This window comes from Lysobacter sp. 22409 (assembly GCF_052045105.1).
Lineage (GTDB): Bacteria > Pseudomonadota > Gammaproteobacteria > Xanthomonadales > Xanthomonadaceae > Lysobacter > Lysobacter antibioticus_B.
Genome location: NZ_JBQEOE010000013.1, coordinates 476 through 57226 on the forward strand (window position 1 = coordinate 476; position 56751 = coordinate 57226).

Here is a 56751-nt window from a genome sequence, read left to right on the forward strand (position 1 = left end):
TTGCGCCGCTCCTACCCTGGTGTGGTGCGGCGATCTTGGGTCGCGACTTACGTCGCTCCTACACAGGCGAGGGAGTACGCGGAAACGGAAAATCCCGGCCGGGGCCGGGATTTTTGTTTGTCGCATGCAACAAGGGCTGGTGCGGTTTCGGTGGGCAGTTTCGAATAATTTCGATTCCCGATTCCCGATTCCCGATTCCCGATTCCCGACTCCCAGCCTTACAGCGCGTAACCGAACTGCTGGCGGAACTGTTCGGCGAATTCTTCGTAGTCGAAGCGCTGGTTCTGGGTGCCCGGGTGCTCGACCTTCAGGGCGCCCATCAGGTTGCTCATGCGGCCGATGGTCAGCCAGTCGTAGCCCTTCTCGATGCCGAAGATCAGGCCGGCGCGGAACGCATCGCCGCAGCCGGTCGGGTCGGTCACGCGGCGCTCGTGCGCCGGCGGAACGTCGTAGCTCTTCTCCGGCGTGTGGATCTGCGAGCCGTGCGGGCCGCGCGTGGTGATGTAGGCCTTGACCCGGGAAACGATGTCTTTTTCGCTCCAGCCGGTGCGTTCCTGCAGCAGGTTGGACTCGTAGTCGTTGACGGTTACGTAGTCGGCCTGCTCGATGAAGTGACGCAGTTCTTCGCCGTTGAACAACGGCATCGCCTGGCCGGGATCGAAGATGAAGGGGATGTTGGCTTCGGCGAATTCGGTCGCGTTCTGCAACATGCCTTCGCGGCCGTCGGGGCTGACGATGCCGAAGCTCACGTCCTTCACGTCGCGCACGTGGTTCTCGTAGGAACGCATCATCGCGCCGGGGTGGAAGGCGGTGATCTGGTTGTTGTCGTGATCGGTGGTGATGAACGCCTGCGGCGTGAACAGCTCCGGGATTTCCTTGACGTGGTCGAGGCGGATCTTCTGATCGACGAACCACTCGCGATACGGACCGAAGTCCTGGCCGACGGTGGCCATCGGAATCGGATCGCCGCCGAGCAGCTTGAGGTTGTAGGCGATGTTGCCCGCGCAACCGCCGAACTCGCGGCGCATGCGCGGCACCAGGAACGACACATTCAAGATATGAACCTTGTCCGGCAGGATGTGGTTCTTGAACTGGTCCGGAAACACCATGATGGTGTCGTAAGCCAGTGAGCCGCAGATCAGCGCAGACATGTTCACCCCGATAAGAAATAGAAAAGCGCGGCGGTCCATCACCGGCCGGCGGCGTAGGGTAGCGGCTGAGACCTCTCGCGGCCAGTTCCTAATGTGCTTTGCGGGGCGTGCGACCCACTCGATCGGTGACCCGGGTCAGGGGTCGGGCAGGGTGCGGATCGGGCCTCGACCGGGTCGGTCCGGGGTGGCCGGCAGGGTCCGCCGGCACCCCGACCCAGGGTTATCCCCAGGGTATCCACCGCCGCTCCTGAACGGCCCAGTTCGCTCGAAACCGTTGATTTTCCTTGCTCGCAGGGGGGGCGGTTGCTAGGCTAACGCCCCCACTCCGCCCCTACTTTTGACGGCCCAATCCCCCGATGTTCAAGAAGTTTCGCGGCATGTTCTCCAATGACCTGTCCATCGACCTGGGCACGGCCAACACACTTATTTATGTGCGCGGGCAAGGGATTGTCCTGAACGAGCCGTCCGTGGTCGCAGTGCGCCAGGACCGGCTGATCGGCGGAAACCGGACGGTGGCGGCGGTCGGCGGCGAGGCCAAGCAGATGCTCGGCCGCACCCCGGGGCACATCACCACGATCCGGCCGATGAAGGACGGCGTCATCGCCGACTTCACCTACACCGAGGAAATGCTCAAGCATTTCATCCGCAAGGTGCACAAATCGCGCTTCCTGCGCCCGAGCCCGCGCGTGCTGGTCTGCGTGCCCTGCGGCTCGACCCAGGTCGAGCGCCGCGCGATCAAGGAATCGGCCGAAGAGGCCGGCGCCCGCGAGGTCTACCTGATCGAGGAACCGATGGCCGCGGCGATCGGCGCCGGCATGCCGGTGACCGAGGCGCGCGGCTCGATGGTGGTCGACGTGGGCGGCGGCACCACCGAAGTGGCGGTGATTGCGCTCAACGGTATCGTCTACTCGGCCTCGGTCCGGATCGGCGGCGACCGCTTCGACGAGGCGATCATCAACTACGTGCGCCGCACCTACGGCACCCTGATCGGCGAAGCCACCGCCGAGCGCATCAAGCTCGAGATCGGCTGCGCCTACCCGCAGGAACGCGCCACCACCATCGAGGTCTCCGGCCGCAACCTCGCCGAGGGCGTGCCGAAGATGATCAAGATCAACTCCAACGAAGTGCTGGAAGCGCTGCGCGAGCCGCTGGCCGGCATTGTTTCGGCGATCCGCCTGGCGCTGGAGCAGACCCCGCCGGAACTGTGCGCCGACGTCGCCGAGCGCGGCATCGTCCTGACCGGCGGCGGCGCGCTGCTGCGCGACCTGGACCGCCTGATCAGCGAGGAAACCGGCCTGCACGTGCAGGTCGCCGACGATCCGCTGACCTGCGTCGCCCGTGGCGGCGGCCGTGCCTTGGAGCTGGTCGACATGCACGGCAACGAGTTCTTCGCGCCTGAGTAAGCCGGGAGTCGGGAATGGGGATTCGGGAATCGTCGAAAGCCGTTTCGTCGTCGTCCCGGTTTCCCTCTCGCCCACGCGGTCCGCAAACTGAAGTAAGGTTTCGTGCGCGGCGCCCGATGGTCGCCGCGTCGCGCTTTTCCGATCCCCCACTCTCCATTGCCCATTTCCGGCTCTAATGCCCCCTTACGCCGGTCCACCCACCGCAGCCCGTAGCGGCGAAGTCGCCGACACGCTGCGCCTGTTGGCGTACCTGGCTCTGGCGGTCGTGCTGATCGTGCTCGATCATCGCGGCGGTTGGCTCAACCAGGCACGCAAGCAGACCGCGCTGTTCGTGGCGCCGCTGTGGGCGGTCGCCGGATGGCCCGGGCGCCTGGTCGAGCGCGTCAGCGACGACGCCGGCACCATGAGCCAGCTCACCGACGAAAACCGCCGCCTGCGCAACGAAGCCCTGGTCAACCAGGCGCGCATGGCACGGTTGCAATCGGTCGCCGCCGACAACCAGCGCCTGCGCGGCCTGCTCGAAGCGGCCGAGCGCGGCAACCTGGACGTGGTCCTGGCGCCGATTCTCGATATCGACCTCGACCCCACCCGCCAGCGCCTGGTGCTCGACGCCGGCAGCCGCGAGCGGGTCCGGGTGGGCCAGAGCGTGATCGACGCCGGCGGCCTGCTCGGCCAGATCACCGGCATTACCCCTTTGCACGCCAGCGTGCTGCTGATCACCGACGCCTCGCATGCGGTGCCGGTCGCGGTGGCGCGCAACGGCGTGCGTCTGGTCGTTTACGGCGAAGGCCGCAGCGACAGCCTGACCCTGCGCAGCGTGCCGCTGTCGAGCGACGTCCGGGTCGGCGACGTACTGGTGACTTCGGGCCTGGGCGGACGCTTCCCGTCGGGCTTCCCGGTCGGCACCATCACTGCGCTGCGTCCCGACGACAGCCGCGCCTTCCTGGTCGGCGAGGTGCGCCCGGCCGCTCAGCTCGATCGCGGCCGCGAAGTGCTGGTGCTGCTGTCGTTGCCGCCGCCGCCGGCCGATACCACGCAATTCGACACGCAGCCGGCGATGGCGCCGGGTCCTGCTGCCGCTACCGCGCCTGCGACCGCCAGCGGCGCTGCGGCGACGCCGAACACGGCGGCCGTGCCTGCGGTCGCAAACGCCCGCGCCGGCGGCAATGGCGCCGGCCGCAACGCCACCCCCACGACGCCTACCGCCTCGGCCACCCGAGCGCCGGCCCAGACGCCGGTCGCGCGCGACCGCATCCCGGCCGCGCCCAAGTCCACCGCCCCGTCCGCGCCTGCCGCCGGAGACGATCGATGACCCGCGCCCGCCACCATTGGGTGTTGCCGGTCAGCCTGATCGCGGCGCTGACCTTGAGCCTGTTGCCGTTGCCGCAGTTCCTGCTGCCCTTGCGGCCGTACTGGCTCGGTCTGGTCCTGGCTTATTGGGTGATCGAAGACCCAGACCGGGTCGGCCTGGGCTTCGCCTTCCTGGTCGGCCTGGCCGGCGACCTGGTGTCGGACGGCTTGCTCGGCGAACAAGCCCTGCGCCTGGTGGTCATGGCCTTCATCCTGCAGCGCTTCCGCGCCCGCCTGCGGTTCTTCCCGCTGTCGCAGCAAGCGCTCGCGGTCGGCGGCCTGATGCTCAACGACCGCATCGTCACCTCGGCGATCCATGTGGTCCTGCGCGAGCCGGCGTTGCCGTCGACGTTCTGGCTGTCGCCGCTGGCCGGCATGCTGCTGTGGCCGCTGATTTTCCTGTTGCTCGACGCGCTGCGTCTGGGCAGCTGGCGGAGGCGCTGAGATGGGCCCGCGCCGCAGCCCGATCAAGAAACGCGTCCTCAAGAACGCCGCGGCCGAGGCGGACCAGTTCCGCGCCCGCGCCGCGATCGCCTTCGCCTTCGTCCTGCTCGGGGTGATCGGCCTGGGGTTCTGGTACTTCCGCCTGCAGGTCTGGCAGCACGACGACTACGCCATGCGTTCGGAGGCCAACCGGGTCAAGCTGCGGCCGGTGGTGCCGGGGCGCGGGCTGATCTACGACCGCCAAGGCCGCATCCTCGCCGACAACGTGCCGGCGTTCCGCATCGAGGTCACCCCCAGCGAAGCCGGCGACAGCAAGGACTGGCTGCCGCAGCTGGCCCAGGTCGTTGCGCTGACGCCCGAGGAGATCGCCCGCTTCGAGAGCGAGCGCAAGGCCACGCGCGGCTTCAAGCCGATCGTGCTGAAGATGCGGGTCAGCGACGAAGAGGTCGCCGCGTTCGCGGTCGACCGCTGGCGCTTCCCCGGCGTCGAGCTGGTGTCCTACCTCAACCGCCGCTATCCCTATGGTTCGCTGTTCGCGCATGTGATCGGCTACGTCGGGCGCATCGACAGCAAGGACGAGGAGGCGATGGGCCAGAACGCCGGCGTGCTGACCCACACCGGCAAGACCGGCCTGGAGCGTTTCTACGACGAGCAGTTGCGCGGCCAGATCGGCTACGAGCAGATCGAGACCAACGTCGACGGCCGGCCGATCCGCCAGGTCGGCTACGTCCCGGCCAAGCCCGGCGCCGACCTGCGCCTGAGCATCGACATGGACCTGCAGCAGGCCATGATCACCGCGTTCGGCGACATGGACGGTTCGGCGGTCGCGGTCGATCCACGCACCGGTGAAGTGCTGGCGATGGTCAGCCTGCCGAGCTACGACACCAATCTGTTCGTCAACGGCATTTCCTCGGTCGACTACAAGGCGCTGTCGGGCAACCCATCGCGGCCGCAGTTCAACCGCAACGTGCTCGGCGGCGGCCCGCCGGGTTCGACCATGAAGCCCTTCGTCGCCCTGGCCGGCCTCGACAGCGGCCTGCGCCGCGCCGAAGACCGCACCCTGTCGACCGGCGAGTTCCACATCCCCGGGCAGAAGCGCGGCTATCGCGATTCGCACGGGGGCGGCCATGGCTGGGTCGACCTGCGCGAGTCCATCGCCCAGTCGGTCAACACCTACTACTACAAGCTCGCGCTGGAGATGGGCATCGCCCGTTTCGACCAGTACATGACGCGCTACGGCTTCGGCCAGAAGACCGGCATCGACCTGGCCGGCGAGAACATCGGCATCCTGCCGTCGCCGCAGTGGAAGGCCAAGCGCAGCAAGGAAGGCTGGTACCCGGGCGAAACCGTCATCGCCGGCATCGGCCAGGGCTATTGGGTGGTGACCGCGCTGCAACTCGCGCGCGGCACCGCCGCGATCGCCAACGGCGGCCACCTGCAGCAACTGCACCTGGTGCGCGAAAGCCGCACCGGCTACGAAGCGCCGTGGCTGCCCAAGCAAGTCGCCGCGCCGACCTTGATCACCGACAACCCCGCGCACCTGCGTGCGGTGCAGGAAGGCATGGTCTCGACCATCCACGGCGGGCGCGGCACGGCGAAGGTGATGGCGCGCGGCGCGCCCTACCGCATGGCCGGCAAGACCGGCACCGCGCAGAAGATCAGCCGCAAGGGCAACGTCAGCATGAATCCGCATTCGCTGCCGCTGCACCTGCGCCATCAGGCCTTGTTCGTGGGTTATGCGCCGGCCGAGAACCCGACCATCGCGGTGGCGGTGGTGGTCGAGCACGGCGGTTACGGCGGCAGCACCGCCGCGCCGATCGCGCGCAAGATCTTCGACGCCTGGTTGCTCGGCAAGATGCCCGAGCCCCTGCCGGGCAAGAACGAGCCGCCGGCGGTGCCGAAACTGGCCGCGGCCGACGCCAACAAGGCCGACGAGGCTGCGCCCGCAGAGAGCGAACCCAGGATCGTGCCGGTCGCCGTCAACGGCGCCTGGGCCGAGAGCGTGGCCGCGGCGAACGCCGTGGTCGCCGCGCAACCGGGCCGTGCGCCGCAGGCGCTCGAACGCCGGCCGCTGCTGCGCCCGCAATTGCCGGGCGCCGAAGCGCCGGCCGATGCCGTGCCGAGCGATGCCGCCGACGACGCCTCCGGCGAACCCGAGGACGAGCCCGCCGTGCCCGCGCCCACGGTCGCGCCGGCGGCGGAGCCGCGCCGATGAAAGTGATCCTGCGTTACCTGTGGGACCTGCTGCAGCGCTTCACCCGCACCCTCGACCTGATGATGTTGGCCGCCTTGCTGGCGCTGATGGCGATCGGCCTGGCGGTGCTGTACAGCGCCGGCGAACACTCCATGCGCATGGTGATCGCGCAGGGTTCGCGCTTCGGCGTCGGCCTGCTGGCGATGTGGGGGCTGTCGCGCATGCCGCCGTCGCAGCTGCGCAACTGGACCCCGTTGGTCTACGCGCTGTCGATGATTCCCTTGCTGCTGGTGCTCATCGTCGGCACCGGCAAACACGGTCGGCACTGGATCGACCTGAAGGTGTTTTATTTCCAGCCGGCCGAGTTGCTAAAGCTGAGCCTGCCGATGATGGTCGCGTGGTATCTCAACCGCGAGGCCTTGCCGCCGAAGCTCAAGACCGTGCTGATCGCCGCGGTGTTGATCGGCGCACCGACCGCCTTGATTCTGCTTCAGCCCGACTTCGGCACCGCGATGCTGGTCGGCATCAGCGGCGCCTTCGCCCTGTACCTGGCGGGCTTGCCGTGGTGGTGGTTCGGCGCCGCGTTCGGCGCCGTCGCCGCGACCGCGCCGGTGGCCTGGTTCTGGCTGCTGCGGCCGTATCAGAAAGACCGCATCCTGACCTTCCTCAACCCCGAAACCGACCCGCTCGGCACCGGCTGGAACATCATCCAGTCGAAGATCGCGATCGGCGCCGGCGGCATGACCGGCAAGGGCTGGCTGCAAGGCTCGCAGTCGCACCTCAACTACCTGCCCGAACACACCACCGACTTCATTTTCGCCGTGCTCAGCGAAGAGTTCGGCTGGGCCGGCGTGATCGTGGTGCTGGCCTTGTACCTGTTCGTGGTCGGCCGCTGCCTGTGGATCGCCGCCGACGCCCGCGACGGCTACTCGCGATTGATCGCAGGCGCCTTGGGCCTGGCTTTCTTCGTCTACGTCATCGTCAACGGCGGCATGATCTCCGGCCTGCTGCCGGTGGTCGGTGTGCCGATGCCGCTGCTCAGTTACGGCGGCACCTCGGCGGTGTCGTTACTGGCGGGCCTCGGCGTGGTGATGGCGGTGCGCGCGCATCGGCCGGTGCATGGCGGGCGTTGAGTTCGACGGGGTGCGCCGGCGTCTGATCCCGCGCGCGTAGCGGAACGGTTCTGAGCTGGGCTGAGCATTTCTTTCTCGCAGGAGGCGGCATGAAAGGATTCGCGATCGTTCCTTCCGTACCCTTGGTACTTCTATTGCTCGTCATTGCGGCCTTACCGCAGGCGCTCGCCGGCGAAAGCGGAAGGCGCGTCGCGGCGCGTAGCTACCTGAAACTGCCGGAGGGCGGAAAGTCGGCGACGCGACCCTACGTGTGGGAGCGCAAGGTCGGCGCCAAGCACCTCGTAGTGCTTGGTACCAGGCACCTCAGTAATCCGCACTCGCCAATGTACGGCGACATCGAAGCCGTGTTCGAGCGTGTCCGCCCGCAGCTGGTGCTGCACGAAAGCCAAATCCCCGACGACCTCAAGACCATGTCGAAGGATGCGGCGATAGCGCGTGGCGCCGATCTTGGCTTCATCGCCTATCTGGCGCACCGGCGCGGTGTCCCGATCCGCAGCGGCGATGCATCGGTAAGGGAAGAGATCGCGGCATTGCTGGCCCACCACAGCGCCGAAGAAATTCTCGTATTCATGGTGGCGCAGCGCCTGATAGGAACCCGCCGCAATCCGGACCTCAAGGCGTCCGCGGCCCAATACGCGGCCTTCTACACCGACTATCTGGTTGCAAACGGTCTGCCGAAGCGCGAGGGCTCGGACCGATGGTCAGGCTTTCTGCACGAATATCGACGCCTGGTCGGCCAGCCTTTGACGAGCAAAGGCTGGAACCCGGACCTGGCCAGCCCGATTCATGACAACGGTCGGCTCAGCGAATTGGCGCGCAGTACCAATGCCGTGAGGGATCGTCGCCTGATCGCTTCCATCGAACGGGCGATGCGCGAGCACGACCGCGTCTTGGTGGTGTTCGGGGCTTGGCATGTGCTCGCGGTGGAACCGATTCTGGATTCGGAGTTCGGGCGATAAGCCCAGATCGCCGAGCGGACCGGCGTTCTCGCCGGCAACGCTGCCGCTGCTGCAGTCGCGTCCCCGGAAGAACGATCAGACGTCGCCCCGTTCCTTGTGGAATTTGTCGATCTTCTCGACCTTGAACCAAAGCGCCTCGCCGTGATCGACGGCGGTCGAGGTGGTGACGACGATTTCGTTATCGGCCCGGAAGGTGTTCATGACGTAGCCGTCGTCTTCCTCGTCGACGATCGGCGTGCCCAGGGCGGCCGCGGTCCGGGCCCGGTTGAATTCGAAGCTCAACTCGTACGGCAGCACGCCGGCGAACTTGTCGTTCTGGCCGTTCTGGTGGCGGTTGTAGAAATGGATGCCGCTGAGGATCCAATAGCCGTCGTCGCGCGGCTCTCCGATCTCTTCCCGGTAGAGGCTCGCCACGGTGAAGATCAGCGCGAGGCCGAGGTCGTCGAAGTCGAGGTACTGGACGACGTCCGGGCCTTGCGGCCGCTCGATCATGCCGACCTCGGTGAGGTAGCGGGCCAGGCTGGCCTGGGCGGAAGAGTGTCCGAGAAGATCGACGAGTCGGTTGCCATCAATCATGCGCTTGCTTCCTCGGTGGGTAGCGGCAGGTCTTGGCTCGAACGCGCGGCAGCTGAACGACGTCGCTGTCGATTCAAAGTCTAGGCCAGTTTCGGTCGCTGAAATAGCTGGCCGGCCAGTCTCGATGAGATGGCGTCCTGCGCTGTCCGGATCTTCAACGAAGATCCGTGGAGCGATGGCGGATGGCGGATGCCGGGGCAGGGAGGCAGTGCAGCGGGCGTTTGGCGATTGGCGGGGGCGATGGCTGGCATCTCGCTTGGACGAACTTCGGTAGCGAAGCCGCTAAACTGCCGGGTTCGTTGTGTCGGCAAGTTCGATGATCATCAGGACTGACAAAGCAGCATTTCGTAGCAAGGCGGAGCGGACTGCCTGGTATCACGTTGCGCTGGGCGTCGGGGTATCGCTGGCCGCGCTGTGGGGCTGGCGAGCGTCGCTGGAGCCGATGCCGACTCATTTCGAGTATCTGACGGGCGTGATCTCCAATACGGAGGTGCATCGCAACAGCATCGAGTTTTTCGTCGCCGGGCGCGAATTCGACTACACGAGCATCCTGCCGAAGGCGGCGCTTGCGCGCAGCCTGCTCAAACCAGGCAATACGGCAACGGTCGGTTTTTCGCCGGCCGACCCCTCCGGGGTCTGGGCCCTCACCGTCAACGAGCAGATAGTCGTGCAGCCGCAAGCGGCCCATCAGGCGCGCTTGAGCAACGGAAGGATCGCTTTCTGGCTGTTCGTCGTATTCTCGGCCGGCACCGGCATTCTTGGCTGGCGTTTCGTCAGGCAGTCCAGGTGATCTGCCTGATCGGGCGGAGTCCGGCTTCGCTGGTTCCCAGTCCGATCCGTTAGCGAAGCGAACCGCAGACATGCCGAGCGATGCATCCGATGGATAGAGAAGAAGAGGCCCACCGCAGCGTTTTCCGCGGAACCGTGAACCGCGGCGATCTGTTCTGGCTGCCGCCGGACCCGTCGAGAGGTTCGGTGCCCGGCGTCGCGCATCCGCACGTGGTGGTGCAGGACGATCTGTTCAACCATTCGCGCATCAGCACCGTGGTCGTGTGCGCGCTCAGCTCCAACATCGGGCGTATCAGCGAGCCCGGCAACGTGTTGCTCGAACCCGGCGAGGGCGGCCTGCTCAAGCAGAGCGTGGTGATCGTTTCGCAGGTGTCGTCGATCTACAAGACGCGATTGGGCGAGCGGATCGGGGCGTTGTCCGAGGAGCGCGTGGCCCAGGTGCTGGCGGGGATGCGGTTCCTGCAGGCGTCGTTCTTCAATCGGGGTTGATGCCGGCGGCGATCGTGTCCGCTGTGGGTACGAGCCTGAGCGATCTGCCGCGTACTGCGCTCAAGCGCCGGCGGTCGTCGTGGCCGCGGGTTCCGCCAGCAACGCGCGTACGCTCGGCGTCCTGGCCCGGGCCGTCGCGCACGGCTTCGATCACATCGGACGTTTGAGTGCGCGCATAACCATGCGCAGATCCGGGTATCGTTTTTGATGCCTGTTTTCGTGGACCATCGCATGTCGTCCATCTGGCTTCCCTCCAGCGGCACTCTGCGCTACAGCCCGCCATTGGGCCGCGGTGGCCACACCCGCCGCGACGGCGGCAGCACCTTGTGGTGGCTGATCGTGGACGGCGACCCCGAGCTCGGCCGCTACCTGCGCCAGCAGTTCTGGATCGGCCATCGCCGCACGCGCAGCCTGCAGGCGCCGTTGTGGGGGACGCATGTCTCGGTGATCCGCGGCGAAACGCCGCCGAAACCGGCGGCGTGGAAACGCTTGGACGGGGCGACGATAGCCTTCGACTACGACCCGTATCCACAAGAAACACAGGGCTATGTCTGGTGCGAGGTGCGCTGTCCCGCGCTGCTCGACCTGCGCGAGGAACTCGACCTGCCGCGCGAGTCGCAACCGGCCTTGCACCTCACCATCGGCAACGCCTTGCTCGGATGAGCCGCGCCGAGACGACAGTCTCGACGAGCGCTATTCATGTTGAGCATGACGGTGCGGGCGGCGCCGTCGCCTCGCGCCGCCCGCTTCCGATTCGACAACCTGACATGAATAAAATCGGTTAAGTCCCGCAAACCCAAGGTTTTTTGCCCCGCTTTCGCGTGCTAACCTCGCCGCGATGACCCGACGCCAAACTGCCCGTCGCGCCTTGTTTTGCGCACTCATGATCGCCCTGGCTGCCTGCGCCACGCAGACGCCGCCGATCCCGACGTCTACCCTCGCGGCCGCCCCGGCACCGAAACCGCCGGCCCCGGTCGCCGCGCCGACGCCCGTCGTCGGCACGCCCGCGCTGCCCGAGCCGGTCAAGCCGATGCCGCTGGCGCAGGCGCGCGCCGAGTTCGTGCGCGATACCGCCAGCCGCTACGGCGTCGATCCGGTCTACATCGAATCGGTGCTGGCCAAGGCGCAGATCCGCGAGGGCATCGTCGCGGCGATGTCGCGCCCGGCCGAGGCCAAGCCGTGGCGGGACTACCGCCCGATCTTCATCACCCAGGCCCGCATCGACGGCGGCCAGGCCTTCCTGGCCGAGCACCGCGCCCAGCTGGCGCGGGTCGAGGCCGCGACCGGCGTGCCGGCCGAAATCATCGTCTCGATCATCGGCGTGGAAACCAGCTTCGGCAAAAACACCGGCAAGTACTCGGTGGTCGATGCGCTCTACACCCTGGCGTTCGCCTATCCGCGCAGCGGCGACCCGGCCAAGGCCGACCGCGAGAACCGCCGCGAGGCCTTCTTCCGCGGCGAGCTGGCGCAGTTGTTCGCGCTCGGCAAGGAAGAGCAGATCGACATCACCACCCTGATCGGCAGCTACGCCGGGGCGATGGGCTGGGGCCAGTTCATGCCGTCCAGCTATCGCGAGTTCGCGGTCGACGGCAACGCCGACGGCAAGCGCAATCTGTTCACCGATCTGGACGACGTGTTCTTCTCGGTCGCCAACTACTTCGTCAAGAAGGGCGGCTGGGTGCGCGGCGGGCCGGTGACGGTGCGCGCCAACCGCGACGCGACCGCGCAGGATTTCGTACCCGAGAGCATGGACCCGGTGTATTCGCTCAGCGACCTGGCCGCACGCGGCTATCGTCCGCTGGGCACGGTGGCGCCGACCGAGACCGCGACGCTGCTGAACCTCGACGGCGTCAACGGTCCCGAGTATTGGCTCGGTTTCCGCAACTTCTACGCGATCACCCGCTACAACATCTCCAAGCACTACGCGATGGCGGTGTACCAGTTGGCCGAGGCGATCGCCGGACGGGAGAATCCCTTGGCCACCGATATCGCCACTCCGCCCGCCGCGCTGGCCCAGCCCGCCGCTCCGGCAGGCAACGCCGCTGCCGGCAAGGCCCCCGCAGCCAACGCTCCTGCGGCCAATGCGGTGCATGCATGGACAGGCGGGGCATGAGCGGGTCGGGCACGAAGCGGCCGCCGATCGCGATGATCGGGCGACTGGCCGCCGCCGTCCTGCCGCTGGCCCTGGCCGCCTGCGCCAGCGCACCGAAGAAAGGCTCCTCCGAGGCCCTGGCCCTGCCGGAGCGCGATCGCGTCCACGCCAGCGGCCTGCCGTCGGCGCAGTCGCACGGCGGCCGCAAGAAGTCGCCGTACGCGCCGGCCCAGGAAGACCTGAGCAAGCGCGGCAACTACAAGGCCGGCGGCCTGTACGCGCCGGGCGTGTCCGACACCACGCCGACCTATATCCCCGACGTCGACGCGATTCCCGAGCCCGAGGTCGTCGCCGAGGCGCGCTCGCAGTTCGGCAACCGTTCGCCGTACAAGGTGCTCGGCAAGAGCTACAAGGTGCTCGATTCGCACGAGGACTATCTCGAGCGCGGCACGGCCTCTTACTACGGCCAGAAATTCCACGGCCGGCGCACCTCCAACCTGGAGGTGTACGACATGTACGCCTTCACCGCCGCGCACAAGTCGTTGCCGCTGCCGAGCTTCGCCCGCGTCACCAACCTCGACAACGGCAAGTCGGTGACCGTGCGCGTCAACGACCGCGGCCCGTTCCACGACGGCCGCGTGATCGACCTCAGCTACGCCGCCGCGGTCAAGCTCGGCATCACCCAGCGCGGCACCGGCCGGGTCGAGGTGCGCGCGCTGCACCCGGGCGATGCCGCGCCGCCGGTCTACGCCAGCGCCGCCAACAACCCGCCGCCGGCCGCGGCCAAGCCGAGCTCGCCGTCGGCGATCGACCGGCTGGTCTCGGCGATGCCGATCGCCAGCGCCAACGCCGGCGAACTGCCGCCGGGCGTGCGTATCGCCACCGGCAAGCCGGCCACGCTCGCCAGCGCGCCCGCCAGCGCCGCGGTCAAGACCACGGTCGCGACCGGCAAGCCCGCCGCATCGGCTGTCGCAGCCAAGCCGGCGACCACGGTCGCCGCGGCCAAGCCGTCCGCCGCTTCCGGCGGCAAGCTGCTGCCGGGCAACGACTACCGCTTCGACATGATGCAGAACGGCAAGTCGATGACGGCCGACGAGTTCGACACCTGGATGAAGTCGCGCCAGGTCCGGGTCGCCACCGGCAAGGGCGCCGACATCGCCCCGCCGAAGCCGCTGACCCGGGCCGAACAACGCGCCATGGCCAAGCAGCAGAAAGAGCAGGCCCGTGCCCTGGCCGCCGCGCAGAAGGCGGCCAAGAAGGCCGGCAAGCTGCCGCCCGCGACCGCCGTCGCCGCCGCGTCCGCGGCCACTTTGCCGGCGCCCGCCGCCGCGCCGCCGCCGCCGAGCCCGTCCAAGGCCGCGGCCGTGGTCGCCGCCGCGGTCGAAGGCAACGCCGCCCCCAGCGGCAGCGACGTGACCCTGCAGGTCGCCAGTTTCTCGGCCCGCAGCAATGCCGACCGGGCCCTGTCGATGCTGCGTGGGGCCGGCATCGGCGCCGCCCGCCTGCTCGACGGCAACGCCTCCAACGGCCAGAAAGTCTGGCGCTTGCGGGTCGGCCCGCTGCAGGCCTCGGCCGCGCCGGAACTTGCGGCGCGTATCGTCGGTCTGGGGTTCGGACAGCCGCAGCGCGTGCGCGATTGATCGATTCACGCCGCCCCCGGCGCCGCCGGCGGCTGCAGCGACCGCGCATCTGAGGCAGGATGCACGGTTTCGCGGAACCGGAAGGATCGTCCGGTTCCGGCAATTTCAGCGGCGGGCGCCAGGACGGCCGCGCCGGAGACCACCCAACACCTTGGCCGGCGCAGCGCCGGCTCCCGGAGTAGTTCAACGATGAAAGTCCGCTTCACCCCGCGCGCCGCCGCCTTCGCCGCGCTGACCTCGGCCTTCCTGGTCACCACCGCCGTCGGCGCCGCCTCGGCCTGGGCGCAGACGCCCGCCGCCGCGACCCCCGCGCCGGCTGCCGCGCGACCGGCCAGCGACGCCTTGCCGGTGCCGCCGCCGCCGGCGATCCAGGGCACCGCCTGGGTGCTCATGGATGCCGCCAGCGGCAACATCCTGGCCAGCAAGGACGCCGACGTCCGGGTCGAGCCGGCCAGCATCACCAAGGTCATGACCAGTTATGTGATTGCCGCCGAAATGGCCGGCGGCAAGGTCAAGGACACCGACCAGGTGATGATGACCGAGAACGCCTGGCGCAAGGGCGGCGCGGCCACCGACGGCAGCTACTCCGGCTTCGAGGTCAACAAGACCGCGGCGCTGGTCGACATGGAAAAGGGCATGGTGGTGCAGTCCGGCAACGACGCCGCGATCGCCCTGGCCGAACACGTCGCCGGCAGCGAAGACGCCTTCGCCGCGCTGATGAACCAGTACGCCGCGCGCATCGGCCTGAAGGGCTCGCACTTCGTCAATCCGCACGGCCTGTCGGATCCGAACCATTACTCGACCGCGCACGACCTGGCCTTGCTCGGCCGCGCCCTGATCCACGATTTCCCGGTCGCGTACTCGTACAACAAGATCAAGGAACTCAAGGTCGGGCCGATCACCCAGCCCAACCGCAACCTGCTGCTGTGGCGCGATTCCACGGTCGACGGCATCAAGACCGGTCACCACTCCAAGGCCGGTTACTGCCTGATGGCCTCGGCCCAGCGCGGCGACCAGCGCCTGATCTCGGTGGTGATGGGTTCGACCTCCGAAGCCCAGCGCGCAACCGACAGCCAGGCGCTGCTCAACTGGGGCTTCCGTTTCTACGAAACCCACAAGCTTTACGACACCGGCAAGGTGATCGCCAAGCAGAAGGTCTGGAAGGGCCAGGCCGACGAGGTGCAATTCGGCGTCGCCGAGCCGATGCTGGTCAGCGTGCCGCGCGGCAAGTACGCCCAGCTCAAGCCGAGCATCGACGTGCCCAAGACGCTGGTCGCGCCGATCAAGAAGGGCCAGGCCCTCGGCACGGTCAAGGTCATGCTCGACGGCAAGGTCGTCGCCCAGCGGCCGCTGGTCGCCATCGCCGCGGTCGAGGAAGGCGGTTTCTTCAAGCGCCTGTGGGACGAGTTCTGGATGTGGTGGGAGTCGGAGTGACCGATCGCTTCCAGCGATCCCGCACGAGTTGAAACGACGAGCCGGCATTGCCGGCTCGTCGCGTTTTGGGCCTGGTGCTGCGACGCGCGGTTGCGCCGATCACGGGATCCTGTTCATCGACATCGCCACGTCGGTGGCGCGCGAATACTCGGCGTAATCGACGTAGAGCTGGTTGATCACGCGGCCGCTGGCGTTCTCGCGGGGCAGGGCGGCCATCGCCGCGCCCAGGTTGCGGTTGGCCTCCTTCGACAGCAGCCACACGCCGGTCGGCGGCGTCAGCGTCCACGACAACAGGAACTGATCGCAGGGCAGTTCGGGGCGGTCGACGCAGGTGCCGTCGTAGGCCTGGAACTTGGCGATCTGGTCGGTGCTCATGGTGTCGTAGCTGGTCGTGTTCGAGTACTTGTCGTACATGCGCAGATCGCCGAGCTCGGCCGTGGGCGAGTCGGAATCGCGATACACCCAGATGCCGGCGGCGGGGATGTCGACGGGATAGTCCTCGTCGCAGACGACCAGGACCACGCCGGACTGGCGCAGGTACTCGCCCAGCGGGATATCCGACAGGCGTGCGCCCTGCGGGAGGTTCTGGAACAGCCAGCGGCCGAGCTTGTCCTGCAGCATCTCGACGAGTTGCTCGTAGATCCCGTCGGTGAACTTGGCGTAGTGCGAGAACTTCAGGATGACCAGCTCGCGGTTGCCTTCGTTCATGAAGCGCCTGACGTCGTCGACGATTTCCGCCAAGGCCGGCCCGGTGATCGGTCCGTGGCTGACGTAGAGCGCGCTGCCGTCCCACTTGGGCCGCAGGTCGAAGTAGCGGATGCCGTTGCTGAGCTGTTGGTACAGATCGAGGTTCTGGGTCTTGCCGAGCGACATCAGCAGGCCGTGCTGGTACATGCCGGCGTCGTGCGAGGCGCCGGTGGTCAGCCACGGCAGGGTGAGATCGCCGAGCACGCGCAGATTGTCCTGCATCCAGCGCGAGCGGTCGGCGACGCGCGAGGTCGACGCCCACAACGCATTGAAGTTTTCCGATTGGTGCACCTGGATCGCCATGCCGCCGTTGCAGGCGACGCTGGGCCGAGCGCCATCGTCGAAGTACACCGCTTCGCCGGCCCAGTCGATGCTCTTGCCGCGGATCCTGCCGAACCGCTGCAGCACGGTCTTCTGGTCGGTGTTTTCGTAGACGACGATGACCTCGCCTTCCGGGGTCAGCGCGACCGAGGCGTGGCTGCCGGCGCCATAGAGAGTCGGTGGCCCCCAGCTGATTCCGTTGAGGCCGAGTTTGCCGACGCGGTAGTGCAGATCGGAGTCCGAGGTGTTGCCGCGCACCATCACCACGTCGTTCTGGGCGTTGATCGCGATGCCGGGCTGGATGCCGGCATCCAGATAGGTATTGCCCTGCCAGACGATCGAGTCGGTGTCCTCGTCCAGCCGGCCCAGGTTGCACCAGATCTTGGCGTTCCAGGACGATTCGTGAACCTCGACGATGGCCTGCCGGTTCATCGCCACGCAGGGGGCTTCGCCGCTGGCGTATTTGACGCTCTCGCCGAAGACGATGCCGTCCTCGTCCCATACGCCGATGCGGCAATACAGGTCCGATCCGCCGGCCGCGCGATGCACCTCGACCATGACCCGGCCCTCGATGGCGATGCCCGGCTCGGCGCCTTCGCCGAACGCCACGCTGTCGTCCCATTCGATCGCCATCTGCCTGAGCCGGCCGCTGCAATAGTTCAGGCCGCTGGCGTCGGCCGATTCGTGGACTTCGATGATGCGACCGTCGCGGCCCAAGGCGACACGGGCATGGATGCCTTTTTCGTACTCGAGACCGAGGCCAAAGAACACGTTCTTCATGAGCAATCTTCCTGCGAACTGAGCGGGTGACGTCGAGGCGAGTCGTCCGGCCCTCGCCACACGGGATCGCGTGCACCGGCCCGTGCCGGTGCGGCACCGTGTTAAGCGTTTCGCAGGGGGATTTGTGAAGACGGGCGGGGCCGCGAGGTCGCGGCCCGCGCCGTCTCAAGCGCCAGGCGTCGGCGCGCGCCGGGGCGCGCACGGAGGCGGCGCCGCAGGATCGAAGGCTATCGCTTGGCGAGCGGCAGCTTGGCGATGATCGCGCTGCGGAACTTCGTCGCCAAGGCGTGGAAGCCGGCTTCGCTGGGATGCATTTCGTCGAACCACTGGCTTTCGGCGGACAGCGTGCCGCGCAGGTCGACGTAATCGAAGCGCCCGGCGAAGCGCGCATCGTGCTTGAGCTCGCGCAGCACGTGCTTCTCGAAGCCGTCGATGAGCATGCGCCCGAAGCGTCGGCGCTCGTCCGGGGTCTTGGCCGGGTCGGCATGGACGATGGCGTTGATATGCGGCCCGATCCAGGGCCCGACGCTTTTCTTGAGCAGCGCGGCGACGCCGATATTGCCCGGCGTCAGCGCCCCGGGCCGCCCGATCAGCTGCGGATAGTCGTAGCTATGGGCGAGGATCGGCGCATTCGGCCGGGCCGCCAGCGCCGCCTGCACGAACAGCGCATAGGCCTGGCGGACCTTCTCGTATTTGCCGGTGTCGAGCACGCGCTGGAACGCGGCTTCGGCGGAGAGATTCTGTTGGCCGGCGAAGGTGCGCTTGAGAAACTGGTCGACGAAATCGTTGCCGCCGGCGCTGAGCAGGATCAGGTCGAACTCGAACCTGCCGTACCAGCCGATGATGTCCTCGATGTTCTCGGGCACGAACATCGAGCGCTTGGGATGGTCCTCGTTGCGCGAGGCGTGGTCGCCGCTGTGCTCGGCGCGGAAGAACAGGCCGCCCTGGCCGAGCAGCGGTATGCCGCGCTCCTCGTCCTCCGGGGCCGGCGAGACGATCCAGTCGAGCAGGTTCATCGCCAGCGGCGTGGAGAACCACGAGTCGCCTTCACAGAAGATCACCGGCGTGCGTTCCAACAGACGAGCGCGCTTGAGCGAGGTGTAAAGACTGCGGAACTGGCCCCGCAAGGGCAGGGCGACGGATTGGCTGGCGGGCATGGCGAGTCCTTCCTGATTTTTCGACTGCAATTGCTTTGATAACCCACTCGACACTCATCGGGTGAGAACGATGGCGCGCGCGATTCGCGGTCATTGTCCACGGTTCGGCCGGGCTCGGAATCCCTGTTCAGTTCATCATCGCCGACGCGCGGCTGCGTTGCGGCTAGGGCATCGCCAGCGACAGCCGCTCGCGCCAACGCCGCTTCTCGATCGTGCGCACATTCGGCTCGTGCGCCAGGCGATCCAGGTAAGCCATCAGCCGCAGCAACTCGTCATCGCTCTCGTCCTCGCCCAGGTACTCGCGTACGCAGACCAGGTTGCCGTAGTTATAGGCGTGCTTGCTCGCGGTGTCGTCGATGGCCAGCATGCGTTCGAGGCGATATCCGTGGCGCTTGAGCTTCTTCAGCCGTTTGCGGTTGAGGTATTCGCCGGTGGTCCAGTCGCGGCTGATCGAGCAGCGTTCGCTCGACCAGACGAAGCGCAGCGACTGCGGCGGGAACAGGGCCGCGACGAACGCTTCGGCATAAAAGCGCCCGGACGACGTCCACACGCCGACGTCGAAGTTCGCCAGGGCATACGCGATGAAGCGCTCGGCGTGCGGACGCCGATAGACGTGGTAGCTCAGTGCGCGCAAATCCGCGGCGCGATCGAGTTCGACTTCGCTGGCATGGACCAGGGTTTCGTCGAGATCGAGGACCAGGAGCAGGCGATCGGTCGAGGCTTCCTGCGTGGCGTGAGGCGCTGGCATGTCGTGTCGTGAATCCGTTCGGGGGCAGGGCCGCATCGCGGGGGCGAGGGGAGCGAGCGGCTGCGGAGCAGTAGCGGGCCGTGCACTGTCGTCGCAGCGGCCTTGCTGAATTTGGCAGCCCGGATGGCGCCACGGCAAGGTGGACGCATGGGTTTCCATGCGGGCCACCTCGCATCGCCAGGCCCGATTCAGGCCGCGCCAGCCGTTCCACCCCCGGCACGCCGCCGTCCCATCCCTGCGCTTGGGTTGCCCCGCCAGCGGACCCATAATGGCGCTCATGGACATTCATTCCGACAACCCCGACCACGGCTTCCAGTTCCCCGGCTCGTTCGAGCTCAGCGCGATGGGAGCGGCCGACGCCGGCCTGGAGCGCGAACTGCCGCAGCTGTTGTTCCAGGCCGGGATCAGCGTGGAAACCGAAACCATCCAGTGGAAGCATTCCTCGACCGGCAAATACGTGTCGGTACGGTTGAGCTTCCGCGCCGAGAACCGCGAGCAGTACGACCTGGCCCACCAGGTCCTGCGCGAGCATCCGGAAGTGAAGTGGACGCTGTAATCGACGCCGTCGCCGCCGTGCTCGGCGGCGTCAACGCGCCGCCGCGCGCGCAGTTGCGCGACCTCGGCCGCCAGCCCTACGAACCGGTCTGGCGCGCGATGCAAGCCTTCACCGACGCCCGCGACGCCGACACGCCCGACGAGCTGTGGCTGGTCGAGCACGACCCGGTGTTCACCCTCGGCCAGGCCGGCAAGGACGAACACGTGCTGATGCCGGGCGATATCCCGGTGATCCACGTCGATCGCGGCGGCCAGGTGACCTATCACGGCCCCGGCCAGATCGTGCTGTACCCGCTGTTGGACCTGCGCCGGCTCAAGGTGGGCGTGCGCGAGTACGTCGACCGCATCGAGCAGGCGGTGATCGACACCCTGGCCGAGTGGAACATCGAGGGCGCCCGCCGCGACGGCGCCCCCGGCGTCTACGTGGCCGGGGCCAAGGTCATGGCCCTGGGCATCCGGGTCCGCCGCGGCTGCACTTTCCACGGCCTGGCCTTCAATATCGCCATGGACCTGGAGCCGTATCGGCGTATCAATCCCTGTGGTTACCAGGGGTTGCAGGTGACCTCGGTGGTAGACTTGGGCGGCCCCTCGGGCCTGGATCAGGTCAAGCCGGTGCTGGTCGCGCAGCTTGCGCGCCAGTTCGGACTGACCGTCGAGGATGCGGCGCCGTTGAGCTTTTGATTTCCGCAGGGCGGATGAGGGCGCGCCTATCCGCCAGCCGCCGCGACTCGCGGTAGCCATGCCCTCGCCCCAGCCTTCTCCCGCTCGCGGGCGAGGGATTCAACAGCCAAGAGTCGAAGCAACGTCATGACCAACCCCGTCTCCAAGTCCATCCCGCTCACCGTCGTCAGCGGCGGCGCGCCCGAGGCGCTCGTGCCGGCGGTGCTGGAGTCGACCACCATGACGCCCGGCGCCAAGCAGATCGGCAGCGACAAGATCAGCCGCTCGCCGGTGCAGTTCGCCGACGTGCCGGCGCTGCGCAAGCCCTCGTGGATCCGGGTGCGCATCCCCTCGGGCAATTCGGTCGCCCAGCTCAAGGCGAAGCTGCGCGAGAACCGCCTGGTCACTGTCTGCGAAGAAGCCAGCTGCCCGAACATCCACGAGTGCTTCAGCCACGGCACTGCGACCTTCATGATCCTCGGCGAGGTCTGCACGCGCCGCTGCTCGTTCTGCGACGTCGCCCACGGCCGGCCGAAGCCGCCGGATGCGAGCGAGCCGGCCAACCTGGCGCGCACCGTCGCCGACATGGGCCTGAAGTACGTGGTCATCACCAGCGTCGACCGCGACGACCTGCGCGACGGCGGCGCCCAGCATTTCGTCGACTGCATCGCCGCGGTCCGCAGCGAGAGCCCGCGCACCAAGATCGAGATCCTCACGCCCGACTTCCGCGGCAAGGGCCGCATGGAGCGCGCGCTGGACATCCTCGACACCAATCCGCCGGACGTGTTCAACCACAACGTCGAGACGGTGCCGGACCTGTACACCAATGTCCGCCCCGGCGCCGACTACCAGTGGTCGCTGACCCTGCTGCAGAAGTTCAAGGCCCAGCATCCGCAGGTCGCGACCAAGTCCGGGATCATGCTCGGCCTCGGCGAGACCATGGAGCAGGTGCAGGCGACCCTGCGCGACTTGCGCGCGCACGACGTCGACATGATCACCATCGGCCAGTACCTGCAGCCGACCGCGCACCACCACCCGGTGCTGCGTTACTGGACCCCGGAAGAGTTCAAGGAACTCGAGGTCTACGGTCTGTCGCTGGGCTTCACCCACGTCGCTTCGGGCCCGCTGGTGCGTTCCTCGTACCATGCCGACCGCCAGGCGATCGAAGCCGGCTTCGCCGAGACCTCGAACGACTGGACCGACCGCGCCGCGGTCTGATCCTTCGCGGCTCGCCCGAGCCGCACGGCGGCCGCAGGGCCGCCTCGAACGCCGGCCCGCGCAAAGCCGGCCGGCGGACATCGCCGGCGGCTGGTAACCGGTCTCAGCGACCGGCGCCGTTGCTTCGCGCAACGCTGCTCCAGTGGCACGGTCTCGTCCCGCCGCGACGGCCGGGACGGCCCGGCATGAACGCCGAAACAGGCGTTTGCCGGCCGCGATAACGACTCGCTAACGCCGATCACGCTCAAACTGAACCGCTTTCACGCCGGTAACGCTTAATCGCGCGTTGCGGACGTGACAGGGCCGGCAACTTTCGGCACTGTGGTCTTGTCCAAAGCCGCTACATCCTAGACATCGGCCCTCTTGGCCGAGAAGACTTCGCGATGACCCTCAAGAACAAGCGTGCCGTTACCCTGCTAGCAGGCTTCCTGCTGACCGCTCCGCTGGCGCTGCTGGCGCGGCCCGACGCAGTCAGCGCTCCCAAGGCGTCCACGGCATTGCCGAGCGCGCCGACCGCGGACCAGACCACGGCGGCGAAACTCGTCTACGGTTTGTTGTCCGACAGCCGCTACGCCTACCGGCCGCGCGCGCTCGACGATGCGCTGTCGGCCGACATGTACAAGCGCTATCTCGAATCGCTGGACGGCGGCAAGCAGTTCTTCAGCGCCGTCGACATCGCCCGCTTCGACGCCAGCAAGAACAAGCTCGACGACGCGATCAAGAGCGGCGACCTGTCGCCGGCCTACGCGATCTTCGCCACCTACAAGCAGCGCGTCGACGAACGCGTCGCTTACGCCCGCGGCCTGCTCAAGCAGCCCGCCGGTTTCGAGTTCACCGGCAACGACCGCTACGACTACGACCGCAAGGACGCGCCCTGGGTCGCCGACACCGCCGCGCTCGATGCGCTGTGGAAGCAGTCGGTGCGCAACGACTGGCTGCGCCTGAAGCTGGCCGGCAAGAAGCCCGAAGACATCGCCAAGACCCTCGACAAGCGCTACGCCAACATGGCCAAGGGCATCGCCGAGCTCAAGGGCGAAGACGTCTTCCAGACCTTCGTCAACAGCTACGCCAACGCGATCGATCCGCATACCGATTACCTGACGCCGAAGTCGGCCGACAACTTCAACATGACCATGTCGTTGTCGCTCGACGGCATCGGCGCGCAACTGCAGAAGCAGGACGACGTGGTCGCGATCCGCGAAGTGATCCCGGGCGGCCCGGCCGCGCGCAGCAACCTACTCAAGGCCGGCGACCGCATCGTCGGCGTGGGCCAGGGCGACAGCGGTGCGATGGAAGACGTGATCGGCTGGCGCATCGACGATGTGGTCGCCAAGATCCGCGGCGCCAAGGGCACCAAGGTGCGCCTGGACGTGGTGCCGGCCGAGTCGGGCCTGGACAGCAAGCCCAACCGCATCGTGCTGGTGCGCGACAAGGTGCGCCTGGAAGACCAGGCCGCCAAGTCCGAGGTCATCGACATCCCCGCCGCCGGCGACGCGCCGGCCAAGCGCATCGGCGTGATCAAGCTGCCGGGCTTCTACCAGGACTTCGAAGGCCGCCGCAAGAACGCCAACGACTACGCCTCGGCCACCCGCGACGTCGCCAAGCTGCTGACCAAGCTGCGCGGCGACAAGGTCGACGGCGTGGTCCTCGACCTGCGCAACAACGGCGGCGGTTCGCTCAACGAAGCGATCGAACTCACCGGTCTGTTCATCGACCGCGGCCCGGTGGTGCAGGTGCGCGAATCCGGCGGCCGCGTCAGCGTCGAAGGCGACAGCGACACCGGCATCGCCTGGGAAGGCCCGCTCGCGGTGTTGATCAACCGCGGCTCGGCTTCGGCCTCGGAGATCTTCGCCGGCGCGATCCAGGACTACGGCCGTGGCCTGGTCATCGGCGAGACCACCTTCGGCAAGGGCACGGTGCAGAACCTGGTCGATCTCGACCGCTGGCCGGCCAACGAAGGTCCGCGCTTCGGCCAGGTCAAGCTGACCATCGCCCAATTCTTCCGCGTCAGCGGCGGCTCGACCCAGAACAAGGGCGTGGTGCCCGACCTGGCGTTCCCGGTGTCGGTCGACGCCACCGAGTACGGCGAGAGCACCTACGACAACGCCCTGCCGTGGACCAAGATCGCCGCCGTGCCGCACACCAGCTACGGCAACTTCGCACCGCTGCTGCCCAAGCTGGAGACGCTGCACAGCAGCCGTATCGCCGGCGACAAGGAGTTCCAGTGGTGGTCGCAGGACGTCGCTCAGTTCCGCGAAGAGCGCGCCAAGAAGTGGATCTCGCTCAACGAGGCCGAGCGCCGCGCCGAGCGCGACCGCGACGACGCCAAGCGTAAGCAGCGCCAGGCCGAACGCAAGCAACTGGGCCTGGAGCTCGATCCGCTGGCCGACGACGCCAACGACGACGGCCTGGCCGCCGCCGAGCGCGATATCGCCAAGGATGCGGCGCGCGAGAAGCTGGCCGAGAAGCGTCCGGACCCGCTGTTGCGCGAGTCGGCTTCGATCCTCGCCGACGCGGTGCGCCTGCTCAACAACGACCGTCAGCTGTCGGCGCAGGTGTTGCCGACCGCGACCATGCCGGGGCACTGGGCCGACTGAGCCGAGTTCCGCATCGCGAAACGAAAAGCGCGCCCGTGTGGCGCGCTTTTTTTTGTGTCGCGGGTAAAGCGATAGCCCCCGAAGCTGAAGGGCAGGGGCGGCGTCTCAGCGGGATGTCCTTCGCTCACGAGCCGCGACCGCGTATCGACCGTCTCGTCGCGCCGGGCCCGGTCGTCGGCTGCTTCTTCCGCCCCGATGAACCACGGCCGAAAATCCGACCCGGCGCCGCGCAAGATCCGGATAGCGAGGCTGCGGCAGCGGGCCTAGTCTGTCGGCTATGAACAGCAAACCCCACAACGACAAGCTCGAACAGGCCCGCGCGCTGCTCGATGGCGGCGAGCCTTCCCTGACCGAACTGGCCGAGACCGTCGGCCTCAGCCCCTCGCACCTGCAGCGGCGTTTCAGCGCGCGCTTCGGCCTGAGCCCGGCCGAGTACCTGGCGCAACGCAAGCTCGGCAGCCTGCGTTCGGCGTTGCGCGAAGGCCACGACGTCAGCGCCGCCTTGTACGACGCCGGCTACGGCTCGCCGTCGCGGGTCTACGAAAGCGGCGCGGCCAAGCTCGGCATGACCCCGGGGCGTTACCGCGCCGGCGGCGCCGGCGAGCAGATCCGCTGGAGCCTGGCGCCGACCGCGATCGGCACCGCCCTGGTCGCCACCACCGCGCGCGGCATCTGCATGGTCGAGCTAGGCGACGACCCGCAGGCGCTGGAAGCGAAGTTGCGCAGCGAGTTCCCGCAGGCGCTGCTGGAGCGCGTCGATGCCGGCCGCGACGAATTCCTCGCCCCGCGTTTGCGCGCGGTCGCCGATACCCTGGGCGGGCAGGGCCATGCCGTGCCGCTGGACCTGATCGGCACCGCCTTCCAGAAGAAGGTCTGGGACGCGCTGATGAAGATTCCGGCCGGGCAGACCCGCAGCTATGCGCAGATCGCCGAACAGGTCGGTGCGCCGCGTGGCGCGCGCGCGGTGGCGCAGGCTTGCGCCAACAACCGCGTCGCCGTGGTCGTGCCCTGCCACCGCGTGGTGCGCGGCGACGGTTCGCTGGGCGGCTACCGCTGGGGCCTGCCGCTCAAGGAGCGCCTGCTGCAGCGCGAGCGGGCGGCCTGAGAAGCGGGAATCGGGAATGGGGAGTCGGGAANTGTCTCTACGATTCCCGACTCCCCATTCCCGATTCCCGCCCAGCGGCGCCGCCGCTGGGCTCAGCCCCTCCGCTTGCGTGCGGCCCGCGGCGCATCGCGCGTCGGTAGTTCCAGGCCGTGCTTGACCACGTCGAACACCAGGTGGGTGTCGTAGCGCTTGATGTTGCCTTCGTCGAGGAACAGGCGGTCGACCACCTGGCGGCAGTGCGAGACCCCGGTCGTGGCCAGGATCACCAGGTAATCCCACTCGCCGGCCAGGGTGTAGCACTGCTGGACCTCGGGCGCGGCGCGCACGCGGGCGTGGAAGGCCGCATGGCGTTCGGCCGACTCGCGCTCCATCGTTACCCAGACCGCGGCCAGGGTGCTGCCGAGCGACAGCGGATCCAGCACCGCCACCTGGCGCATCAGGCCTTCCTGGCGGTAGCGGGTCATGCGCCGCTGTACCGCGCTCGGCGACAGCCCGATGGCGTCGCCGAGCTCGCTCAGGGTCGCCGAAGCGTCGCGCTGCAGCAGTTCGAGCAGCTTGTGGTCGAACTCGTCCAAAACCAGGGGTGGGGTGCTCATGCAAGATTTTTGCGTTGATGCGGGCAAATATTCAACCGCAATTTGACTGACATCGATACGCTATTCACGATCCCGTCGCATGAGGAATTTTTATGTGCGGGATCGCTCCCCCGACCTATTCGATACGGACGCCCCCGGGATGTCCCGGTACGTGATGCAAGCCGCTATGCCCGAGCAGGTCGGCGAGATTCTCGCGCTGATCCGCGAACACGGCCCCAATCCCTGGAATTTCCTGCCCGACGTCGAGCTCGCCGCACATCTGTCGGCGATCCGGCGAGGAAGAACGCAGGCGGTCGTCGCTTTGCACGACGGAGAAATCGTGGCCGTCGTCACATTTGAGCCGAGCGATGCCTTTCATCGCTACCAGCCGTCCGGTCGCGAGATCGAATGGCAGGGTCATGTCGGCGAAGTCGTAGTGCACCGCGGTCATCGCGGACAAGGACTCGGCACTCGATTGTTGAAGGCGGCGGTCTCGCGCCTGTTGCAAATGGGTTTGATCGAGATCTACGTCGAGCGCCACGAGGAAAACCAAGGTTCGGCCGGAATGATGCGCAAGGCCGGCTTCGTGGTGATCGACGTATTCGACGATCCGCGTCGCCGCGACGTAGGCAGCCGCAGGACGGCGGTGTCGCGTTACGGGCCGCATCCCTGATCGAGGGCGGCGCGATCGTCGAGATCGCGACGCCGGTGTTTTCGCTCCTCGCCGTTTCGACCCGAATGCACGTCACCACCGGCCGACCCGCGTCGTCCGTCCCTCCGCTGTTGCTCTTCCCCCGGAATCCGCGTCATGAGCGCCGTTTCACCGACCGCTGAACGACTGGCCCCTGGCGCCCTCGCGGTCGCCTTCGCTTTGGGGTCGGTCTATGTGCTGTGGGGATCGACCTACCTGGCGATCCGTTTCGCCCTCGAAAGCTATCCGCCGTTCCTGCTCGGCGCCGGCCGCATGTTCCTCGCCGGCGCGATCATGTATGCGGTCCTGCGTTGGCGCGGCGTCGCCCCGCCGAGCCGCAAGCAGTGGCGCACCCTATGGCTGCTGTCGATCTGGATGGTGCTGTTGTCCAACGGTTTGGTGAACCTGGCCGAGACCGAGGTGGATTCGGGCCTGGCCGCGATCGCGGTCGCCTCGATGCCGTTGTTCGCCGGCGTGTTCGCCATGCTGCGCGGGCGCCATCCCTCGAAGATCGAGTGGATCGGCCTGGCGATCGGTTTCCTCGGGGTGATCTGGCTCAACGCCGGCAGCAAGCTGTCGGCCTCGACCCTCGGCTTGGTGTGCCTGACCGTCGCGCCGATCGCCTGGGCCTGGGGTTCGATCTGGAGCCGCGACCAGGACCTGCCGTCGCCGTTCATGGCCGCGAGCGCGCAGATGCTGACCGGCAGCATCTGGATGCTCGGTGCCGCGGTCGTGACCGGCGAGCGCATCACCGCGATGCCGACCTGGGCCGCCACCGGCGCGATGCTGTACCTGGTCGTCGCCGGTTCGATCTTCGGTTTCACCGCTTACATCTGGTTGCTGCACCACGTGCGCCCGGCGCTGGCGACCAGCTACGCCTACGTCAACCCGCCGATCGCGGTGCTGTTCGGCGCCTTGCTCGCCGGCGAACGTTTCACCTCGCACGACCTCGGCGCCATGGCGGTGATCCTGGTCGGCGTCGTCATCATCACCCTGGCCCGCGCCCGCGCGGCCAAGCCGGCTGTGCCCAAGCTCGTGGAAAGCAGAATCGACGCGATCGATGCGATCGAGCCCGGCGCAGCGGCGGAAAAGGAAACACGCGCATGAATGCTGCCACCGACCGCCGCGGACTGTGGATCGCGGTCGCCTCGTTCGTCCTGTGGGGCCTGATGCCGCTGTACTGGCATCTGCTCAAGGCGGTGCCGTCGCTGCAGATCGTCGCCCATCGCGTCGTCTGGAGCACCTTGCTGGTCGCCGCCTGGCTCGGCTGGACCTTGGGCCGGCATTGGCTGCGCGAGGTCCTGCGCCAGCCGCGCAAGGCCGCCATGCTCGGCGTCAGCGGCGCCTTAATCGCCTTCAACTGGGGCCTCTACATCTGGGCGGTCAACGCCGGGCATGTGATCGAGACCAGCCTGGGGTATTTCATCGGCCCGCTGGTCAGCGTGATGCTCGGCGTGGTCTTCCTCGGCGAGCGCCTGCGCACGGCGCAGTGGATCGCGATCGCCTTCGCCTTCGCCGGCGTGGCCTGGCTGACCTTCGAGTACGGCCGGCCGCCGCTGATCGCCATCGGCCTGGCGGTGTCGTTCGCCTTGTACGGATTGATCCGCAAGCTGGTCGTGGTCGAGGCGGTGACCGGCCTCGGCGTCGAGAACGTCTATCTGTTCTTGCCGGCGCTGGCCCTGATGTTCTGGGGCGAAACCCACGGGCAAGGCAGCTTCATCGGCGGCTGGGGGCTCGGTACCGCGCTGCTGCTGGTGGTCGCCGGTGCGCTGACCGCGCTGCCGCTGATCGGCTTCGCCTATGCGGTGCGGCGCGTGTCGCTGACCGCGATCGGCCTGCTGCAATACGTCGCCCCGACCCTGCAGTTCCTGATCGGCGTGCTGATCCTGCGCGAACCGTTCAACGCCGAGCGCGCGATCGGTTTCGTCATCATCTGGGTCGGTCTGATGATTTTCGCCGGCGAGGGCGTGCTGCGCTCGCGGCGGGTGGGGGTCGCTGCAACAGCTTGAGATGTGCGAGGCGATCCCAGTTCGCTGGATGCGGGCAGTCTCTTCAGCGACAGCGCCTTGCGAAGCCGACAGTGCACACATCGCCCTCCCTCGCTTCTGAGTCGCGAGCAACCCACGGACAGCGCCGCCGCCGTGCGCCCGCTCTCAGCCGATCAAACCCTCCGAGAACGCCTTCGCCAGTACGTACGCCGTCACTATTGCGGTTGCGAGCAGGCCGCGGCCGAGCGCGCCTTCATGCCAGCGCCGTTGGCGCGTGCGCTGGCGAACCTGCTGGCGGCGCTGCGAAACCGTCGCGAGCGCGGCGGCCTCTTGCTGCGCCTGCAGACGTCGCGCGAAGTCGGGCGCGGCGGCCGTCGCATCGCCGTTGGCATCGATCAGCGCAGGCGTAAACGCAGGCGCATTCGCCTGGTGCGTCGATGCGAGGGCCGGAGCGCGCGCGAGCAGGTACTCGGCGACCTCGGCATCGTCCATCTGCGGTTCCCAGTCGTCGACGAACGGCGCCGGCACCCGCCGGCGCAGCGACAAGGCCGTCGTATAGGCGGTGTCGACCGGCATTCGATAGCGATCGAGAAACAGCAGCACCGGTGCGTAGCGCCGCGCCGAGGCGCCGTCGAAGGAAAGCAGATCCTGTTGCCAGACCGGCAGCCGGGCGAGGTAGCGGCCGGGCGCGCTCAGGCAGACCTGCAGGCCTTCGCGCGGCACCTCGAACCGGTCGTCGCGATAGCGCCGCAATCCGACTACGTCGTGCCAGACGATCAGGCCGAAATCGGGGCAATGGATGCCGGCGGCGTCGATGCGCAACTCGAGCTTGGCCCGGTTGATACGCCGCAGCACGAACGCGCTGCCCGCCAGCAGCGCCGCGAGCGCGCCGAGCATTGCCGATGCGCCGTAATGGCCGGGGCCCCAGGCTACCCAGGCGAGCAGAGCCGTCGCCGCACTCGCCCCGGTCAGCCACCACAAGGTCGTGCGTGGATGATGGGCGATACCGCGCACCGAACCAGTGCCCAGTGCCTCGCGGGTCGAACGGTGCAGGTGATCGTCTTCGCGACGGTCGATGCGATATACCGCAACGACGCTGGCGCAGAGGCCGGCCAGGCATGCCAGCAACAGCGCCAGAGTGAGCCAGGGCGGGTGCTGCGGCGACAGGCCTTGCTCGTTGAAGGCGAGCGGCAGGGCGATCGCGCCGAGCACGATGCTGAGGACACGGTAAAAACGTCGGCGGATCGTTGCGTTCATTACGGCTCGGCTTCCATGCGCCGGCGCCTACGCTAGCGCACCGGTCAATCCGGCAAAAGCGGCGGGCCCATCGTCGCCGACGGGCCCGCCGTGCGATCCCTCACAGTGCGCGCAGGGCCGAAGTCACCGGCAGGTTGGCGGCGCGCAACGCCGGGAACAGGCCGCCGACGAAGCCGATCGCCAGCGCCCACTTCAGGCCGCTCCACAGCAGTTCGCCGGTGACGCGGAAATCGAAGGTCAGCTGGCCGACGCCGCCGGCGATGGTCGAGGCGGTGTAGCCGTTGAAGATCAGCCACGCCAAGGCGCCGCCGATCACTCCGCCTAGCAAGGCCAGCAGCATCGTTTCCAGCATCACCGCCACCACCACCGGCACGCCGCGGAAGCCGATCGCGCGCAGGGTCGCGATCTCGCGCGCCCTCGTCGCCACGGTGGCGAACATGGTGTTGAGCGCGCCGAACACCGCGCCGATCGCCATGATCGAACCGACCACGATGCCGATCACCCGGATCACCTTGGTCATGGTTTCGGATTGCTTGGCGAAGTATTCGGCGGTGGTCGTGGTGTCGACCTGCAGACGCGGGTCGCCGGCCAGGGCCGCCTTGAAGCTCTTGAACTGTTTGGCGTCGCTGAGCTTGGCGATGACCGAATTGCGCGAAGCGCCGCGACGGTAGGTCGAGGCGACCATCTCCGCATCGGCCCACAGCTCCGAATCCATCGCATCGCCGGAACGGAACACGCCGACCACGGTCCACAGTTCGCTGCCGAGGCGGATCTGCTTGCCGACCTGCATGCCGGTGAACTGGCGTACCGCGCCGCTGCCGACCACGACTTCGCGTTTGCCGGATTCGAACTTGCGGCCTTCCACGATCTTGAGCTGCGGGCGCACGTCGAAGGCGCGGTCGCCGACGCCGCGCAACTGCACGCTGCCGTCCTCGTCGGGCGCGCCGCCCTTGATCGGCAGGTTCGCCGCGACCACCGTCTCGGCCGAAGCCAAGGGGCGGCCGTCGGCGCTGCGGGCGATGCCCGGCGCCTGCGCGATGACGTTGATGCTGTCCAGGCTGAGGGTGGACATCACCTCGGCCGCGGACGCACCGCGCAGGACGATGACGCTGTCGTCGCTGCCGGTGCTGCGCAGCGTCTGCTGATAGCCCTCGGCCATCGACAGCATCGCCACCAGCACCGCGACCACGCCGGCGATGCCGATCACGACCACCGACGACGAGCCCAGGCGCTGGCTCAGGGTGCTGATGCCGACGCCGGCCACCGAGGCAGCCTGGCGGCCGCTGCGGGTGAAGAACATCCATAGCGCGAACAGCGCGGCCAAGCCCAGCAGGGCCGGCCACGGCAGCATCGACCAGGCGACGAGGCCGGCCACCAGGGCCACGAATACGGCCAGGCCGCGTGCGAACGATTTGAGTCTCTTCATTGCGTTCTCCTCAGCGTCCGGCCAATGCATCGACGATGTTCAGGCGCATCGCCCGGATCGCCGGCAAGGCGCCGACCAGCAGGCCGATGGCGATCATCAGGCCAAGGCCCAGCGACCAACTGTTGAGGCCGATCGGCGGCACGCTGATCGCGCCGCCGCTGGCGGTGCTGACGATCGGGCCGAGCACGCCGGCGATGGCCACGCCGACGACGCCGCCGATCAACATCAGCAGCACCGATTCGGCCAACACCAGCCACAGCACGCTGTGGCTGGAAAAGCCGATCGTCTTCAACACCGCCAGCTCGGAGGTGCGCTCGCGCACCGCCTGGGCCATGGTGTTGCCGGTCAGCAGAACCAAGGTGAAAAACACCGCGCCCATGATCGAACCGACGATCAGGCCGATGTCGGCCATCTGCTTCATCCAACTGGCCGAGGCTGCGGCTTCGGTCTGGGTCTTGGACTCGTGATCGGAGTTGGCCGAGATCGCGTCGATGGCCTTGGCGATACGGTCGGCTTGGTTGACGTCCTTGACCTCGGTGACGTACCAGCCGACCTGGCCGGTGTTGTACGGCGTGGAATCGTCGAAGTACTTCCAGTGCAGCAGGATCATCTGGTCGAACCAGGCCCCGGATTTCTTGTCGGTGGCCGAGATCACCCCGGAGATGTCGAAGATCCAGTTCTTGCTGCCGTCGCGGTTCGGGAAGATCGTCGATTGCAGCGGCAGTTTTTGCCCGACCTTCCAGTTGAAGCGCTTCATCAGGCCTTCGCCGACCAGCACGCCGGTGCGGGTGGCCTCGAAGGCTTTGCGCTGCGCCTTGTCGACGGCGATTTCCGGATACAGGTCGAGGTAGTTCGGCGCCACCGCGAAGCTGAAGATCTGGTTGTGCGGGTCCTGGTAGGCGCCGCCGAACCAGTTCGCGTACGACACCTGGCTGACGCCCGGCACTTGGCCGATGCGGTCGTTGAGCGACATCGGCAGCGGTTGGATGAAGGACAGGCGCGAGCCGGTCTGCAGGCGCTTGGCGCCGTTGGCGCTGTTGCCGGCCTGCTCGAAACTCTCGCGCACACCGTCGAGCAGGCCGAACAGCAGGAACGCGGCGATGATCGACAGCAGGGTCAGCAGCGTGCGCGTCTTGCGACGCATCAGCTCCGCCCAGATCAAATGGAAATATTTCATGGGGGCCGCTCCCGGCTCAGGCCGCGTGCGACTGCTGCTCGACCAGGGTGCCCTTGTCGAGATGCAGGGTGTGGGTGGCGTACTCGGCGGCCTTCGGATCGTGGGTCACCATCACGATGGTCTTGCCGTGTTCGCGGTTGAGCAGCTGCAGCAGGTTGAGGATCTCCTCGGCCGCATGGCGGTCGAGGTCGCCGGTCGGTTCGTCGCAGATCAGCAAGGTCGGGTCGGAGACGATCGCGCGTGCGATCGCCACGCGCTGCTGCTGGCCGCCGGACAGTTCGTTCGGGCGGTGCTTGCCGCGGTCGGCCAGGCCGACCAGGGTCAGGGCGATCTCGGCGTTGCGCTTGCGCTGGGCGCCGTTGAGCGGGGTCAGCAGCAACGGCAATTCGACGTTCTTCTGCGCGCTCAAGGCCGGCATCAGGTTGTAGAACTGGAACACGAAGCCGACGTGGCGGCTGCGCCACTGCGACAGCTGGCCGGAGCTCATGCGGTCGATGCGCTCGCCTTCGATCGAGATCTCGCCGCCGCTGGGGTTGTCGAGGCCGCCGATCAGATTGAGCAAGGTGGTCTTGCCTGAACCCGACGGTCCCATCAGGGCGACGAAATCGCCCTTGGCGATGTCCAGGTTGATGCCGTGCAGCACTTCGACCTTTTCCGGGCCGCGCTGATAGGTCTTGGTGAGGTTGTTGATCGAAACCAGGGTGTCCATCTTCGACTTCCTCGAACGTGGATCGGTGAAGGGGCGAGGGCGCCGGAGGCGGCGCCGCTCGCAGATTTGGCAGGCGGATTCGGCAGGCGAGCGGCTCGCGCTCGCTCAGTCTTTGCTATCCGACGAACCGGGGGCGTCGTTTTCGACACGCACCGGGCCGCCGTCGGCGAGCGAATCCGGCGGGGCGAGCACGACGGTCTCGCCGCCGCTCAGGCCCTGGGTCACTTCCTGGTCTTCGCCGAGCTTGCGGCCCAGGGTCACCGCGGTCTGCGCGACCTTGCCGTCGGCGACGACGAACACGTTGTCCTTGCCGTCGCGTTGGACGATGGCCGCGGCCGGCACCATCGCGCTGGGCTTGCGCTGGGCGGCCTGGGCCGGCTTGGCCGCCTCCAGGAAGCTCACCCGCACGCCCATGTCCGGAACGATGCGCGGGTCGCGGTTCTTGATCGCCACACGCACCTTGACCGTGGCCTTGCCGCGGTCGGCGGTCGGGATGATCGCGATCACCTCGGCCGGGATCTTCCAATCGGGGTAGGCGTTGAGCACGGCCTCGACCGGCATCTTGGGCTGCACGCGGCCGATGAAGGCTTCGCCGACGTCGACCTCGATCTCCAGCGAATCCATGTCGACGATGGTGCCGATGCCGGTGCGGGTGAAGCCGCCGCCGGCCGACAGCGGCGATACGATTTCGCCGGGCTGGGCGGCCTTGGCGGTGACCACGCCGGAGAACGGCGCGCGCACGATGGTGTTGTCGACGCCGATGTCGGCGATGCGCAAGCCGTCGCCGGAGACCTTGACGTTGCGCTGCGCGGTCAGCAGTTGCGCACGCAGTGCATCGCGCGTGGCCACGGCCTGGTCGTATTGCGACTTGGATACGAGCTGCTGGCCGGCGAGCGTCGCCAGGCGCCTGGCGTTGGCTTCGGCCTCGGTGAGCTGCGCCTGCACGCGCGCGGTCTCGCTCTGCGCCGCGCCGAGCTGGGCGGCGCTGAGCTCGCGCTGGGCGTTGGCGTCGATCGGGTCGAGCGTCGCCATGATCTGGCCTTCCTCGACGCGCTGGCCTTCCTCGATCATGACCTCGCGGACCTTGCCGGTGATCTTGGCCGAGACCGTGGCCATGCGCCGCGCGACCACATAGCCGGAGGCATCGAGCACCGAGGCGCCGGCGCCGTTGCCGCCGCCGATCGCGGTGACCGTGGCGGTTTCCACGCGGGGGCCGCCGTTGCGGCCGAACATCGCCCAGGCGGCGATGCCGAGTACGACGAGAATCAGCACGGCGATGCCGATGAACAGGCCACGACCCGGGCCGGAGCGCTCGGGCGGACGATTGCGGTCGATGCGGAGCTCTTTCAGCAGATCAGCGGATGCACTCATGGTCACAACCAAGACGCCAGATATTGGCTAGTGTGACTGCGGTAGCCCTTGCGCGCCAACGTGCAGAAAGTCAGTTTTTGTCAGCGCCGGTGTCGGCGGTTTTTCATGACAAACGTCATGGTTTCACGCTCTTTGCGCGCGGCGATTCACGACTCCCGCGCCAATTCGCGGGCGCCATCCGTTTTGTGCAGGGCTTGCGGATTCGCGCCGGGACGAGCGCTGCGTGCGCTATTGCGGTCTGTGTGCGGTCCCTGGCCAAGCAACTGAATGCGGCGGGACGCGCCCGCCGCATTGCCGGGCGATCAGCGCGCCGAGCGCGCCTTGAGCATGGCATAGGCCGCGCGCAGGCCCTGGGCCTCGCCACCGGCCGGGCGACCGGGGCGGTCGGCGTCGTTCCAGCTGTAAACGTCCAGATGCGCCCACGGCAGCTCGGCCGGGACGAAACGCTCGAGGTACAACGCGGCCGTTACCGAGCCGGCCATCTTCGACGGGCCGCCGTTGGCGAGGTCGGCGATGTGGCTGGTCAGGTAACGCAGGTAGGGGCGCCACAACGGCATGCGCCACAGCGGGTCGCGCTGCTGGATGCCGGCGTCGAGCCATTCGGCCGCGAGTTCGTCGCGATTGGCGAACAGCGCCGGCAGGTCCGGGCCGAGCGCGATGCGCGCCGCGCCGGTCAGGGTGGCGAAATCCAGCAGCAGCTCCGGCGCTTGCTCGCCGGCATAGGTGAGGGCGTCGCAGAGGATCACCCGGCCTTCGGCATCGGTGTTGTCGATCTCGACGCTGACGCCCTGGCGCGTGGCGATGACTTCGCCGGGGCGGAACGCGTCCGGGCCGACCGCGTTTTCGACCGCCGGCACCAGCAGGGTGATCCGCAGCGGCAGCTTGCGCGCCATGATCAACTCGGCCAGGGCGATCGCGTGCGCCGCGCCGCCCATGTCCTTCTTCATCCAGCGCATGCCCTCGGCGGGCTTGAGGTCGAGGCCGCCGGTGTCGAAGCACACGCCCTTGCCGACCAGGGCGATGTGCGGATGCGCCGGGTTACCCCAGCGCAGTGCGATCAGCCGCGGCGCGCGATGCGAGGCGCGGCCGACCGCGTGGATCGCCGGGAAGTTCTGCGCGATCAGCTCGTCGCCGGTTACGACCTCGATGTCGGCGCCGTGGCGCGCGGCGATCTCGCGCGCGATCGCTTCCAGCTCGGCCGGGCCCATGTGCTCGGTCGGGGTGTTGATCAGGTCGCGCACGCGCCAGCTCGCGGCGACCAGGTCGAAGATTTCGTTGCCGCCTTCCGGGGGCGCGTCGACCAGCAACTGCGCCGGCGCGCGCGGCGGCGCCTTGTAGCGGCTGAAGCGATAGCTGCCGATGCCCCAACCCAGTCGCAGTGCGTCCAGGGTGGCGGCGTCGTGCTGGCCTTCGATGCGCCAGGTGCGCGCCGGCAGCGCGAATGGCGCATGGCCGTATGAATACGGATCGAGCGGATCGCCGACCCCGAGCACGCCGGCGGCGATGCGGCCGTCGCCGCCCGGAACCACCACGGTGCTGCCGGGCGTGCCGTCGAAGCCTTGCGCGTCGAGCCAGGCCACGGCCGAATCGGCCAGCGTTTCGCGCCAGGTCTTGAGCGAGGCGCGGCTGACCAGGACCAGCGGCAGGGCGTCGCTGGCGTCGTCGGTGAAACCCAGGGGCAAAGTCATGCGGCAGCGGTATCCGTGCGATGCGCCGTGTCCAGCCAGTCGGCCAGGGCGGCAAGGGTGGTGAATTCGAGATCGGGGCGCAGTTCGGCGTGCGGCCATTGCCGGCCTTCGCGGTTGATCCAGCAGGTGCGCAAGCCGGCGCGGGCGCCGCCGACGATGTCCATCTCGATGTCGTCGCCGACATGCAGCACCTGCGCCGGCTCGACTTCGAGGCGGCTGCAGGCGGCGTGGAAGATGCTGGCGTCGGGCTTGGCGCGGCCGTGCTCGCGCGCGCCGAGCTGGAAGCGGAACAGCGGCATCAGGCCGATGCGTTCCAGGTCGGCGTTGCCGTTGCTCAACGCGGCCAGCGGCACGCGCGCGGCCAGGCGCGCGAGTGCTTCCTCGCTGTCGGCGTAGTGCTCGACCTCGCAGCGCGCGGCGAAGAACACGTCGAAGGCCGGCGCGACCAGGGCGATGTCTTCGCCGGTCTCGCGCAGCATGTGCTCCAGGGTCAGGCGACGCTGCTGGGTGAAATCGTGGGCCAGGTCGGGGCGCTCGGCGGCGATGCGGTCGCGCAGCTCGCGCATGGCTTCGATCGGGAAACGCTCGGCGGCGCGCGGCGCGTGCTGGCGCAGCCAGGCGTCGAGGACGCTTTCGGCCCGGATCATGACCGGGGCGATCGGCCAGATGGTGTCGTCGAGGTCGAGGGTGATGGCGCGTACAGGAAAGCTCATGGCGGCATTTTAGCGCGCCGCGGTCCGGGGTTTGGGCGATGCCGCGCAGGAAACGCCGACAGGGGCGGGCGGATCGGGGCGGGATAATGTGCTGCACGAGGCCGCGGACGGGCGGCTGCCGTCGTGCTGCGGTATTCAGGAACGTTCGCCAAGGCCGGCCCTGGCGGAGCGGCGCGCGGATCGCCGTCGCGTCACTCCAGCAGCTTCGACCAGCCTTCCATGCCCTCGATGCGCGCCAGCACCAGTTTCACGCAGACCAGCATAGGCACGGCGAGCAGCAGGCCGATGATGCCCCACAGCCAGCCGAAGAACATCAGCGCCAGGATCAGCACCAGCGGCGACAGGCGCATGCTGCGGCCGAGCACGATCGGGGTGACCGCCTGCGACTCGATCGCGTGCAGCAGCAGATAGACGCCGGCCGGCAAGAGCGACGGCAGCAATTCGTCGAACGCCACCAGGCCGGTCATCAGCATGATCAGCATGCCGATCAGCGGGCCGACGAAGGGGGCGAAGTTGAGGATCGCCGCCATCGTGCCCCACAGCAGCGACTCCTGCAGCGGCACCCCGAGCGCGTACAGCGCGCCGGCCAGGGCCAGGCCGAGACCGCTGTTGATCAGGGTGATGGTGAGCACGTAGCGCGAGATCTCGTGCTCGATCGAATGCAGGATGTCGATGGTCAGTCTTTTCTGCTGCGGCCCCGGCAGCAGCGCGATCGCGTTGCGTTGCAGGGACTCGCCATAAACCATGAAGAAGAAGGTCAGCAGCACCACCGCCAATACCTGGGCGATGTATTTCGGCGTCGAGGTCAGCGCGCGGTAGGGATCGTTGAGTTCGGTCTTGATCACCTGCACCGGCTTGCTGGTGCTTTCGCCGCCGGCGGCGCGCGCGATGTTCTGCGCGGCGCGATTGGCCTCCTGCATCGGCTTGGTCATCTCGCGCAGTTTCGGCGCCAGCTGTTTCATCTCGCGCGGCACCTGGCGCACCCACTCGCTGGCCGGCTCGACCAGTTGCAGGGCGAGCACGCCGGAAATCGCCAGTCCGCCGACGATCACCGCCACCGCGCCGATCACGCGCGGCAGATAGAGCTTCTGCAGCAGGCGCAGGATCGGGTTGCCGACCAGGGCGAAGAAGGCCGCCAACAGGATCGGCAGGATCAGTTCCTGGGCGGCCCACAGGGTGAAGCCGACCGCGAGCACGGCGAGTACGTACAGCGGCACCGGCGCCTTCGGGCGCGTCGCTGCGGCGGGTGTCGCCGCTGCGGCGGGTTCGGGCTCGGGCGCGTTATCGCCCGGCGGAGGTTCGGCCGAATCCGGCTCGATGGGCGCGGCAGGCGGTTGCGGTGCGGAGGTGCTCAAGGCTCGATCGATTCGGTGCGGTCGTTGCGCGCACTGTGCGCCGTCGTCCGCGGCGGCGCCACTGTCGTCAGCCCGGGCGCGACCGCGCCGCTGGCTTCGGCGACGGCCTCGGCGTTGTCGGCGGCGTGTCCGGCCTGGCCGGCGGCATGCCCGGCCTCACCGGCGGCCCTGGCTGCCTGGTCGGCCGCGCTCTGTGCGCTGCTGCCGGCGAACAGGCCCGACAGCATGGTGACGATCTGCATCAGGTTGCTGCTCTTGGCCGCGATCTTGGCCGGCTCGGCGCGCCCCATCAAAAAGCCGCTGACTAGGCCGGCGACGACGATCCGCCCGGGCGTCCAGGCCTCGTGCCAACGCGCCTTGAGCAAGGCCTTGCGTTCGAGCGCCTGCTCGTAGCGGCCTTCGAGCAGGTGTTCGCGTTTGTGCACGCGTCGTTGCAGTCGTTCGAACCGGCTCATGGCGCCTTCCCGTCGTCCTTGCCGTGATAGCGGGCCGCGTGACCGGCGTCGGCGGCCAGATGCGCCTGCAGTTCCTCGTCGTCGAGGTCGCCCATGCCCAGGCGCCGCAATTGGCGCCGGGTGGCGTGCAGGCGGGTGAACTCGAAGTAATGCAGCGCCTGCCAGACCCCGACTGCGGTCACCACCAGGCTCAAACCGGCCGCGGCCAACATCGAGGCCAACCACGACCAGCCCAGCACGCCCTGCAGCAGCGCGATCAGCGCCGCCATCAACAGCAGCCAGGACGAGGCGCCGAACACGATCGCCACGCTGACCCAGAGCAGGGCGCGGCCGAGCGCGCTGCGGGCGAGGGCGAAGTCGGCGATCAACAGACCGCGCAGGGCGCGGCCGGTGTCGATCGCCGCCGACAGGCCTTCGCGGCCGGCGTCGCGGATCTCGCGGTACGAGTCCTCGATCGACGGCCCCCGGCCCCGCCCGGCAGCGTCGGGGCTGTCGTCGCCGCCCGAAGCGGAGTCCGGACCGCTGCGGCTGGGGTCGCTCACGCTTACTTGTCGCTGCCGCGGGCGAGCTTGGCGATGATGAAGCCGGCCGCGAAGGCGACGCCGAACGAAGCCAGCGGCCGTTCGCGCACGAGTTCGGCGGCGCTTTCGATCAGGTCGCGGCCCTTGTCCATGAGTGCATCGACCTGCTCGCGCGCGGCGCCGCCGGCATGTTCGGCGGCGGCGATGCCGGCCAGCGCGCTGTCGGCGAGGTCGGACTTCACATTGGCCTTGCCGAGCTTGAGCTCCTCGCCCGCGACGCCGGCGGCGCTGCGGATGGCTTCGCCTGCGTCGCTGGCGGCCTGCTTGAGGTGGGTGCCGGCCTGGCCGAGGTTGGTCTTGATGGCGTCGGTCGAAGTGGGGGTCATCGTGGTGTTCCTCCGTGCTGCATGGATGAACCGCTGAACGAGTCCAGGGTTCGAGCGGGCCGTCGACGTGCCGGGCGGTCCCGGCCCTCGGCGGCATTGATCGGATCGCGCCGCGGTGCGACGCGCATTCATGCCGATGGCAACGGCGCAGGATGCCCCGCGACGTTACTGCATCTGCAGATCGCCGCGACGATTGCCGCGCACGATTCGCAATACCAACTGTGCCGGAGCCCGCGTGAAGCTCGCGCGGAAACCCGGAAGATCGTCGAACTGACCGCTGGTGGCGGCCACGATGACGTCATCCTTGCGCAGATCGTTCTTTTCGGCGCGGCTGCCGCGGGCCACGCTTTCGACCACCACCCCGGAGAAACCGGACTGGCGCAGGCGTTCGGGCAGCTCGGCGAAGGTCGCGCCGCCCAGGCGCGGATCGAGTTCGGCGCCGGCGAGCGCCTTGGCCTGTTCGCGCAGGCTTGCGGTGAGCTGCAGCGGCTGGCCGTCGCGCAGCACTTCCAAGGCGATCTTGCTGCCGATCGCCTGCAGGCCTTCGAAATTGCGCAACGCGTCGCGGCCGTCGACGCGCTGGCCGTTGGCGGTCAGGATCACGTCGCCGGGCTTGAGGCCCGCGGCGGCCGCGGCGCTGCCGGCGAACACGCGCGAGACCAGAGCGCCGCGCGGTTCGCCGAGCTTGAGGCCGGCGGCGAGCTGCGGGGTCACGTCCTGCGATTCCAGGCCGAGGCTGCCGCGGCGCACGACGCCGTTGTTGGCGATCAGCTGGTCCTTGATGTTGCGCGCCAGGTTGGCCGGGATCGCGAAGCCCAGGCCGATGTTGCCGGCCATGCTGCCCTGCGGGTTGAAGCTGGCGGTGTTGATGCCGATCAGTTCGCCGTTGAGGTTGACCAGCGCGCCGCCCGAATTGCCCGGGTTGATCGAGGCGTCGGTCTGGATGAAGTTCTGGTAGCCCAGGCCGCGCAGGCCGCTGCGGCCGACCGCCGAGACGATGCCCGAGGTCACGGTCTGGCCGATGCCGAAGGGGTTGCCGACCGCGACCACGAAATCGCCGACCCGCAGCGCGTCCGAGTCGGCCAGGCTGATCGCGCTGAGGTTCTGCGCCGGCACCCGCATCAGGGCGATGTCGGTGTCGGGGTCGGAACCGACGAAGTCGGCCTTGATGGTGCGGCCGTCGGCCAAGGTCACCGAGACCTCGTCGGCGCCTTCGATGACGTGGTGGTTGGTCAGCACGTAGCCGTTCTTGGCGTCGATGATCACGCCCGAGCCCAGCGATTCGTTGATCCGCTCCTGTGGGATGTTCGGGAACATGCGGCGGAAGAACGGGTCGTTGGCGAAGGGGTTGCGGATGCGCACGGTCTGTTTGGTGTGCACGCTGACCACCGCCGGGGTGACCCGCTGCAGCATTGGCGCCAGCGACGGCACCGGCTGGCCGCCGACCGAGGCCGGCAACGCGCCCGCGGTCGGCAGCGGCAGGGCCGCGGCGGCCGGCGACGCCTGGGCCGGCGTTTGCAGCCCCTCGCGGATCGCGGTGGCGGCGAAGCCGCCGAAGGCGGCGGCGAGGGCAAGGGTCAGCAGGGTCGGCAAGGGGCGCATCGAGTCGCTGTTCCGGTCAACGGTGGAAGGGAAAGAGGGCAGAACCCAGATCGTGGCGCTGCCGCGGGCGATCAAGCCCGCGCGCCGGCAGGGGCGCCGGCAGGAGCTTGGACCGCGTCGGAGCGATCTCGTTCAGTGTCGCGGCCAGTGTCGGAGAATGCGAATAAATAGCCGATGAAGTACCCGCGCGTATCGTGTCGCCACGGCGTCCGCGCGGACGCCGCGCCGGGTCGCGCCGAAATTGGAATGCGTGACCGCGCCAACACCGACAAAGCGTGATAGCCATCAAAAAGCCGTTGACTTCCAGAAACACCGGGCGTAGCTTGAAGTCTCTGCGACGCCACAACATCTAGTGGTCGGCTTCGTGGAAGGAGCCCAAGCATAGGGGTTCAGCTTGGGTCGGTCGGTGCGTAGCCTTGATAGCGAGCGGGCGCATGACGGGAACAGGCGCGAACCGCAAAGACCAGCCAAATACCGCACGTGGCGCGTAATCAACGCGAACGCGTGCGTCGCCGTCGGCGGGGGGCTGGCGGCGGCTCCGAGACCCGGTTCCGGCCCGCCGGCGCCAGGCGGCAATAACCGCAACATCCCGCAACACGCTGTACACGCGCGACTCGATAGATACATGGATCAGCTGACGGCAGTAGAGCGAACGCAACGCCCCGGTTACCGATTCGACCCAGGTCTCGACGAAGACCCGTTCCACCCGCAACACGCACCACCTCAGACAGACACCGGCTTTAGATAAACCCCGGTTACCACGTACAAAAAGAAACCACCGATGGCGGGCGCAACCGAACGGCCCGCCGTCAAGATTCAGGAGACGAAACAGGCATGAGCACGGTGCGCCTCGAGGCGGTCAAGAACGCGGTGGCAGATAAAGACATCGCCCTGCAACCCGCGTCCCAGGATATCTGGGACAAGAAATACCGCCTCAAGACCAAGAGCGGCGAAGCGGTCGATAGCGATATCGACGCCACCTACCAGCGCGTCGCGCGCGCCCTGGCCGACGCCGAGCCCAGCGCCGAGAAGCAGCAGTACTGGTACGAGCGTTTCGTCTGGGCGCTGCGCCGCGGCGCCATCCCGGCCGGCCGCATCACCTCCAACGCCGGCGCGCTGGAGCACAAGCCCGCCACCTCGACGATCAACTGCACCGTCTCGGGCACCATCGAAGACTCGATGGACGGCATCCTCGAGAAGGTCCACGAAGCCGGCCTGACCCTCAAGGCGGGCTGCGGCATCGGCTACGAATTCAGCACCCTGCGTCCGCGCGGCGCCTTCGTCGCCGGCGCCGGCGCCTACACCTCCGGTCCGATGTCCTTCATGGATATCTACGACAAGATGTGTTTCACCGTGTCCTCGGCCGGCGGCCGCCGCGGCGCCCAGATGGGCACCTTCGACGTCAGCCACCCGGACGTGAAGGACTTCATCCGCGCCAAGCGCGAAGACGGCCGCCTGCGCCAGTTCAACCTGTCGCTGCTGATCACCGACGGCTTCATGGAGGCGGTCAAGACCGACGCCGACTGGCCGCTGGTGTTCCCGGTCAACATCAAGGAACAGGGCGACGTCGACCTGGAAGACCCGAACCAGGTCGTCTGGCGCGACTGGCCGACCACCCGCAACTACGTGGTCCGCGAGGACGGCTTGGTCGCGTGCAAGATTTACGGCCACATCCGCGCCCGCCACCTGTGGGACATGATCATGGTCTCGACGTACGACTACGCCGAGCCCGGGTTCATCCTGATCGACCGCGTCAACGAGATGAACAACAACTGGTGGTGCGAGACCATCCGCGCGACCAACCCCTGCGGCGAGCAACCGTTGCCGCCGTACGGCGCCTGCCTGCTGGGCTCGGTCAACCTGACCAAGTTCGTCCGCAACGCCTTCACCGATCGGGCCGAGTTCGATTGGGAGGAATACAAGGAAGTCGTGCGCGTGTTCACCCGCATGCTCGACAACGTGGTCGAGGTCAACGGCCTGCCGCTGGAACAGCAGCGCGCCGAGATCATGCGCAAGCGCCGCCACGGCATGGGCTTCCTCGGCCTGGGCAGCACCGTGACCATGCTGCGCATGAAGTACGGTTCGGCCGAGTCCTGCGAGTTCACCGACCGCATCGCCCGCGAAATGGCCGTGGCCGGTTGGGAAATGGGCCTGGCCCTGTCCAAGGAGAAGGGCCCGGCCCCGATCATGGAAGAGCGCTTCGCCGTCACCGCCGAGATGCTGCGCAAGCGCCCGGAGATGAAGGCCGACGGCTGGAAGATCGGCCAGGAGATCCCGGGCAAGGTCCTGCATGCCAAGTACTCGCGCTATATGCAGCGGGTGGCCGGCGTGGCCCCGGAGCTGGTCGAGGAACTGGCCGACATCGGCGCCCGCTTCACCCACCACAGCTCGATCGCCCCGACCGGCACCATTTCCCTGTCGCTGGCCAACAACGCCTCCAACGGCATCGAGCCCTCGTTCGCCCACCACTACAGCCGCAACGTCATCCGCGAAGGCAAGAAGTCCAAGGAAAAGGTCGACGTCTATTCCTTCGAGCTGCTGGCCTACCGCGAGCTGATCAACGCCAAGGCGATGCCGTTCAGCGAGGAAGCCGAGGCCAAGCTGCCCGACTACTTCATTTCTGCCGACGACATCACCCCGAAGGAGCACGTCGACGTCCAGGCGGCCGCGCAGAAGTGGGTCGACAGCTCGATTTCCAAGACCGCGAACGTCCCCACGGACTACCCGTACGAGGACTTCAAGGACATCTACCGCTACGCCCACGAGCAGGGCCTCAAGGGCTGCACCACCTTCCGCTTCAACCCGGCCGCCTTCCAGGGCGTGCTGGTCAAGGAAGCCGACCTGGAAAACACCACCTACCGCTTCGAGCTCGAAGACGGCAGCGTGCTGGAGGTCAAGGGCAACGAGCAGATCGAGTATGACGGCGAGATGCACACCGCCGCGAACCTGTTCGACGCGCTCAAGGAAGGCTATTACGGCAAGTTCTGATCGGCGCACTTGAGCGCCCGCCCGGTCCGCCGGGCGCGCGCGGCAAGTCAGTACGATCACGCAGTACGGGCACGGCGGCCGTTACGCCGGACGCGGAATTCAGGCCGATTCCGTGTTCATCCGCCAGGTTTTGCCGCGACGGCCTCGGGCGCTGAAGACCGACCCCTGTCTACGCCCGCGCAGCAGGTATAGCATCGCTCCGGCAAGACCCCGATTACACGTACCGCGTACGTACCGCCCATTAGAAAAAACGCCCACGAGGAGGGCACCATGAGCAACGGTAATGGAGTGACGGCGACCCTGACCCAGGCCGCCGAGAACGTCAAAGAAACGGCGTCCAACATCGGCAGCGCCATCGCCAACCGCGCCGAGGAAGCCGTGGCTTCGGTCAAGAAGACCGCGACCAAGGCCCGCAAGGCCGCCAAGAAGGCCGTCGGTACGGCCAAGAAGAAGCTCGCGACCGCCAGCGCCAAGGCCAAGAAGGAAGCGACCGCGCTGAAGGCCAAGGCCACCGGCAAGAAGCCGGCCAAGAAGGCTGCGAAGAAGGCCGCCAAGAAAGCGACCAAGAAAGCCACGGCCAAGAAAGCCGTGAAGAAGGCCGCAAAGAAGGCGACCAAGGCGGTCAAGAAGGTAGCGAAGAAGGCGGCCAAGGCCGTCAAGAAGGCGACCGCCAAGAAGGCTCCGGCGAAGAAGGCCGCGGCCAAGAAGGCGCCGGCCAAGAAAGCTGCAGTGAAGAAGGCCGCCAAGAAGGCTGCGGTAAAGAAGACCGCGAAGAAGGCGCCGGCGAAGAAGGCCGCCAAGAAAGCCGCGAAGAAGCGTTGATCGATAGGCGCCTCGCGTTTCCGCCCTCTCCCGCGCCGCGGGAGAGGGTCGGGGCGACGGCCGCCGGCCGGAACCGTCCGGTCCCCTAAGTATCCGCGTCACCCGTTCAGCGCCACCACACAAGAACAAGCACGAAGCACCAGGAGTCGGGCCCATGGCCGTCAAGATCGAAAAGAAAATCAAGGGCTACAGCGTCGTCAGCCTGGAAGACAAGACCAAGGAAGCCGCGAAGGCCTCCGCAGCCAGCGCCGCCGCGGCCGCCAAGGCCGACGAACTGCCGGTCGCCGACGTCATCCAGATGCACGAGCGCATCGAGCGCCCCGAGATCCTGATCGGCTCCACCTACAAGATCAAATCGCCGCTGTTCGAGCACGCCTTGTACGTCACCATCAACGACATCGTCCTCAACGCCGGCACCGAGCACGAGTCGCGCCGTCCCTTCGAGATCTTCATCAACTCGAAGAACATGGACCACTTCCAGTGGATCGTCGCGCTGACCCGCATCATGTCCGCCGTGTTCCGCAAGGGCGGCGACGTGACCTTCCTGGTCGACGAAATGAAGGCCGTGTTCGACCCGCGCGGCGGTTATTTCAAGGCCGGCGGCGTCTACATGCCGTCTCTGGTCGCTGAGATGGGCGCCATCGTCGAGGACCACCTCAAGTCGATCGGCATGATCCACGACCCGGAAATGAGCGACGCCCAGCGCGCCCTCATCGCCGAAAAGCGCGCCGCCTACGAGCAGCGCGGCTCAAAAAAAAACTCTGACGTAATCCCGGCCGCCGCATCCGCGGCCGTCGAGTCGCGCAGCGAAGACGTCGCCGTGACCGGCGAAGGCGCCTCCTTCCCGCCGACCGCGACCCTGTGCCACAAGTGCAGCACCAAGGCTCTGGTCCTGATGGACGGCTGCGCGACCTGCTTGAATTGTGGGTATTCGAAGTGCGGGTGAGGGTGGCCTGGCTCGCGACGAAGTGCATCTGATATGCGCGAGCCTTAAGCCGCTGTGGGGACCCAGAAGTCGCTAATACGGTTGCCTAGAAGTTGCCAGTACCTGTGGGGCTCTCCGGAGCCCCACTCTTTTTTGACGAACTGCTTCTGCCTAAAGCGGACTACGGTGGCTACGAAAGATTGGGTTCAGTGCACCCAAGCGTTGGGTGGTCGCTGTCTCCGGAACGTCTCAACGACGGAGACTTGCCTGGGGCACACTTAGCAACGGGGTATCCGGTGAATGTCGCGCAGAGCCTGGAGCCAGTTCGGCATCGCATACATAAGCATGTTCTGAACCGGGAAACAGGGGCAGTAAAAGGGCAGTGCGACTACGGGAACGGACCGTCAATGCGAGAGATCAATCCACGCCGCGCTGCACGGCTATTTGCGCGATACCTGTAATCAAGCACGGATACCTTTGGCAAGCAGCGCCGCCTCGCAGCCGCCTGCAATATCTTGCGCACTCGTCACACCGCCGCTGTACGGCAGGCGGCGGTGTATGAGTTGAGCCAAGAATGGATTCAATCGCAGTCAACAAGGAGAGTCAGCAGTGATCAGCGACACGATGAAGATATCGTTTGGCATGGCCATCAGCGCCATCAGCGCACTTGCAACACCCGCACAGGCCGCATCGCTGGACCCCACGTTCGGTTCGGCAGGCATCACCTCCACCGCATTCGGCAACTACAGCGCTGCCGCCCGGGTGGTCATCCAGCCGGACGGACGGATCGTCACCGCCGGCCAGACCGCCCTCGGCGAGTTCGCACTCGCGCGTTATACGACCAGTGGTGCGCTGGATACGAGCTTCAATGGCACCGGCAAGGTCACCACCACGCCATCGGGTAGCTGCCCGGGACAGGCGCGCGCACTCGCCCTGCAGGCGGACGGCAAGATCGTCGTTGCGGGTACCTCGTGTCCGAACTTCACGTCCACCCGCAACTTCACCGTCTATCGCTACAACACGGATGGTTCGCTGGACACCACTTTCGGCAGCTCGGGCAAGGCGACCGTCAATTTCTACGCGGGCGCTTCGGAAGCCAACGCCGTTGCCGTACAGGGCAGCTCGATCTGGGTTGCGGGCTATGCCGGTTCCGGCTTTGCGCTGGCGCGTCTTACCAGCGGCGGGACCTTGGATTACAGCTTCGGCAGCGGTTCCGGCACCGTCACCTCGACGGTGGGTACCAGCTCTGCCTTCGCCAACAGCCTGGTCGTCCAGGCGGATGGCAAACCCGTGTTGGCCGGCTACGCGTCGAGCGGCGGCACCGTCTTCGCGTTGACGCGGTACACCACGAATGGCGCGCTGGACACTACGTTCGGCACCGGCGGTAAAGTCCTGACCAATGTGGACGGCACTTCCACCGGCAACTCCGCCATCGCCACTTCGCTGGCGATTCAAAGCAATGGCAACATCGTCGCTGCTGGTTACGCGAAAAGCACGAGCGCCGGCTACTACCGATTTGCTGCCGTTCGTTACACGAGCACCGGCGCGCTGGACAGCTACTTTGGATCCGGCACCGGCAAGGTCCTTACCGCTATCGGCAGCGGCGATGCGATCGGCAGCGATGTCGCCATCGACGCCAACGGGGGAATCATTGTCGGCGGCTACTCCAAGGCGGGCAGCTACCGCCAGTTGACCTTGAATCGTTACGACCCGTACGGCAACCAGGACACCGGCTTCGGGCCCGTCGCCACCAGCGTCGGCAGCGCGAATGCCGCTGTTCAAGGGCTCGCCCTGCAAGGCGACGGCAAAATCGTAGTAGCGGGCTATGGCAACTCGCCAGCGACCTTCGCCGTTGCGCGTTATCAATAAGCGGCCGCTCGAGATTGCCAGCTTCGACGGCAGCATGAGGAACGGTCCCTCTCGCCCGGTGCGGGGAGAGGGGTCTTCCCGGGAAAACCTATATCTGTGTGTGCGCCCCCGAAGGCGCTAGTTGGGCGTACGGCCGTTGTTGGTAACCAGATGGGGCTCTGTGGAGCCCCATTTCCTTTTCCGGCACACGGCTTGCGGCCGAGAGCAGCTTCGCAAGTCCCGGTTTGTCCCGCCATGTCGAAGGCATCATTCGGCAACCGAAGTCGATTCCGGATTGCTCAGATCCCCATAGGCTGGAGCGTGGCTAAGGCGTACCGCAGAACCGACGGTGCCTGTCTTCCTAGCCTCCTCATTTCCGGGGTGAGAGAAGCGGGTGCGTCGGTCCAGCGACGTATCATGGCCGTTACGCAGCGGGGCATTGGCCAACCAGGGCCGCCCACGACCCTGAGTGGACATAATGCGAAATCTCGTATTCCCTCCAGCAATGATCCTCTCGACGCTAGTTCGCTCCCTGGAAATCGACCCGGCCTCGCATCCCCGGGGACAGCCGCATATCAGCTCGGCCAGCGGCCTGACGATCGTGGGCGATTGGTTCTACATCGTCGCCGACGACGAGCATCACCTGGTCGCGTTGCGAAGCGCCGATGTAGAGGCCGGAGCGTTGCGGATGTTGCCGCTGCTGGACGCGCCGCTGCCGACGGATCCCGCGGAGCGGAAGCGCCATAAGAGAGACCTGGAGGCGCTCTTCCATGTGCCGGGGGACGAGGGCCGTGCGCCGATGTTGATTGCCTGGGGCTCCGGTTCGCGCGCGCAACGCGACTTCGCCTATGTCGTCGGCCTTGCCGCGAGCGGCAGCGTTGAGGGCGCCGTGCGAGCGGTTTCCCTGGCGCGACTGCATGAGGTGCTGCGCCGTCATGTCGGAGAGTTGAACATCGAGGCCGGGCTGGTGCAGGGCGATGACTTGTGCTTGTTCAGCCGGGCGAACCGGAGCGCGCCGGTGAACGGATGCTTTCGCCTCGACCTGGGCCTGGCGATCGATTTTCTACTGGCCGATGAGGGCGCGGCAGAGGTGCCGCCGGTGCGTTTTGCCGAACTCGATCTGGGCCGGATAGGCGAGGTACCTATCGGCATTACCGATGCGACTCCTCTCAAGGACGGCGGCTGGTTGCTCAGCGCCGTGGCGGAAAATACCTCGAATGCCTACGACGACGGTCGATGCGCCGGGGCCGTGTTGGTGGCCTGCGAGCCGAGCGGCAAGGTGGCGTGGACGGGCCAGTTGGACGGCGGCTTCAAGGTGGAGGGAATCGCTTTCGACGAACAAGGCAGGCTCTGGCTGACGACCGATGCCGACGACCCCGGCGTGCCATCAGGGCTCCGCCGTCTGCGATGGCCTCCACCCGGGTACCCTGCGCAGGCGCGGTAGCCATTGATGGGCGAGGTCGCAGCCGCCTGGCGGGATCGCGCTATCCGTGGCTCGATGCTTCTCGCCAAGTCGCGCGAGTCCAAGCTGTACTGGGTTTCGTCGCTCGCCATCGTCAACTACCACGTCGGCGTTTTCCTGCTCGGGGCCGTGGCGGTCGGGTTTTTCCTGTTGCCGAAGCTTGCCAGTAGCGTCTGACGGATCAGTGTCGATGCCGTGGCCGCGCACCAGTGGGAGATTCATGGTGCAGTCCGCTGCTGACGCGGTCATAGGGCCAATTTCGAACTGCCGGCTCCCCGCACCGAAACAGTCACAAACGCCGGAGACTGCCGCGAGGTAGCCTGTCCCCATGGATTCCCTGATCGCCGCCTCCGCACGCGCACTCGCCGCCGGCGATGCGCTAGGTGCGCTCAAGCGGGTCGCGCTGCGCGACGATCCGCCGGCCTTGGCCTTGCGCGGCATCGCCATGGCTCAGCTCGGGGATCATCCGCGCGCCCGCGAGCTGTTGCGGCGTGCGGTGCGCGGTTTCGGCAGTCACGAGGAATTGGCGCGGGCGCGTTGCGTCGTGGCCGAGGCCGAGGTGGCGCTGGCGATGCGCGATCTCGGCGGTTCGCCGCGGGCCTTGACCGCCGCGGCGGCGACCTTGGAGGCGCGGGCCGATCGCGCCAATGCGCTGCAGGCGTGGTTGATCGCGGCGCGCCGTTTGTTGTTGCTCGGTCGGCTCGATGAGGCCGCGGCTGCGTTGGCGAAGCTCGATGCGCAGCCTTTGCCGGCGTCGCTTACGGCGATGGCCGAGCTGACTTCCGCCGAGTTGTCGCTACGTTCGTTGCATACCGAGGTCGCGCGCGCGGCGCTCGATCGCGCGCAGGCGGCCGCAGCTCGCGCCGGCGTGCCGGCGTTGTCGGCCGAGGTGGCCGAGGCGCGGCGGGCGCTCGACCGTCCCGCCGCTCGCCGGCTTTCCGCCGATGGCGAGCAGGCGCTGCGCCTCGACGAAGTGGCCGCGCTGATGGACTCGGATGCGCTGGTGGTCGACGCTTGCCGTCGCGGCATTCGTGCCGGCGGGTCGTGGCAAGCGCTGACGCGGCGGCCGGTGTTGTTCGCCTTGGCGCTCGCGCTCGCTGAGGCCTGGCCGGGCGATGTCGAGCGGGAAGTCCTGATCGAGCGTGCATTCCGCACGCGCCGTCCCGACGAGACCCACCGCGCGCGGCTGCGTGTCGAGATCGGCCGCTTGCGTTCGCTGATCGGCCGCTTCGCGCAGATCGAGGCGAGCGCGCGCGGCTTCGTCCTCAAGCCGCACGAGGGGCGCGCCGTCGTCGTGCTGGCGCCGCCGATCGACGGCGAGCAGGCCTCGCTGGTGGCGCTGCTTTCCGATGGCGCGGCCTGGTCGACTTCGGCCCTGTCGCTGGCGCTGGGCGCCAGTCAGCGCACCGTCCAGCGTGCGCTGGCCGAGCTCGAAGCCGCCGGACGGGTGCGTTCGATCGGCCGCGCGCGGGCGCAACGTTGGTTGGCGCCGCCCTTGGCGGGATTCACGACGATCTTGTTACTCCCGGCCGCGCTGCCGATTGAATAGAGTCGTTTCCAGGCGCCGACCCGACTTGCGCCACGAGGAGCCAGCGATGAGCAGCAACGCAAACAAACCAGGCAGCCGCCCGGCCACCACGCGTGCAGCGCAGGTCGTGCGCGAGTACGGGCCGTTCGGCGGCACCGAGCGGGTAGGCGGCGTGACCTACGACGGCCGCCGGGTATGGGCCGCGACCGGGGCCAAGTTGGTCGCTTTCGACCCGGCCAGCGGCGAGCCCATGGACTCGCTCGACGTCGCCTGCGATGCAGGCACGGCCTTCGATGGCACCTACCTGTACCAGATCGCCGAGGCCCGCATCGACAAGATCGAGCCCGCCACGGGCAAGGTGGTGGCCTCGATTCCGGCGCCGGGCAACGGCGGCGATTCGGGGCTCACCTGGGCCGAGGGCAGCCTGTGGGTGGGCCAGTACCGCGATCGCAAGATCCACCAGGTCGACCCGCAAACCGGTGCGGTGATTCGTTCGATCGAGTCCAATCGCTTCGTCACCGGCGTGACCTGGGTCGACGGCGAGCTGTGGCATGCCACCTGGGAAGGCGACGACAGTGAGCTTCGCCGCATCGACCCCGCCGACGGCACGGTGCTGGAGTGCCTGGAGCTGCCGCCGGGCGTCAACGTCAGCGGGCTCGAGTCCGATGGCGCAGACCTGTTCTATTGCGGCGGCGGAGGCAGCGGAAAAGTCCGCGCCGTGCGACGTCCGGGACGCGCCGCGGCCTGATCGCAGGCCGCTCGTCCGCCGTCGCGACAGGCGGCGGACAGCGAAGCGACATCGCTCGCTTGGCCTGTCTCGAGCACGGGGCAGCGTCCGAGCTCTTCAGCCGACGCCGAAGCGAAGCTTGCCGACGAACTCAGCGCACAGGCCGAACACGCCTGTGCCGATGGATGCGTTCGCCTCGACGATCGAGTACCCGACGCAACCGCCACGCCTCGCGGGGTGAGCGGTGCGTTGATCGAAATCCACGCCATTTCAACATCATTCGGCTCATCGAGCCTGGGAGCACGCCATGAACACCGTCACTGCCGAATTGAATGCCCTCCATCACCCCGTCGTATCCAGGGATCGCTGGACGGCCGAACGCATGAAGTTGCTGGCGCGCGAGAAAGAACTGACGCGCCTCGGCGACGAGATCGCCGTCGCGCGACGCGCGCTGCCCTGGGTGCGCGTCGACAAGGACTATGTCTTCGACACCTTGCAAGGCCCGCGCAGCCTCGCCGAACTGTTCGACGGCCGCCGTCAGTTGTTGGTGCAGCACTTCATGTTCGCGCCGGGTTGGGAGCAGGGCTGCAAGAGCTGTTCCTACATGGCCGACCATAACGACGGCGCCAATCCGCATCTGGCACAGCGCGACGTCAGCCTGGTGGTCGTCTCGCGCGCGCCGCTGGCCGATATCGAACGCTTCCGTCAGCGCATGGGCTGGAAATTTTCCTGGGTGTCGTCGCACGGCAACGACTTCAATCATGATTTCGGCGTCAGCTTCACCGCCGAGGAAGTCGCAAGCGGCGAGGTGCCCTACAACTACGCCGTGCAAGCGTTCCCGCACGTGGAAGCGCCCGGCGTTAGCGTGTTCTACAAGGACGAGGCGGGCGAGGTCTTCCATACTTATTCCCGGTTCGGGCGCGGCGTGGAGGTGATGATGGGCGCCTATCCGCTGATCGATCTCACGCCCAAGGGCCGCAACGAAGAGGCGTTGAGCTATCCGATGGAATGGGTGCGGCACCACGACCGCTATGAGCCTGCATCCGCGGCAACGCCGACGGCCGCGCCCGGTTCGTGCTGCCGGACGCACGACTGAACCCGCCGGACTGAGCCCGCCGATCTGGTTTCGAGGAAGGCGTCATGGCGAGTCTGTGGCCGTGGATGGTGATCGCCGGGCTCGGCGCCCTGCACGGGTTGAGCCCGGCGACCGGTTGGATGTTCGCCGCCGCTTGCGGCGTGCGCGACAGGACCCAGGTCTGGCGCGCGCTGTTGCCCATCGCGATCGGCCACGTGCTGTCGATCGCGATCGTGGCCTATGCGTTCGCGCAGGGGCTGCAGATGGATCGTGCGCAAGTCCAGGGCGTCGCCGGCGCCCTGCTGCTGTGCGTGGCCTCGTACCGGTGGCTGCGCGGCGCCCGACAGCGCGCGCCGCGCGACGTGCGTGTTGGTGGCGCCGGCATCGCGCTCTGGTCGTTCCTGATGGCGACCATGCACGGCAGCGGCTTGATGCTGGTGCCGGCCTTGGTGCCGATGTGTTTGTCCGGCAGTCCGGCGCGTGAGATCACCGCCTCGGGTTCGATGATTCTTGCGCTCGCCGCCGTCGCGGTGCACATGGCCGCGACCCTGGCCACCACCGGCGTCATCGCCGCTGCGGTGTCGNTTGCCGCGCAGGCCCATCGTCTGAGCGGAGCGGCGGCCAGCCGGGCCTGGTCCGCAGTCCTGGCCATCACCGGCGTGCTGTTGATCGTGTTGCGCTGATTCGGGCATACGCGCTGCAGCTTTCCCGGCAACTGCTGCGCAGCGCTGATTTCACAACGCGACGGCCTCTGCGTTTCTACCGAGCGAGCCCGTGTCGTCGCGCGACTCCGTATTCCAATCCCTCGATGATGGGACGGTGCGACGGCGGCCGCTTCGGATCGCTGCGCACCGTGAGAGCGATGTGCCCTGTGCGGCATCCGGTTTCGATCGCCGATTCCACGCCCCGACAGGTAGCCATCATGAGCAGAATCATCTACACCGGTGCGCCGAACTATCCGCGCTGGAGCACCAACCAGCCGATTTTTCTCGGCGCGCAGTACCAGGCCGGACCGGTAGCGGTCCGCCAGATCGCCAACTTCGGCGCATCGGCGGTGGCCGCAATCCTCGGACCCGATCTGATCATGCCGGGGCAGCAGGGCAACAACGTGCCGACCGCCGGCGGTGCGCCGTGGGATCAGTTATTGGCCGGCGGGCCGCCGCTGACCTTCACCCAGGACAACGTTAACACCTGGATCCGCGGACACATGATCAACGGGCGTTGGGGCGGCCCGGGCAATACTTGGCAGAACCTGGTGCCGCTCACGACCGGGGCGAACGCCAACCACGCGACGGTCGAGGCCTATATGGACGCCTTCCTCGCCGCGAGTTACGCCTACGAGACCGGCGGTCAACGCGACGCCTGGTACGGCCTCTACTACTGCGTGCAAAGCTCGGTGAATCCGTTCTCGGATGCGACCACGACCAACAACCAGAACCTGTATTCCTATGCGCCCGAGTTCATCCGCATCCTTTGGCGCGCGGTGAGGATTCTGAAACCGGTCAACGTATCGACCGCGACGGCCGCGGCGAACATCGGTGCTTATCCGATGAATGCCGTGGCGGCTTTCCCGGCGGGTTTCGCGGTGCCGCCGCTGCCGAACGCGATGAACGGCACGGCGACGCTGCCTCCCGGCAATGCCGCCGGCGGCGCGGTGCTTGGCGCGGTGCCGGGCAACTTCCCCGCCGCGCAAGGGAACGGTTTCGACGGCGGCATCGAAGTCCACCAGAACTGAGTCGGTCGGCGTGCGAGGGCGGCGGCCACTCCGCTTTCCTGCGAAGGCGATCTCGTGAACGCAAAGCGCAGCCGAATCAGGACATCGCGTCCGATGCGGTGCGTATCCGGGCAGGCCATCGCCTCGCGACGGCCTTGCGTCCATCTGCGAGGGCTTGAAGCGATCTGCGCTGCGGACAGTCGCCCAACGTGGGAGTAACGTGTCGGTTGCGTATCCGGGTCCGATGCCCCGGGGCCATGACCGACAGGAAGCCCTCATGAGCAGGATCGTCTACACCGGTGCGCCCAACAACCCGCGTTGGAGCACCAACCAGCCCATCTTCGTCGCGACGCAATATCGGACCGGGCCGGTCGCGATCCGCCAAGCCGCGACTTTCGGCGCCACGTCGGCCACGGCCGTGCTCGGCCCCGATCTGATCATGCCCGGGCAGCAGGGCAACAACGTGCCGACCGCGGGCGGAGCGCCCTGGGACCAGTTGCTGGCCGGCGGGCCGCCGCTGACGTTTACCCAGGACAACCTCAACACTTGGATCCGCGCGCACATGCTCAACGGGCGCTGGGGCGGTGCCGGCAATAGTTGGCAGAACCTCGTGCCGCTGACTGCGCTGGCGCACGCGAATAAGGCGAGCGTCGAAGCCTATATGGACGCCTTTCTTGCCGCGAGTTATCACTACGAAGTCGGCGGCCAGCGCGACGCCTGGTACTGCCTCTATTGCTGCGTGCAGAGCTCGGCGAATCCGTTCTCGGATGCGGCTACGACCAACACGCAGAACCTGTATTCCTACGCGCCCCAATTCATTCGCATCCTCTGGCGCGCGGTGAGAATTTTGAAACCGGTCAACGTATCGACCGCGACGGCCGCAGCGAATCTCGGTACTTACCCGATGAGCGCGGTCGCGGCCTTTCCGGCGGGTTTCGTGGTGCCGTCACTGCCGAGCGCGATGAACGGCAAGGCGGCGCTGCCGCCGGGCAAGGTCGCCGGTGGTGCCGTGCTCGGCGCGCTCCCGGGCAACGTCCCGCCCGCGCAAGCGAACGGCTTCGATGGCGAGATCGAGATCCACCAGGCCTGAGCGAGCACGGTCGTCCGCGTAGACAGCGCCGCTGCAGCCCCTGCGTGGCGGTAATGACTCGGGCGGTGCGTTGTGTTGCAAAGGCTTCGCAACAACGATAGCGGAAACGAGCCGCGCACCGCGCGGGGCATCAAGGCGCGACTGGAATGCGCGCCCCTGGGTCAGATCCGGCCGGGCTTGGCCCGCGCCCGTTTCACTTCTTCTTTTTCTTCTTCGCCTTCGCCTTGCCTTTAGCCTTGGCCTTCTTCTGCGCTGCCTGTTTGGCGCGCACGCTTTCGATCTCCGCCGGCAGCTCGCGCTGCAGCAGGGAGAGAAACTCCGTTACCGGCTTGCTGTCGATCGGCTTGCCGTCCAGCGTGGTCGCGGTGACCCGGGTGGTGGTGCGCTTGATCGTGTCCGACAACAGCACCGACTTGGTCAGCGCCATGAACGCGACCCCGCGATAACGCAGGCTGTAGAGATCCATGATCTGCGCCCGGCCTTCGTACTCGACGCCGTGCGTGCGTACCGCGATCTGGCCGAGCGCGTTCCAGGTGTCGAGCTTGTCGGCCTCGATCAGGAACTCGCCGGGCGTGACGCTCGGCGGCAGCGGCGCTTCGATCGGCAGGGTCTTCTCGGGTGTGCGTTCATTCGGACCGGTGCGGCATCCGCCGAGCAGCAGCGCGAGCAGGCACAGGCAGGCGAGTTTTCTGGTCACGGCGTGGCATCCATCGAAGCAGACATCTGGTTTGCGCCTCCGTCAGTGAACGCAGGCCGAAGGCGGGCGGCGGCGCCTCCGGCGGGAAGCGAGGCGGCGACGATGCGAGCCTAATCGATCGACGAGCGGCATGTTTATGGCATGCGTTCGCGAATCCGGGGCAGTCGTCCGAGAGCGGGTCCGGCATCTCCGCCGGGGCGGTCATCCGAGAGCGGGTTCGGCATCTCTGCCGACCCAGGAGCGGCTGCTATGATCCGCGCGGGGATGCGGGGGCATCGGACGCCGAATACAGGCGTGAGTCCGCCGCGACATGGCCGACCCCGGGCCGAATCTTCGAACGAGGGACTGTATGAGCAAGGACGTTCTGTTTTCCTTGGTGTGGTTCGTCGCCGCGACGGCGTCGCCGTTTGCGATGGCGC

General features: G+C 67.5%; 50 protein-coding genes and 2 pseudogenes (1 of these 52 running past the window's edge). 32 read left to right on the forward strand and 20 right to left on the reverse strand.

All coding sequences use genetic code 11. The features are described 5' to 3' along the window. Positions 1-218: 218 nt before the first annotated feature. Positions 219-1151: a carbohydrate kinase family protein gene (locus ACTJJK_RS08720; protein ID WP_031372080.1), complete on the reverse strand. Its 933-nt coding sequence runs from the start codon at positions 1149-1151 to the stop codon at positions 219-221. Positions 1152-1507: 356 nt separating this feature from the next. Between ACTJJK_RS08720 and ACTJJK_RS08725 the strand changes: the two genes are divergently transcribed. From ACTJJK_RS08725 to ACTJJK_RS08750, 6 genes are all read left to right on the forward strand, one after another. Next, on the forward strand, positions 1508-2554 hold the full coding sequence (locus ACTJJK_RS08725; protein WP_031372079.1) for a rod shape-determining protein: 1047 nt from the start codon (positions 1508-1510) through the stop codon (positions 2552-2554). Between the two features lie 175 nt (positions 2555-2729). Then, positions 2730-3866 carry a rod shape-determining protein MreC gene (mreC, locus tag ACTJJK_RS08730; protein WP_440729990.1) on the forward strand — a complete coding sequence of 379 codons (1137 nt, stop codon included), beginning with the start codon at positions 2730-2732 and terminating at the stop codon, positions 3864-3866. Next, a complete protein-coding gene (gene mreD / locus ACTJJK_RS08735) occupies positions 3863-4348 on the forward strand; it encodes a rod shape-determining protein MreD (RefSeq protein WP_031372077.1) in 486 nt (161 codons plus the stop codon). The genes mreC and mreD overlap by 4 nt, the downstream gene beginning before the upstream one ends. A 1-nt stretch (position 4349) precedes the next feature. Next, positions 4350-6563, forward strand: a complete 2214-nt coding sequence (gene mrdA, locus ACTJJK_RS08740) for a penicillin-binding protein 2 (RefSeq protein WP_440729991.1) — start codon at positions 4350-4352, stop codon at positions 6561-6563. Further along, complete coding sequence (rodA, locus tag ACTJJK_RS08745; protein WP_408952410.1) at positions 6560-7675, forward strand: rod shape-determining protein RodA; 1116 nt, start codon at positions 6560-6562, stop codon at positions 7673-7675. Before mrdA ends, rodA begins: the two co-directional genes overlap by 4 nt. Positions 7676-7764: 89 nt before the next feature. Beyond that, positions 7765-8634: a hypothetical protein gene (locus tag ACTJJK_RS08750; protein ID WP_440729992.1), complete on the forward strand. Its 870-nt coding sequence runs from the start codon at positions 7765-7767 to the stop codon at positions 8632-8634. A gap of 75 nt (positions 8635-8709) precedes the next feature. On the opposite strand, the gene ACTJJK_RS08755 is transcribed toward ACTJJK_RS08750, so the two are convergent. Beyond that, the gene (locus ACTJJK_RS08755; RefSeq protein WP_031372073.1) at positions 8710-9210 is read right to left on the reverse strand and encodes a hypothetical protein; all 501 of its coding nucleotides are present in this window, start codon (positions 9208-9210) and stop codon (positions 8710-8712) included. A gap of 316 nt (positions 9211-9526) precedes the next feature. Between ACTJJK_RS08755 and ACTJJK_RS08760 the strand changes: the two genes are divergently transcribed. The 6 genes and pseudogenes from ACTJJK_RS08760 to ACTJJK_RS08785 all read left to right on the forward strand — a co-directional run bounded on the left by ACTJJK_RS08760 (position 9527) and on the right by ACTJJK_RS08785 (position 15654). Further along, entirely contained in the window at positions 9527-10000 is a 474-nt protein-coding gene (locus ACTJJK_RS08760) for a hypothetical protein (protein WP_031372072.1), read from the forward strand. An 89-nt stretch (positions 10001-10089) separates the two neighbouring features. Then, a complete protein-coding gene (locus ACTJJK_RS08765) occupies positions 10090-10488 on the forward strand; it encodes a type II toxin-antitoxin system PemK/MazF family toxin (RefSeq protein WP_051884989.1) in 399 nt (132 codons plus the stop codon). Positions 10489-10719: 231 nt separating this feature from the next. Continuing rightward, positions 10720-11151, forward strand: coding sequence for a hypothetical protein (locus tag ACTJJK_RS08770; protein ID WP_440729993.1), 432 nt, complete (start codon positions 10720-10722; stop codon positions 11149-11151). Positions 11152-11326: 175 nt separating this feature from the next. Then, positions 11327-12469 (forward strand): annotated as a pseudogene (gene mltB / locus ACTJJK_RS08775) (lytic murein transglycosylase B); the annotation flags it as partial. 128 nt (positions 12470-12597) lie between these two features. After that, a complete protein-coding gene (locus tag ACTJJK_RS08780) occupies positions 12598-14220 on the forward strand; it encodes a septal ring lytic transglycosylase RlpA family protein (protein WP_440729994.1) in 1623 nt (540 codons plus the stop codon). Positions 14221-14409: 189 nt separating this feature from the next. Continuing rightward, positions 14410-15654, forward strand: coding sequence for a D-alanyl-D-alanine carboxypeptidase family protein (locus ACTJJK_RS08785; RefSeq protein ID WP_440729995.1), 1245 nt, complete (start codon positions 14410-14412; stop codon positions 15652-15654). A gap of 99 nt (positions 15655-15753) precedes the next feature. Here the strand turns inward: ACTJJK_RS08785 and ACTJJK_RS08790 are convergent, their stop codons facing one another. From ACTJJK_RS08790 to ACTJJK_RS08800, 3 genes are all read right to left on the reverse strand, one after another. Beyond that, the gene (locus ACTJJK_RS08790; RefSeq protein WP_223621724.1) at positions 15754-17502 is read right to left on the reverse strand and encodes a hypothetical protein; all 1749 of its coding nucleotides are present in this window, start codon (positions 17500-17502) and stop codon (positions 15754-15756) included. A gap of 227 nt (positions 17503-17729) precedes the next feature. Then, on the reverse strand, positions 17730-18659 hold the full coding sequence (locus tag ACTJJK_RS08795) for a hypothetical protein (RefSeq protein ID WP_440729996.1): 930 nt from the start codon (positions 18657-18659) through the stop codon (positions 17730-17732). 163 nt (positions 18660-18822) lie between these two features. Continuing rightward, on the reverse strand, positions 18823-19407 hold the full coding sequence (locus tag ACTJJK_RS08800; RefSeq protein ID WP_440729997.1) for an NIF family HAD-type phosphatase: 585 nt from the start codon (positions 19405-19407) through the stop codon (positions 18823-18825). A gap of 277 nt (positions 19408-19684) precedes the next feature. Between ACTJJK_RS08800 and ACTJJK_RS08805 the strand changes: the two genes are divergently transcribed. The 5 genes from ACTJJK_RS08805 (at position 19685) to ACTJJK_RS08825 (ending at position 25542) form a co-directional block, all read left to right on the forward strand. Next, on the forward strand, positions 19685-19963 hold the full coding sequence (locus tag ACTJJK_RS08805) for a DUF493 family protein (protein ID WP_031372063.1): 279 nt from the start codon (positions 19685-19687) through the stop codon (positions 19961-19963). Beyond that, positions 19963-20643, forward strand: coding sequence for a lipoyl(octanoyl) transferase LipB (lipB, locus tag ACTJJK_RS08810; RefSeq protein ID WP_223621787.1), 681 nt, complete (start codon positions 19963-19965; stop codon positions 20641-20643). Before ACTJJK_RS08805 ends, lipB begins: the two co-directional genes overlap by 1 nt. 126 nt (positions 20644-20769) lie before the next feature. After that, positions 20770-21840 carry a lipoyl synthase gene (gene lipA / locus ACTJJK_RS08815; RefSeq protein ID WP_440729998.1) on the forward strand — a complete coding sequence of 357 codons (1071 nt, stop codon included), beginning with the start codon at positions 20770-20772 and terminating at the stop codon, positions 21838-21840. 383 nt (positions 21841-22223) lie between these two features. Further along, complete coding sequence (locus tag ACTJJK_RS08820) at positions 22224-24437, forward strand: carboxy terminal-processing peptidase (RefSeq protein WP_036148601.1); 2214 nt, start codon at positions 22224-22226, stop codon at positions 24435-24437. 277 nt (positions 24438-24714) lie between these two features. Beyond that, a complete protein-coding gene (locus ACTJJK_RS08825; RefSeq protein ID WP_036148599.1) occupies positions 24715-25542 on the forward strand; it encodes a bifunctional transcriptional activator/DNA repair enzyme AdaA in 828 nt (275 codons plus the stop codon). Positions 25543-25634: 92 nt separating this feature from the next. Here ACTJJK_RS08825 and ACTJJK_RS08830 read toward each other — a convergent pair whose 3' ends face one another. Beyond that, the gene (locus ACTJJK_RS08830) at positions 25635-26138 is read right to left on the reverse strand and encodes an Lrp/AsnC family transcriptional regulator (protein WP_051884961.1); all 504 of its coding nucleotides are present in this window, start codon (positions 26136-26138) and stop codon (positions 25635-25637) included. A 154-nt stretch (positions 26139-26292) separates the two neighbouring features. Between ACTJJK_RS08830 and ACTJJK_RS08835 the strand changes: the two genes are divergently transcribed. The 3 genes and pseudogenes from ACTJJK_RS08835 to rarD all read left to right on the forward strand — a co-directional run bounded on the left by ACTJJK_RS08835 (position 26293) and on the right by rarD (position 28817). Next, on the forward strand, positions 26293-26790 hold the full coding sequence (locus ACTJJK_RS08835) for a GNAT family N-acetyltransferase (RefSeq protein ID WP_235186244.1): 498 nt from the start codon (positions 26293-26295) through the stop codon (positions 26788-26790). Positions 26791-26925: 135 nt separating this feature from the next. Further along, positions 26926-27816 (forward strand): annotated as a pseudogene (gene yedA / locus ACTJJK_RS08840) (drug/metabolite exporter YedA); the annotation flags it as partial. A 95-nt stretch (positions 27817-27911) separates the two neighbouring features. Next, positions 27912-28817, forward strand: coding sequence for an EamA family transporter RarD (gene rarD / locus ACTJJK_RS08845; protein ID WP_440729999.1), 906 nt, complete (start codon positions 27912-27914; stop codon positions 28815-28817). A 144-nt stretch (positions 28818-28961) separates the two neighbouring features. On the opposite strand, the gene ACTJJK_RS08850 is transcribed toward rarD, so the two are convergent. The 12 genes from ACTJJK_RS08850 to ACTJJK_RS08905 all read right to left on the reverse strand — a co-directional run bounded on the left by ACTJJK_RS08850 (position 28962) and on the right by ACTJJK_RS08905 (position 41456). After that, positions 28962-30053: a hypothetical protein gene (locus tag ACTJJK_RS08850; protein WP_440730000.1), complete on the reverse strand. Its 1092-nt coding sequence runs from the start codon at positions 30051-30053 to the stop codon at positions 28962-28964. A gap of 100 nt (positions 30054-30153) precedes the next feature. Next, positions 30154-31479, reverse strand: coding sequence for an ABC transporter permease (locus tag ACTJJK_RS08855; protein WP_440730001.1), 1326 nt, complete (start codon positions 31477-31479; stop codon positions 30154-30156). A 10-nt stretch (positions 31480-31489) separates the two neighbouring features. Continuing rightward, positions 31490-32656 carry an ABC transporter permease gene (locus ACTJJK_RS08860; protein WP_223621729.1) on the reverse strand — a complete coding sequence of 389 codons (1167 nt, stop codon included), beginning with the start codon at positions 32654-32656 and terminating at the stop codon, positions 31490-31492. Positions 32657-32672: 16 nt separating this feature from the next. Continuing rightward, positions 32673-33365 (reverse strand): ABC transporter ATP-binding protein, encoded by a 693-nt coding sequence (locus ACTJJK_RS08865; protein WP_031372051.1) that lies wholly within the window; start codon positions 33363-33365, stop codon positions 32673-32675. 105 nt (positions 33366-33470) lie between these two features. Beyond that, entirely contained in the window at positions 33471-34736 is a 1266-nt protein-coding gene (locus tag ACTJJK_RS08870) for an efflux RND transporter periplasmic adaptor subunit (RefSeq protein ID WP_223621730.1), read from the reverse strand. Between the two features lie 302 nt (positions 34737-35038). Further along, positions 35039-36424 (reverse strand): leucyl aminopeptidase family protein, encoded by a 1386-nt coding sequence (locus ACTJJK_RS08875; RefSeq protein WP_031372049.1) that lies wholly within the window; start codon positions 36422-36424, stop codon positions 35039-35041. Continuing rightward, positions 36421-37137 (reverse strand): HAD-IA family hydrolase, encoded by a 717-nt coding sequence (locus ACTJJK_RS08880; RefSeq protein WP_440730002.1) that lies wholly within the window; start codon positions 37135-37137, stop codon positions 36421-36423. The genes ACTJJK_RS08875 and ACTJJK_RS08880 overlap by 4 nt, the downstream gene beginning before the upstream one ends. A 191-nt stretch (positions 37138-37328) precedes the next feature. Continuing rightward, positions 37329-38456, reverse strand: coding sequence for an AI-2E family transporter (locus tag ACTJJK_RS08885; RefSeq protein WP_440730041.1), 1128 nt, complete (start codon positions 38454-38456; stop codon positions 37329-37331). A 32-nt stretch (positions 38457-38488) separates the two neighbouring features. Beyond that, a complete protein-coding gene (locus ACTJJK_RS08890) occupies positions 38489-38947 on the reverse strand; it encodes a hypothetical protein (protein ID WP_051884957.1) in 459 nt (152 codons plus the stop codon). Then, positions 38944-39489 (reverse strand): hypothetical protein, encoded by a 546-nt coding sequence (locus ACTJJK_RS08895; protein ID WP_031372045.1) that lies wholly within the window; start codon positions 39487-39489, stop codon positions 38944-38946. The genes ACTJJK_RS08890 and ACTJJK_RS08895 overlap by 4 nt, the downstream gene beginning before the upstream one ends. Positions 39490-39491: 2 nt before the next feature. Beyond that, positions 39492-39854, reverse strand: coding sequence for a hypothetical protein (locus tag ACTJJK_RS08900; protein ID WP_031372044.1), 363 nt, complete (start codon positions 39852-39854; stop codon positions 39492-39494). 165 nt (positions 39855-40019) lie between these two features. Beyond that, complete coding sequence (locus tag ACTJJK_RS08905) at positions 40020-41456, reverse strand: Do family serine endopeptidase (protein ID WP_031372043.1); 1437 nt, start codon at positions 41454-41456, stop codon at positions 40020-40022. Between the two features lie 834 nt (positions 41457-42290). On the opposite strand from ACTJJK_RS08905, the gene ACTJJK_RS08910 reads away from it, so the two are divergent. The 8 genes from ACTJJK_RS08910 to ACTJJK_RS08945 all read left to right on the forward strand — a co-directional run bounded on the left by ACTJJK_RS08910 (position 42291) and on the right by ACTJJK_RS08945 (position 51777). Then, complete coding sequence (locus ACTJJK_RS08910; RefSeq protein WP_057916717.1) at positions 42291-44444, forward strand: adenosylcobalamin-dependent ribonucleoside-diphosphate reductase; 2154 nt, start codon at positions 42291-42293, stop codon at positions 44442-44444. A 270-nt stretch (positions 44445-44714) separates the two neighbouring features. Next, on the forward strand, positions 44715-45266 hold the full coding sequence (locus ACTJJK_RS08915; protein ID WP_031372041.1) for a hypothetical protein: 552 nt from the start codon (positions 44715-44717) through the stop codon (positions 45264-45266). Between the two features lie 154 nt (positions 45267-45420). Continuing rightward, a complete protein-coding gene (locus ACTJJK_RS08920) occupies positions 45421-46212 on the forward strand; it encodes a TSCPD domain-containing protein (RefSeq protein WP_223621736.1) in 792 nt (263 codons plus the stop codon). Positions 46213-46800: 588 nt separating this feature from the next. Further along, a complete protein-coding gene (locus ACTJJK_RS08925) occupies positions 46801-48060 on the forward strand; it encodes a delta-60 repeat domain-containing protein (RefSeq protein ID WP_440730003.1) in 1260 nt (419 codons plus the stop codon). 484 nt (positions 48061-48544) lie between these two features. Further along, the gene (locus ACTJJK_RS08930; protein WP_440730004.1) at positions 48545-49483 is read left to right on the forward strand and encodes a DUF6910 family protein; all 939 of its coding nucleotides are present in this window, start codon (positions 48545-48547) and stop codon (positions 49481-49483) included. 6 nt (positions 49484-49489) lie between these two features. Continuing rightward, positions 49490-49678, forward strand: coding sequence for a hypothetical protein (locus ACTJJK_RS08935; protein ID WP_223621739.1), 189 nt, complete (start codon positions 49490-49492; stop codon positions 49676-49678). Positions 49679-49829: 151 nt separating this feature from the next. Then, positions 49830-51050 carry a helix-turn-helix domain-containing protein gene (locus ACTJJK_RS08940; RefSeq protein WP_440730005.1) on the forward strand — a complete coding sequence of 407 codons (1221 nt, stop codon included), beginning with the start codon at positions 49830-49832 and terminating at the stop codon, positions 51048-51050. Between the two features lie 46 nt (positions 51051-51096). Next, entirely contained in the window at positions 51097-51777 is a 681-nt protein-coding gene (locus ACTJJK_RS08945; protein ID WP_051884953.1) for a Vgb family protein, read from the forward strand. A 96-nt stretch (positions 51778-51873) separates the two neighbouring features. On the opposite strand, the gene ACTJJK_RS08950 is transcribed toward ACTJJK_RS08945, so the two are convergent. After that, positions 51874-52020 (reverse strand): hypothetical protein, encoded by a 147-nt coding sequence (locus ACTJJK_RS08950; RefSeq protein ID WP_440730006.1) that lies wholly within the window; start codon positions 52018-52020, stop codon positions 51874-51876. A 43-nt stretch (positions 52021-52063) separates the two neighbouring features. Between ACTJJK_RS08950 and ACTJJK_RS08955 the strand changes: the two genes are divergently transcribed. From ACTJJK_RS08955 to ACTJJK_RS08965, 3 genes are all read left to right on the forward strand, one after another. Beyond that, positions 52064-52852 (forward strand): DUF899 domain-containing protein, encoded by a 789-nt coding sequence (locus tag ACTJJK_RS08955; protein ID WP_440730007.1) that lies wholly within the window; start codon positions 52064-52066, stop codon positions 52850-52852. A 901-nt stretch (positions 52853-53753) separates the two neighbouring features. Next, complete coding sequence (locus ACTJJK_RS08960; RefSeq protein WP_031372033.1) at positions 53754-54566, forward strand: hypothetical protein; 813 nt, start codon at positions 53754-53756, stop codon at positions 54564-54566. Between the two features lie 256 nt (positions 54567-54822). Further along, positions 54823-55635 carry a hypothetical protein gene (locus ACTJJK_RS08965; protein WP_440730008.1) on the forward strand — a complete coding sequence of 271 codons (813 nt, stop codon included), beginning with the start codon at positions 54823-54825 and terminating at the stop codon, positions 55633-55635. 193 nt (positions 55636-55828) lie between these two features. Here ACTJJK_RS08965 and ACTJJK_RS08970 read toward each other — a convergent pair whose 3' ends face one another. Continuing rightward, complete coding sequence (locus ACTJJK_RS08970) at positions 55829-56332, reverse strand: hypothetical protein (protein ID WP_031372031.1); 504 nt, start codon at positions 56330-56332, stop codon at positions 55829-55831. 349 nt (positions 56333-56681) lie between these two features. Between ACTJJK_RS08970 and ACTJJK_RS08975 the strand changes: the two genes are divergently transcribed. Continuing rightward, positions 56682-56751, forward strand: the 5' portion of a protein-coding gene (locus tag ACTJJK_RS08975; protein ID WP_440730009.1) for a hypothetical protein. 485 nt of this gene lie beyond the right edge of the window; the window shows 70 of its 555 coding nt (coding positions 1-70); its start codon is at positions 56682-56684; its stop codon lies off the right edge, out of view.

Bases quoted from the DNA above. Each gene is read 5' to 3' on its own strand.
- ACTJJK_RS08720 (WP_031372080.1), bottom strand. From the start codon at position 1,151: ATGTCTGCGCTGATCTGCGGCTCACTGGCTTACGACACCATCATGGTG.
- ACTJJK_RS08725 (WP_031372079.1), top strand. From the start codon at position 1,508: ATGTTCAAGAAGTTTCGCGGCATGTTCTCCAATGACCTGTCCATCGAC.
- mreC (WP_440729990.1), top strand. From the start codon at position 2,730: ATGCCCCCTTACGCCGGTCCACCCACCGCAGCCCGTAGCGGCGAAGTC.
- mreD (WP_031372077.1), top strand. From the start codon at position 3,863: ATGACCCGCGCCCGCCACCATTGGGTGTTGCCGGTCAGCCTGATCGCG.
- mrdA (WP_440729991.1), top strand. From the start codon at position 4,350: ATGGGCCCGCGCCGCAGCCCGATCAAGAAACGCGTCCTCAAGAACGCC.
- rodA (WP_408952410.1), top strand. From the start codon at position 6,560: ATGAAAGTGATCCTGCGTTACCTGTGGGACCTGCTGCAGCGCTTCACC.
- ACTJJK_RS08750 (WP_440729992.1), top strand. From the start codon at position 7,765: ATGAAAGGATTCGCGATCGTTCCTTCCGTACCCTTGGTACTTCTATTG.
- ACTJJK_RS08755 (WP_031372073.1), bottom strand. From the start codon at position 9,210: ATGATTGATGGCAACCGACTCGTCGATCTTCTCGGACACTCTTCCGCC.
- ACTJJK_RS08760 (WP_031372072.1), top strand. From the start codon at position 9,527: ATGATCATCAGGACTGACAAAGCAGCATTTCGTAGCAAGGCGGAGCGG.
- ACTJJK_RS08765 (WP_051884989.1), top strand. From the start codon at position 10,090: ATGGATAGAGAAGAAGAGGCCCACCGCAGCGTTTTCCGCGGAACCGTG.
- ACTJJK_RS08770 (WP_440729993.1), top strand. From the start codon at position 10,720: ATGTCGTCCATCTGGCTTCCCTCCAGCGGCACTCTGCGCTACAGCCCG.
- ACTJJK_RS08780 (WP_440729994.1), top strand. From the start codon at position 12,598: ATGAGCGGGTCGGGCACGAAGCGGCCGCCGATCGCGATGATCGGGCGA.
- ACTJJK_RS08785 (WP_440729995.1), top strand. From the start codon at position 14,410: ATGAAAGTCCGCTTCACCCCGCGCGCCGCCGCCTTCGCCGCGCTGACC.
- ACTJJK_RS08790 (WP_223621724.1), bottom strand. From the start codon at position 17,502: ATGAAGAACGTGTTCTTTGGCCTCGGTCTCGAGTACGAAAAAGGCATC.
- ACTJJK_RS08795 (WP_440729996.1), bottom strand. From the start codon at position 18,659: ATGCCCGCCAGCCAATCCGTCGCCCTGCCCTTGCGGGGCCAGTTCCGC.
- ACTJJK_RS08800 (WP_440729997.1), bottom strand. From the start codon at position 19,407: ATGCCAGCGCCTCACGCCACGCAGGAAGCCTCGACCGATCGCCTGCTC.
- ACTJJK_RS08805 (WP_031372063.1), top strand. From the start codon at position 19,685: ATGGACATTCATTCCGACAACCCCGACCACGGCTTCCAGTTCCCCGGC.
- lipA (WP_440729998.1), top strand. From the start codon at position 20,770: ATGACCAACCCCGTCTCCAAGTCCATCCCGCTCACCGTCGTCAGCGGC.
- ACTJJK_RS08820 (WP_036148601.1), top strand. From the start codon at position 22,224: ATGACCCTCAAGAACAAGCGTGCCGTTACCCTGCTAGCAGGCTTCCTG.
- ACTJJK_RS08825 (WP_036148599.1), top strand. From the start codon at position 24,715: ATGAACAGCAAACCCCACAACGACAAGCTCGAACAGGCCCGCGCGCTG.
- ACTJJK_RS08830 (WP_051884961.1), bottom strand. From the start codon at position 26,138: ATGAGCACCCCACCCCTGGTTTTGGACGAGTTCGACCACAAGCTGCTC.
- ACTJJK_RS08835 (WP_235186244.1), top strand. From the start codon at position 26,293: ATGCAAGCCGCTATGCCCGAGCAGGTCGGCGAGATTCTCGCGCTGATC.
- rarD (WP_440729999.1), top strand. From the start codon at position 27,912: ATGAATGCTGCCACCGACCGCCGCGGACTGTGGATCGCGGTCGCCTCG.
- ACTJJK_RS08850 (WP_440730000.1), bottom strand. From the start codon at position 30,053: ATGAACGCAACGATCCGCCGACGTTTTTACCGTGTCCTCAGCATCGTG.
- ACTJJK_RS08855 (WP_440730001.1), bottom strand. From the start codon at position 31,479: ATGAAGAGACTCAAATCGTTCGCACGCGGCCTGGCCGTATTCGTGGCC.
- ACTJJK_RS08860 (WP_223621729.1), bottom strand. From the start codon at position 32,656: ATGAAATATTTCCATTTGATCTGGGCGGAGCTGATGCGTCGCAAGACG.
- ACTJJK_RS08865 (WP_031372051.1), bottom strand. From the start codon at position 33,365: ATGGACACCCTGGTTTCGATCAACAACCTCACCAAGACCTATCAGCGC.
- ACTJJK_RS08870 (WP_223621730.1), bottom strand. From the start codon at position 34,736: ATGAGTGCATCCGCTGATCTGCTGAAAGAGCTCCGCATCGACCGCAAT.
- ACTJJK_RS08875 (WP_031372049.1), bottom strand. From the start codon at position 36,424: ATGACTTTGCCCCTGGGTTTCACCGACGACGCCAGCGACGCCCTGCCG.
- ACTJJK_RS08880 (WP_440730002.1), bottom strand. From the start codon at position 37,137: ATGAGCTTTCCTGTACGCGCCATCACCCTCGACCTCGACGACACCATC.
- ACTJJK_RS08890 (WP_051884957.1), bottom strand. From the start codon at position 38,947: ATGAGCCGGTTCGAACGACTGCAACGACGCGTGCACAAACGCGAACAC.
- ACTJJK_RS08900 (WP_031372044.1), bottom strand. From the start codon at position 39,854: ATGACCCCCACTTCGACCGACGCCATCAAGACCAACCTCGGCCAGGCC.
- ACTJJK_RS08905 (WP_031372043.1), bottom strand. From the start codon at position 41,456: ATGCGCCCCTTGCCGACCCTGCTGACCCTTGCCCTCGCCGCCGCCTTC.
- ACTJJK_RS08910 (WP_057916717.1), top strand. From the start codon at position 42,291: ATGAGCACGGTGCGCCTCGAGGCGGTCAAGAACGCGGTGGCAGATAAA.
- ACTJJK_RS08915 (WP_031372041.1), top strand. From the start codon at position 44,715: ATGAGCAACGGTAATGGAGTGACGGCGACCCTGACCCAGGCCGCCGAG.
- ACTJJK_RS08920 (WP_223621736.1), top strand. From the start codon at position 45,421: ATGGCCGTCAAGATCGAAAAGAAAATCAAGGGCTACAGCGTCGTCAGC.
- ACTJJK_RS08930 (WP_440730004.1), top strand. From the start codon at position 48,545: ATGATCCTCTCGACGCTAGTTCGCTCCCTGGAAATCGACCCGGCCTCG.
- ACTJJK_RS08935 (WP_223621739.1), top strand. From the start codon at position 49,490: ATGGGCGAGGTCGCAGCCGCCTGGCGGGATCGCGCTATCCGTGGCTCG.
- ACTJJK_RS08940 (WP_440730005.1), top strand. From the start codon at position 49,830: ATGGATTCCCTGATCGCCGCCTCCGCACGCGCACTCGCCGCCGGCGAT.
- ACTJJK_RS08945 (WP_051884953.1), top strand. From the start codon at position 51,097: ATGAGCAGCAACGCAAACAAACCAGGCAGCCGCCCGGCCACCACGCGT.
- ACTJJK_RS08955 (WP_440730007.1), top strand. From the start codon at position 52,064: ATGAACACCGTCACTGCCGAATTGAATGCCCTCCATCACCCCGTCGTA.
- ACTJJK_RS08960 (WP_031372033.1), top strand. From the start codon at position 53,754: ATGAGCAGAATCATCTACACCGGTGCGCCGAACTATCCGCGCTGGAGC.
- ACTJJK_RS08965 (WP_440730008.1), top strand. From the start codon at position 54,823: ATGAGCAGGATCGTCTACACCGGTGCGCCCAACAACCCGCGTTGGAGC.